The 46,208-nt window shown below is 46.4% G+C and carries 33 protein-coding genes, 1 tRNA gene and 3 pseudogenes; 8 read left to right on the plus strand and 29 right to left on the minus strand.

All coding sequences use genetic code 11. The features are described from left to right. Both H6F74_RS30910 and H6F74_RS08220 read right to left on the minus strand, forming a co-directional pair. Positions 1–74: pseudogene (locus H6F74_RS30910) on the minus strand (IS1 family transposase); the annotation flags it as partial. 40 nt (positions 75–114) lie between these two features. Beyond that, positions 115–471: pseudogene (locus tag H6F74_RS08220) on the minus strand (Uma2 family endonuclease); the annotation flags it as partial. Between the two features lie 175 nt (positions 472–646). Here H6F74_RS08220 and H6F74_RS08225 point away from each other — a divergent pair. The 3 genes from H6F74_RS08225 (at position 647) to H6F74_RS08235 (ending at position 12,531) form a co-directional block, all read left to right on the plus strand. Continuing rightward, a complete protein-coding gene (locus H6F74_RS08225) occupies positions 647–1,327 on the plus strand; it encodes a winged helix-turn-helix domain-containing protein (protein ID WP_190438954.1) in 681 nt (226 codons plus the stop codon). Further along, on the plus strand, positions 1,324–2,769 hold the full coding sequence (locus H6F74_RS08230; protein WP_190438956.1) for an ATP-binding protein: 1,446 nt from the start codon (positions 1,324–1,326) through the stop codon (positions 2,767–2,769). The genes H6F74_RS08225 and H6F74_RS08230 overlap by 4 nt, the downstream gene beginning before the upstream one ends. Before the next feature lie 258 nt (positions 2,770–3,027). Beyond that, a complete protein-coding gene (locus H6F74_RS08235; RefSeq protein WP_190438957.1) occupies positions 3,028–12,531 on the plus strand; it encodes a CHAT domain-containing protein in 9,504 nt (3,167 codons plus the stop codon). A 73-nt stretch (positions 12,532–12,604) separates the two neighbouring features. Here the strand turns inward: H6F74_RS08235 and H6F74_RS08240 are convergent, their stop codons facing one another. From H6F74_RS08240 to purC, 8 genes are all read right to left on the minus strand, one after another. After that, positions 12,605–15,034, minus strand: coding sequence for a PAS domain S-box protein (locus H6F74_RS08240; RefSeq protein ID WP_190438958.1), 2,430 nt, complete (start codon positions 15,032–15,034; stop codon positions 12,605–12,607). A 260-nt stretch (positions 15,035–15,294) separates the two neighbouring features. Further along, complete coding sequence (locus H6F74_RS08245) at positions 15,295–15,699, minus strand: glycosyltransferase (RefSeq protein WP_277875779.1); 405 nt, start codon at positions 15,697–15,699, stop codon at positions 15,295–15,297. 73 nt (positions 15,700–15,772) lie between these two features. After that, complete coding sequence (gene lpxB / locus H6F74_RS08250; RefSeq protein WP_190438960.1) at positions 15,773–16,924, minus strand: lipid-A-disaccharide synthase; 1,152 nt, start codon at positions 16,922–16,924, stop codon at positions 15,773–15,775. A gap of 64 nt (positions 16,925–16,988) precedes the next feature. Beyond that, positions 16,989–17,783 carry an acyl-ACP--UDP-N-acetylglucosamine O-acyltransferase gene (gene lpxA / locus H6F74_RS08255; protein ID WP_190438970.1) on the minus strand — a complete coding sequence of 265 codons (795 nt, stop codon included), beginning with the start codon at positions 17,781–17,783 and terminating at the stop codon, positions 16,989–16,991. A gap of 82 nt (positions 17,784–17,865) precedes the next feature. After that, positions 17,866–18,408 carry a 3-hydroxyacyl-ACP dehydratase FabZ gene (gene fabZ, locus H6F74_RS08260; RefSeq protein ID WP_190438973.1) on the minus strand — a complete coding sequence of 181 codons (543 nt, stop codon included), beginning with the start codon at positions 18,406–18,408 and terminating at the stop codon, positions 17,866–17,868. Between the two features lie 111 nt (positions 18,409–18,519). Further along, a complete protein-coding gene (gene lpxC / locus H6F74_RS08265) occupies positions 18,520–19,371 on the minus strand; it encodes a UDP-3-O-acyl-N-acetylglucosamine deacetylase (protein WP_190438976.1) in 852 nt (283 codons plus the stop codon). A gap of 151 nt (positions 19,372–19,522) precedes the next feature. Continuing rightward, positions 19,523–21,934 (minus strand): BamA/TamA family outer membrane protein, encoded by a 2,412-nt coding sequence (locus tag H6F74_RS08270; RefSeq protein WP_190438990.1) that lies wholly within the window; start codon positions 21,932–21,934, stop codon positions 19,523–19,525. A gap of 74 nt (positions 21,935–22,008) precedes the next feature. After that, positions 22,009–22,743, minus strand: a complete 735-nt coding sequence (purC, locus tag H6F74_RS08275) for a phosphoribosylaminoimidazolesuccinocarboxamide synthase (protein WP_190438993.1) — start codon at positions 22,741–22,743, stop codon at positions 22,009–22,011. Positions 22,744–23,138: 395 nt separating this feature from the next. Between purC and H6F74_RS08280 the strand changes: the two genes are divergently transcribed. Then, a complete protein-coding gene (locus H6F74_RS08280) occupies positions 23,139–23,405 on the plus strand; it encodes a hypothetical protein (RefSeq protein ID WP_190438997.1) in 267 nt (88 codons plus the stop codon). A gap of 49 nt (positions 23,406–23,454) precedes the next feature. Here H6F74_RS08280 and H6F74_RS08285 read toward each other — a convergent pair whose 3' ends face one another. The 6 genes from H6F74_RS08285 to H6F74_RS08310 form a co-directional block, all read right to left on the minus strand. Beyond that, positions 23,455–26,112: a GAF domain-containing protein gene (locus tag H6F74_RS08285; RefSeq protein ID WP_190438999.1), complete on the minus strand. Its 2,658-nt coding sequence runs from the start codon at positions 26,110–26,112 to the stop codon at positions 23,455–23,457. Between the two features lie 319 nt (positions 26,113–26,431). Then, entirely contained in the window at positions 26,432–27,547 is a 1,116-nt protein-coding gene (locus H6F74_RS08290; protein WP_190439001.1) for a glycosyltransferase, read from the minus strand. Between the two features lie 85 nt (positions 27,548–27,632). Continuing rightward, on the minus strand, positions 27,633–28,784 hold the full coding sequence (locus H6F74_RS08295) for a UDP-sulfoquinovose synthase (RefSeq protein ID WP_190439003.1): 1,152 nt from the start codon (positions 28,782–28,784) through the stop codon (positions 27,633–27,635). Between the two features lie 271 nt (positions 28,785–29,055). Next, complete coding sequence (locus tag H6F74_RS08300) at positions 29,056–29,646, minus strand: chromophore lyase CpcT/CpeT (RefSeq protein WP_190439006.1); 591 nt, start codon at positions 29,644–29,646, stop codon at positions 29,056–29,058. A 428-nt stretch (positions 29,647–30,074) separates the two neighbouring features. Then, on the minus strand, positions 30,075–30,512 hold the full coding sequence (locus tag H6F74_RS08305; RefSeq protein WP_190439007.1) for a surface-adhesin E family protein: 438 nt from the start codon (positions 30,510–30,512) through the stop codon (positions 30,075–30,077). A 137-nt stretch (positions 30,513–30,649) separates the two neighbouring features. Beyond that, positions 30,650–31,831: an esterase-like activity of phytase family protein gene (locus tag H6F74_RS08310; protein WP_190439009.1), complete on the minus strand. Its 1,182-nt coding sequence runs from the start codon at positions 31,829–31,831 to the stop codon at positions 30,650–30,652. A gap of 103 nt (positions 31,832–31,934) precedes the next feature. On the opposite strand from H6F74_RS08310, the gene H6F74_RS08315 reads away from it, so the two are divergent. Further along, positions 31,935–33,236 carry a tetratricopeptide repeat protein gene (locus H6F74_RS08315; protein ID WP_199300994.1) on the plus strand — a complete coding sequence of 434 codons (1,302 nt, stop codon included), beginning with the start codon at positions 31,935–31,937 and terminating at the stop codon, positions 33,234–33,236. 41 nt (positions 33,237–33,277) lie between these two features. On the opposite strand, the gene H6F74_RS08320 is transcribed toward H6F74_RS08315, so the two are convergent. From H6F74_RS08320 to H6F74_RS08330, 3 genes are all read right to left on the minus strand, one after another. Then, positions 33,278–34,303, minus strand: coding sequence for an ABC transporter permease (locus H6F74_RS08320; protein WP_190439010.1), 1,026 nt, complete (start codon positions 34,301–34,303; stop codon positions 33,278–33,280). Positions 34,304–34,353: 50 nt separating this feature from the next. After that, positions 34,354–34,713 carry a four helix bundle protein gene (locus H6F74_RS08325; protein ID WP_190439012.1) on the minus strand — a complete coding sequence of 120 codons (360 nt, stop codon included), beginning with the start codon at positions 34,711–34,713 and terminating at the stop codon, positions 34,354–34,356. 149 nt (positions 34,714–34,862) lie between these two features. Next, the gene (locus H6F74_RS08330; RefSeq protein WP_190439015.1) at positions 34,863–36,494 is read right to left on the minus strand and encodes an ABC transporter substrate-binding protein; all 1,632 of its coding nucleotides are present in this window, start codon (positions 36,492–36,494) and stop codon (positions 34,863–34,865) included. Positions 36,495–36,958: 464 nt separating this feature from the next. Here H6F74_RS08330 and H6F74_RS08335 point away from each other — a divergent pair, with 464 nt between their 5' ends. Further along, positions 36,959–37,300, plus strand: a complete 342-nt coding sequence (locus H6F74_RS08335) for a XisI protein (RefSeq protein WP_190439018.1) — start codon at positions 36,959–36,961, stop codon at positions 37,298–37,300. Positions 37,301–37,480: 180 nt separating this feature from the next. Here the strand turns inward: H6F74_RS08335 and H6F74_RS08340 are convergent, their stop codons facing one another. After that, positions 37,481–38,497, minus strand: a complete 1,017-nt coding sequence (locus H6F74_RS08340) for a TOBE-like domain-containing protein (RefSeq protein ID WP_190425432.1) — start codon at positions 38,495–38,497, stop codon at positions 37,481–37,483. A gap of 50 nt (positions 38,498–38,547) precedes the next feature. Beyond that, entirely contained in the window at positions 38,548–38,727 is a 180-nt protein-coding gene (locus tag H6F74_RS08345) for a hypothetical protein (RefSeq protein ID WP_190439021.1), read from the minus strand. 118 nt (positions 38,728–38,845) lie between these two features. Here H6F74_RS08345 and chlP point away from each other — a divergent pair, with 118 nt between their 5' ends. Then, positions 38,846–40,066 (plus strand): geranylgeranyl reductase, encoded by a 1,221-nt coding sequence (gene chlP, locus H6F74_RS08350; protein WP_190439023.1) that lies wholly within the window; start codon positions 38,846–38,848, stop codon positions 40,064–40,066. A 98-nt stretch (positions 40,067–40,164) separates the two neighbouring features. On the opposite strand, the gene H6F74_RS08355 is transcribed toward chlP, so the two are convergent. The 8 genes from H6F74_RS08355 to H6F74_RS08390 all read right to left on the minus strand — a co-directional run bounded on the left by H6F74_RS08355 (position 40,165) and on the right by H6F74_RS08390 (position 45,934). Then, on the minus strand, positions 40,165–40,893 hold the full coding sequence (locus H6F74_RS08355; RefSeq protein WP_190425424.1) for a response regulator transcription factor: 729 nt from the start codon (positions 40,891–40,893) through the stop codon (positions 40,165–40,167). Positions 40,894–41,160: 267 nt separating this feature from the next. Continuing rightward, positions 41,161–42,447, minus strand: coding sequence for a DUF389 domain-containing protein (locus H6F74_RS08360; protein WP_190439026.1), 1,287 nt, complete (start codon positions 42,445–42,447; stop codon positions 41,161–41,163). A 76-nt stretch (positions 42,448–42,523) separates the two neighbouring features. Beyond that, positions 42,524–43,738: an aminotransferase class V-fold PLP-dependent enzyme gene (locus tag H6F74_RS08365; RefSeq protein ID WP_190439031.1), complete on the minus strand. Its 1,215-nt coding sequence runs from the start codon at positions 43,736–43,738 to the stop codon at positions 42,524–42,526. Between the two features lie 23 nt (positions 43,739–43,761). Further along, positions 43,762–43,833: transfer RNA gene (locus H6F74_RS08370), tRNA-Asn, on the minus strand. Positions 43,834–43,970: 137 nt separating this feature from the next. Then, positions 43,971–44,519 (minus strand): NYN domain-containing protein, encoded by a 549-nt coding sequence (locus tag H6F74_RS08375; protein ID WP_190439033.1) that lies wholly within the window; start codon positions 44,517–44,519, stop codon positions 43,971–43,973. A 155-nt stretch (positions 44,520–44,674) separates the two neighbouring features. After that, positions 44,675–45,346, minus strand: coding sequence for an ABC transporter ATP-binding protein (locus H6F74_RS08380; protein ID WP_190425411.1), 672 nt, complete (start codon positions 45,344–45,346; stop codon positions 44,675–44,677). A 105-nt stretch (positions 45,347–45,451) separates the two neighbouring features. Continuing rightward, positions 45,452–45,718, minus strand: coding sequence for a hypothetical protein (locus tag H6F74_RS08385; protein ID WP_190425408.1), 267 nt, complete (start codon positions 45,716–45,718; stop codon positions 45,452–45,454). A gap of 15 nt (positions 45,719–45,733) precedes the next feature. After that, positions 45,734–45,934 carry a hypothetical protein gene (locus H6F74_RS08390; protein ID WP_190439036.1) on the minus strand — a complete coding sequence of 67 codons (201 nt, stop codon included), beginning with the start codon at positions 45,932–45,934 and terminating at the stop codon, positions 45,734–45,736. 155 nt (positions 45,935–46,089) lie between these two features. Here H6F74_RS08390 and H6F74_RS08395 point away from each other — a divergent pair. Continuing rightward, positions 46,090–46,208: pseudogene (locus tag H6F74_RS08395) on the plus strand (photosystem II D2 protein (photosystem q(a) protein)); the annotation flags it as partial.

Below are 46,208 nucleotides of genomic sequence, written 5' to 3' on the forward strand. Positions count from 1 at the left end.
CAGATGTGATTTTGCTTACCTTTGTTCTTCCCATTCTTCCGGACATGGGAGGAGCCACACTCAGGACATTGCATGGCGATTTCCCCTAATTCATACCCTTATTATGCAACGCCCTATATAATCATCCTCACTCAGCCGCGCCTGACCTCCAGCTTGTTCCTCAATCATCAACACCGCATCGGGTTGGGGTTCATTGTCCAAATCTAAACGAACACTGGGTTCAATTCCCAACTCAATACCCGGTGTTGCAACTGTGTAATTGCCCAGGCAACCAATCAAATTTCCGTGAGGTTGAGCATGACTTCTAAAACCCCTGGCACCAGGCACGTAGACAACTCCTTCAATCAGTTCAGCCTTCCTGAGATGAGGCATGGCATTATAGCGTCGCTCAAATTCATAGCGATTTAAGCGATCGCCACTTTCGAGCAGTGGAATTGGCAAAGGTTTTTGATGAGGAGGTGTTTTGACCATTGCTTGCGTTTTGGAGTCGGGTTTCTTGCCGGGTCATCCTCCGATCATATCGGCTATTGTGAGATGCCAGCGGTTCAGATACGCGACTTCTTGGAGAAGTCGCGTATCTCGCCTTCACGAATCATTTAGTTAAACTGAATAAACCTCGCAAGCCGTCCAATCGCATGAGAAACCCGTGCATATTTTGTTTGTTGAAGATGAAGCAAAAATTGCCAACTTTGTCCAAGCTGGATTGAAGGAACAAGGATTTGTTGTCGATTATTGTGACAACGGAGATGAGGGCTATACTCGCGCCTTGGATAACGAGTATGACGCGCTTGTACTTGACATCATGGTGCCGGGAAAAGATGGTTTGTCCATCCTCAAAAACCTGCGCCGAAAAGGACAGAATGTGCCGATAATTTTGCTGACTGCTCGTAATGAATTGGATGACCGACTTGAGGGGTTAAATTTGGGTGCTGACGACTATATAGCGAAACCATTTTTCGTTGAAGAACTCGTTGCCCGCATTCATGCGGTTGTGCGTCGGAGTGCGGGCAATCGCCAAAATTTAGTCTGTGTTGGCCCCATCAAGCTCGATCGCATCACGCGAGAAGCTACTTGCAATCAACATATAGTTGAACTCACCACCCGCGAGTTTAACCTCTTGGAATATCTGATGCGATCGCCTGGACGAGTCTTCACCCGCACGCAAATCTTAGAACACATCTGGGGCTATGATTTCAATCCCAATACCAACGTAGTAGATGTGTGCGTTCAACGCATTCGCAAAAAAATTGACTCCATCGGTGGCGCGGGTTGGATTGAAAGCATTCGCGGCGTTGGCTATCGTTTTCGGCAATCAGATCAACAGTGAAGTTGCGTTCCTTCCGTATCCGGATTGCTCTATTGTCTGCTGTTCTTGCAGGGAGTGCCATCGTCGGGTTTGGGTTAATCTCCTGGTGGCTGATTTATGAGGCAAAGGTAAGCCGACTCGATGCAGAAGTTGAAAGTCAATTGATGCGGGCAGGTCGTCCGCGATCGCGCGATCGCTGGCAGTCTTATGAAGGCTTTCTCCCTGGTGCGTTTGGAACCAATACAGTGATCGCTATGTTGGTTATCGATGCAGATGGAAATGTCCTTTATCGCTCCGAGGAATGGGCTGCCGATCTAGATACCAAGAGCCTTTGGACATCGCGCCCCCAACTACAGCCCTTTCCACCACCTCATTCCCAGCGACAAACAGCCCCATTTTCAGAGCGATCGCAACCTCCGCCGGATCGACCACCGCCCGCGCCTCGATTCGTCACCCAGCGCACAGCAACGGGAACTTGGCGGATTGGTGCAGTCACAACACCCTTTACTCAAGTTGCGATCGCCGTAAGTTTAAACGCGATCGCACAAGAAATGGTCGTCATCCGCAACATCTTCCTAATTTCAATTCCAGGGGTGCTTCTGCTCGTAGCGGGTGGCGCATGGGTAATTGCTGGCAGCAGTTTGCATTCTATCCGACGATTAACCAAAGTTATTGGCAATGTCACCGCTAGCGGGTTGGAACAACGAGTCCCCATCGGTGCGACAGATGTTGAATTTGTCGAATTAATTCAAGTGTTTAACCAGATGTTGGAACGTCTGGAACACAGTTTTAAGCAAGCGTCTCGCTTTAGCGCCGATGCTGCACACGAACTCAAGACTCCCCTGGCGATTTTGCAAGGAGAACTGGAACGCACCCTGCAACAAGCGGAACCAGGTTCAGAGGTGCAACAGGGTTTAAGCAATTTGCTCGATGAAGTGCGCCGTCTTAGCGGGATTGTGCGTAAACTTCTGCTGCTTTCCCTAGCAGATGCCGGACAAATGGCTTTGTACCGAGTTGGGGTGGATTTGTCTGGCTTGTTAATTGAGATGTTGGAAGATATAGAACTGCTGGCACCCCATCTAGAGATTCAAACAGAAATTGCCGACGGTTTGCGCGTGCAGGGCGATCGCGACTTACTTGTTCAGGTCTTGCAAAACTTGATTAGCAACGCGATTAAATACAATTTGCCTGACGGCTGGATTCGGATTGATGCCCGTCGTCAAGGTGCATCTGTATTGATTACTATCAGTAATTGCTCGAAAGAGATTCTATTGAGCGATCGCGATCGCATTTTTGACCGCTTCCATCGCGGCGATCCAGCCCGGACGCGCAAAGTAGAGGGAATTGGATTAGGACTGAGCCTAGCGCGGGAAATCGCGCGATCGCACGGTGGCGACCTGAAGCTTGACCCAAGATTATCTGGACAGACTGCATTTACCCTAACCTTACCAGTTGGGTTATAAATAATTTATTGTAAATTTTTAATTAGTTTATATTATATTAATAAACTTTTTTTTAAGAAAAACTTATGTAAATCACCGTTCGCCTTCGAGTTGTGAATTTTTTGTATAGCAATATTGCCATCATTGTTAAGTCTTTAAACTACTTCAGACCTAATTGATGATTTCTTTATCTCAACTGTGATATTACGGAGTGGGTAAGAATTCTATTAAAGAATTAGACTAACCACATATTTTTCATCAGCCGTAAGGAAGAGATTGATGTCAGTATTTACCAGCAGAATCGGTGTCCTGTTAGCTTGGACGTTGCTTTGGGCGGTTGTAGGTGTACGCACATCTGCCCAAACAATTATTGCGACACCCAATGACACGAATACTGTAATTAAGCAGGATGGCAACCAAATTGACATCACTGGCGGCACCCTTTCAGGCGATCGCGCAAATCTCTTCCACAGCTTTACTAAGTTCGGTGTCAATTCTGGCGAAATAGCCAACTTTCTCTCCAACCCAGACATTCAGAACATCCTGGCCAGAGTACGTGGAGGCGATGCCTCGGTAATTAATGGTCTGATCCAGGTGACGGGCGGGAATTCCCACCTATTCTTAATGAATCCCGCTGGCATTGTTTTTGGCGCTAACGCTAGGCTAAACGTGCCTGCTTCCTTCACCGCCACTACTGCTAATGGCATTGGCTTTGGTGACAATTGGTTTAACGCCACTGGTGCCAATGACTACGCTGCTTTAGTCGGTACGCCCAGCAGCTTTGCCTTCACAATGAGTCAGCCTGGGGCGATAATCAACGCCGGAGACCTTGCAGTAGGACAAGGGCAAAATCTTACCTTACTCGGTGGCACAGTTATCAGTACCGGGAAGTTGTCCGCACCAGGCGGTAATATCACCGTCGTAGCCGTACCCGATGAGAAGGTGGTACGGATATCAGAAGCGGGAAAATTGCTGAGTTTAGAAATTGCACTCCCTACCGCAGGCGGGACACCTGAGAATTGGATGGGGCCAGTTGCAGACTTACCAACTCTGTTGACAGGTGCAAATGTAGGGAACGCCACAGCAGTCACAGTAAACAGTGAGGGAAAGGTAGTTATTAGCGGTTCTGGCATACCAGCAGCACCGGGTACCGCCATTGTAGCTGGTGCCGTCGATGTATCGGGAACTGGCGGCACGGTGCAAGTTTTGGGTGAAAAAGTTGGTTTAGTCAGTGCCAATATTAACGCATCAGGCAACCTCGGCGGCGGTACAGTATTGATTGGCGGCGACTATCAAGGTAAGGGAAAAGTCCCTAATGCCAATCACACCTTTGTTGACAGCAAAACCACAATTAACGCAGATGCCATAACTAATGGTAATGGCGGACGTGTAATTGTTTGGTCGGACGACACAACTGAGTTTCACGGGAATATTACAGCGCGTGGTGGCGCTGAAAGTGGTAACGGCGGTTTTGTGGAGACATCGGGAAAGCTAAGCCTCAAATATGACGGTTTTGTGGATTTGCGGGCTAATAATGGATTAACTGGACAATTATTATTAGATCCGGCAACCTTTGTCATTGCCAATACTGGCGGCGATATTACACCTTCAGAAGTAGTAACGATGCTCAACACCACTAATGTTGAATATGAAGCTACTAATTCTCTGACTATTCAAGATGCCGTTGATGCCAGTGGCAACGCTAATGCTAACAAGCTGACTTTAGGCGCTTCTACCGTCAACTTGAATGCACCCATGAAGCTCAAAGGGGGACTGACTATCAATAGTACAGTGCTGAATATTAGCTCTGTTGCTAATTTGGATCTGGATGGTGCTTTTAGTCAAATTAGCGCCGGAGTTGTTAATACCGCAGGAGATATCAAAACTGCTAACCAAAGTATTAGCTTTACTGGTGCAGTCAACCTGACAGGAAACGTAAGGCTAAACGCTGGAAATGCTGATATTACCTTCAACAGCACGATAAATGGCGGTAAAAACTTACAATTAAGCGCGGGGACAGGCAAAGTTGACTTTAATGATACGGTGGGTAATACTACGCCTTTGGGGAACTTGATTGTCAGTGCAGATAAGATCGCGCTTGTTTCTTCTACTCACGCGGCTAATGTCACTCTGAAACCAGGCACATCAGATAAAACTATTGGTATCGAAAGTAATACTGAAAATCTCAACTTTACCGACGCTCAACTTGATAGCATTACTGCCAGCACTTTGACTATCGGGGATACCAACAATACTAGCGGTATTGTGCTGGGAACAACAAACTCCCCGCTCATATCTCAAAACAAGAATTTAGTATTTATTACTCGCAACGGTGGTAATGTAACGCTAAAAGGTGATATTACTACAACTAATAATGGAACTGTAACTATTACCAACGGTGGCACCTTTACTATGGAAAACGGTGCCGATATGAACTTGGATGGAGCTTTCCTCCAAAATGGTTCAGGAACAGTTTCGACTTCCGGTAACATTACTACTACCAACGACAACATCAAATTTAATAGTGCTATTACTCTCACCGGAAATATCAAATTTGATACAGGTACAGGTGCAGGGGATATTGTTTTTGATAGTACGATTAACGGCGGCAAAAACTTAGAATTAGTTGCTGGATCGGGTAATATTAAGTTAAATAGCGATGCCCAAGTTGGCAGTTTTACTGTTAACAATAGCGGCACCTTCAGCATTGCTGCTGACATAAAGTTGGATGGGGAGTTTAAACAAATTGGCGCAGGTGCAGTTTCTCTTGGCGGCGACATTACCACCAGCAATGACAAAATTAGTTTCAGCAGTCCCGTTACCCTCACCAGAAATGCTAAACTTACGACTGGCAATAATAATATTACTTTTACCGGAGCGATCGCAGGCGGTGGCAAAAACTTAGAATTAAGCGCAGGTACAGGTGATATTGCCTTATTTAGCGCAACAGGAATAAACAAATTTACTATTCAAAGCGCTAAAGATGTATATGCAGGCGCGATCGCATCTACTAGCTTTGCTCAAAATGCAGGTACAGGCAGTAGCACCTTTGCCGGAATAAACACCAATGGCAGCATCAATATTACAACAAACACGATTAATTTTGGTGGTATTGTAACTTCAACGCAAAATCCGATTGTATTGACTGCGGATACATTTAATCTGGGTACGTTGGCGATCACGGGTTCTGATGTTACTTTAGCACCCAAATCTTCAGGGACAACTATCGGCTTAGGTGTAGTTGTTAATCCCGGGCTAAACTTCACTCTTGCTCAATTAGCCAACATTACCGCTAATAATTTAATTATTGGCAATAAAGCTAATACTACCAGCATCCAAATTGGGACGCTGGAATTGCCAACAATTCAAAATCTCACCTTTATTAGTGGCGGTACTGTAGATGTCACTGGAACCCTGACGAAACCCAGTCCCGGAACCTTAACTATTGATAATACTGGCAAACTTACCTTTTCGGCTGGTGCCAGCATGAATTTAGGGGGAGGATTCCAACAAATTGGTACAGGCGCAGTCTTTACCGCCAGCGATATTCTTGCCGCAGAAGGTATTAGCTTTAATAGTCCAGTTACGCTAACAGGAGATGTTAAATTCGATACAGGTGTAGGTACAGGGGACATAAGTTTTAACAGCCCGATAAATGGCGGCAAAAACTTAGAATTAGTTGCTGGACTAGGTAATATAAACTTAAAAGGTAACGCCGAACTTGGGATTTTTAGTATTACCAGTGCCAGCAATGTAGATACAAAAGCTATTTCTGCTACTAGCATTACTCAAATTGCAGGTACAGGCAAGACTACTTTTAATGGCGAACTCAATACCGCTGGTAATATTAACCTCACAGGCAAAGATTTTAACTTCAATAACCAGGTTACGACTACTAATAACGGAATTTTCACTATTGATAATAGTGACAATCTCAGCATTACCGGGGTTATGAAGTTGGATGGTGCCTTTAACCAAATTGGCGCAGGTAGAGTTTCTACTTCTAGGAACATTACCACCAGCAATGATAATATCAGCTTTAACGGTGCGGTGACGATGCCTGGTAATGGCGATATAGCTTTTAGTGCGGGAAATGGTACTATTACATTTAGCTCCACATTGGGAGCAAATAACAACAACCTCACCCTGACAGCAGACGAGATAAATTTCACAGACGAAGTATCTGGCAAGAAAGATTTGTTGTTGCAACCTGCCACAAACGGGGTAGCGATCGCTCTCGGTGGCTCTGACAATTCTACAGCTGCTTTGGATCTTACAGGAACAGAGTTAGCCTTATTGCAAGATAAATTTAAATCGATTACCATTGGCGCAAATAATGGCAATAATGTTAATGTCCTCAATCCGGTAATATTTCAAGATCCTGTAACGATTCAAGCTGCCAATGGTTCGATTACGGTAGATGGAGCAATTACCGGAATAGATGACGCATCAATTACCCTCAATGGTGCCACAACTCTGAACGCAGATATCATCACTGCTGACCAAAATATTACCATTAATAACGATGTATTGCTGGGTAACAATGTCTTTCTCAACACGGGTTCTCTGGGCGGCGGTGACATCAAAATTATTGGAACAATTAACGGCGCTCAAAATCTGAATATTATCGCAGGTAGTGGTGACGTTAATATTAACGATATTGGCGGTACTGCTGCCCTAAGCAGTTTAACAATAAATGGTAACAATATCACCGTGGCTGACATTGCTGGCGTTATTATTAACACCGCTTTGACTGCTACGGAAAATATTAACTTTACTGGCACAAATTACAACTCTAACCAGCAAACTTACACGGGAACAAACTTTAATATAAAGACGGGAGTAGAGACTAATTTTAATTCAAATAACAGCGCGATCGCTTTCAATGCTGGTACTATCCGCAGTAGTAACAATGCAGGCTTGAATATTAATGCGGGTACGGGTAGCGTTAGTGTCAGTGCTATTGGCAATGGAAATGAAATTAAAAGTGTAAATATTACTGGGAATGGCATTACTCTCAAAGGAGACATTACTACCTCAGATGCACCTGATAATAACGTCAATTTGAATGGCCCAACAACTCTAGAAACAGGCATTACTATTACAACTACCGACGGCAATATTAACTTTAACGGCACTCTAGATGGTGCTTTTGATCTGAACTTGGCAGCAGGGAATGCAGATATTACCTTTGGTGGAAAAGTAGGCAATACTCGCTTAGGAAAACTAACTGTTACCAGCGCCGATAACGTCATTGTCAATGACTCTATAACTGCTGCCAGCATCAGTCAAAATGCAGGTACGGGTACTACTAACTTCAAGGGCGCACTCGATACGAATACGGCGGATGGCATCAGTCTAACCGGAAATGTTTTTAATTTGAATACAATTAATACTACTGGCAACGGCGGTGTTGCTATTAATAACAGTGGTCAATTAACCATTAGTCCTGCCGCCGACTTTACCTTGGATGGAGCATTCAATCAAACTGGTGCGGGTGCCGTTTCTACTGGTAGTAATATTACCACCACTAACGATAACATTACTTTTAAGAGCGCTGTTACTCTCACAGAAAATGTCAGCCTCAGTACAGGTGCCGGGAATATTAGCTTTGATAGCACTATTGAGGGAGGCAAAAATTTAGAATTGGCGGCAGGCGCGGGTGATATTAAGCTAGGTGGTGCGGCGCAAGTTGGAGAACTGACTTTTACAAGTGCTAATAATATAGAAACGCAAGCGATCGCATCCTCTAGCATCCGCCAAAATTCCGGCAGGGGGACTACTACTTTCAACGGCACTCTAAATACTAATACCGCAGATGGCATCAACCTGACTGGTAATAATTTCACCTTTCAAGGCGCTATCAATACCTCTGGCGATGGCGGTTTCACTATCAAAAATAGGGGTCAGTTAACAATTAATTCTGATGCCGACATGAACCTGGCGGGAGCATTTTTACAAAAAGGTTCTGGCACAGCTATTACTGCGGGAGACATTACTACCAGCAACGACGCTATTACCTTTAAAGGGCCAGTGCAACAGACGGAAAATATCGCACTTACGTCTGGAAGAGGTACGATTACTTTTAAGTCTAGCTGGGCAGCAGGTCACAACTCCCTAACTTTGACAGGAAATGAAATTAACTTCAAGGGAGGAGATAATACAGTTACGGGTAGCAATACTATAAGGCTGCAACCTGCAACAAATGGGTTAGCGATCGCGATCGCTGGATCTGAAGGCACCTCGGCGCTAGATATTTCCCAAACAGATATTAATGCTATGAATGGGTTTAATCCCATTATCATTGGTTCAGATAATGGCAGTGGCAATGTCACCATCAACGCCGCCAATTTCAATGAACCAGTAAAAATTCAATCTCCCAATGGCACTATTGATGTCAACGGAAAGATTACAGGCCAAGGAAATGCTTCCATCACCCTCAACGCTGCTACAACGAATTTACGGGCAGATATTAGCACAGAGGGACAAGACATTATCCTCGGTCAATTGGGCAAAATGATCTGGCTTTATAAAGATGTGGAACTGGCAAGCAATGGCGGGAAGATTATCTTTGAATCGTCGGTCAGCGGCTTCACTCCTAATACTCAATTACTGACGCTTACTCCTGGGGTAAATGGTCAAGCTATCTTTAAAGGTGATGTCGGTAAACCAAATGCCTTGAGAGGTTTGACTATTAATTCTGACGTCTTAATTATTGGCGGTGATAATGCCACCCTTTCAGGCAAAGACACCGATGTTTTCCAAGCTGTTACTGTCAACGCTTTGCAAACTAAATTGTCAGGTACTGTTACTACCTTAAATGGCGATATCACGTTTAACGGGAATGTTACTCTGACTGACGATACTTTCCTCAATACGGGTGCTTTCGGTAAAGGTAATATCTCGTTCAACGGCACCCTAGATAGCGAGACTGGCGAATATAACGACTTGCGGATGGTTGCAGGCACAGGAAACATTTTATTCGGTAACACTGTGGGTGCTGGAACGGGTAGAGAGTTGGGTGCTATCTTAATTGAAAATGCCACGGATGTAACCGCTAATTCAGCAATTGCTGCTGCCAGTTTGGCGCAATTAAGTGGTAGTGGCACTACTAATTTAGCGGGGGATATCGCAACTACTGCGCCTGCTGGTGTGAATATCGTTGCTAACAATGTCCAGGTAGGCAATATCAGCACCAATGGCGGCAAAGTTAATTTAAACGGGGATACACAAGTCCGCACCAGTAATGTCACCTCGAAAGGTGGGGAAATCACCTTTAATAGCGACAGGGGGCCTATTAATACCGGATCTTTAGACTCATCTTCTGCTAATAAGGGTGGCGCGATCGCGCTTTCCAGCAACTCCGGAAGCATACAAACTGGCAATATTACCTCAGGGTCTAAAACTGATGCTGGCCCAATTACGGTTATAGCGCGGGACAACATTGAGACGTTGGATCTAGACGCAACTTCTAAAGGTACTGGCGGCGCAGTTTCTCTCACCAGCCAACAAGGATCTGTACAAAGCGGCAATATTACCTCGAAAGACGCAGAAATCACCCTTGCAGCGCAAGACAACATCGCCACAGGAAACATCGATTCATCTGGTGGCACAATTTCGGCAAAAAGTCAAGATGGTGCCATTGAAACGGGAAATTTAACATCTTCTGGAAGAACCAGCGGCGGCGCAGTCACTGCAACCTCGTCGCGTAACCTCACAACTGGCAACATTGATTCGTCTTCCAAAAATGGCGCAGGCGGCGCAGTTACTCTGACAAGTCAACAGGGAACCATTACCAGCGCCAATGTAACATCCTCTGGGAAAGGCAGCGGTTCTGTCACCGCATCAGCTCCCAAGGGCATTGTAACCGCAAATATAGACACATCTTCTAGTGCTGGTACTGGGGGAGCGATCGCGCTAAATAGCGATATCGGTAACATACTTACCGGAGACTTAACATCAACAGGAGCAGCAGGCGGCGCTGTAATCGAAGTTGATACACTGGGCGTTATAAATACTGGGATTATAGACTCTAGTTCTAGCTTGGGCAATGGAGGTAATGTCACCATATCTAATCCCCTCAAAAAACTTGACAGAACCCCGATAAATGACATTCAAGTTGTTTCCATTAATGCCCAAGGTGGAAGCGCCGGAGTAGGAGGAATTGTCACGATTACCACCGACCATTTCTTCCGCGCTACAGGCACCTTCACAGATGCTAGAAACCCATTTCCTACCAGCATTTCCACCGCCGGAGGAATTCTAGATGGTTCAATTAATATTTTCCACGGCGGCGGCACAGCTTACACTGCCTTTGTTGTAGGTGATGCTACAGAAAATGGTACTGCGGGTGCTATTAGCAGCGGCATTGGATTAATTAACACGATTTTGCCATCAAAAGAGTTTACCTCTGCTTACCGCCAAGGCAATATTCAAATTATTCCCCGCCGCCCCGGACAAAACCTACTACCTTTATCCGGAGTCGCTACAATTGGTACATCTACCAATAATGCTACTGTTGAAATTGATAAAAACGTTGGCGAAATTGAGAGAAGCCTCACGTCTGAATTTGACCAATATTTAGGGAAAACTGGCACCACTGCAATTAGAAGCCCAGGGGAAGATAGAGAAATTTTAGGCAGAATTGAAACTAAAATTGGTGTCAAATCAAGTTTCATTTATGCCACCTTTGTTCCGGCGCGGGTATCAGAAAGCTCTAACATTCAATCAGAGAAAGATAACGACCAATTAGAACTGGTAGTAGTTACCTCTAAGGGTTCCATTGTCAAGCGAATTCCGGAAGCAACGCGGGCTAAGGTACTCGCACAGGTTAAAAAATTACGAAACGAAGTAACTATCAGGGACAATGCTGAACGTAATAGTAAGAGTTATTTACCTTTTTCCCAAAAACTTCATCAGTGGTTGATTGCACCTATACAACCCGATTTAGAAAAGCAAAACATCCAGAATCTGGCATTTATCATGGATAATGGCTTGCGAAGTCTGCCCGTCGCCGCCCTCCACGATGGACAAAAATTTCTCGTTGAAAAATATAGTGTCGGTTTGATGCCTAGTTTCAGCTTAACTGATACGGGTTATGTGGACATTCGCAACGCCAAAGTCTTAGCAATGGGAGCATCAAAATTCACCGACCAAGATCCCTTACCTGCTGTACCCTTGGAGTTGGACATCATCACTAGGAAACTGTGGTCGGGTAAGTCTTTCCTCAACAAGGACTTCACCCTAGAAAATATCAAAGCACAGCGTCGCCAACAACAGTTCCAGATCGTCCACCTAGCTACTCATGGCGAATTTAAAGCAGGCGCACCAAGCAATTCCTACATTCAGCTGGGAAACAGCAAGCTGAGTTTGGATCAACTACCCAATTTAGACTGGAAAAAACCAGCGGTGGAACTGTTGGTTCTGAGTGCTTGTCGGATGGCGGTAGGAGATGAAGACAAGGCAGAGTTAGGATTTGCTGGGTTAGCGGTGCAAGCGGGAGTCAAGTCAGCGCTGGGTAGTCTGTGGTATGTGTCAGATGCGGGAACTTTGGGGTTGATGACAGATTTCTATCAAGAGTTGAAAACAGCCTCAACTAAGGCGGAGGCGCTGCGGCGGGCGCAGGTAGCAATGCTGAAGGGAGAAGTGCGCTTGGAAGGGGGACAGCTACATACTGCTGCTGGTAATATCCCTCTTGGTTCCGAATTAGCCAAGCTGGAAGGTAAGCAGTTACAACATCCCTATTTCTGGTCTGCTTTTACGATGATTGGTAATCCTTGGTAGAAAAGCAAAATGGCTTTAAGCGTTAGTCGTAGGTTGGGTGAGGTTCCAAAGCCCCAACCTACGGCTTTGTTTTTTAAGACGCTACGCGCTGGGGTGTTGCTGATACAGATGTTAGGCAGCAGTATGCCCCTAGTACCGATTCCTGTTCAACTTTTTGTAGCGGAATTTCTACAATAAATTCTGTTCCTTTGCCGGGTGTTGATACACACTTTAGTTGCCCGCCGTGGCGTTCAACTACAACCTGATAGCTAATAGACAAGCCTAAACCAGTGCCTTGTCCTACGGGTTTAGTGGTAAAGAAGGGGTCAAAGATTCGTTGTTGAATTGCTTCTGGAATGCCGGGGCCATTGTCGGAAATCCGGATGATAACAGAGGAAGGAGCAAGGTTTACAAGCGAAGGATTAATGAAATCAAAGTCATTTTTTATACTTCCTTGTTCATTCTTCAAGGATGTGCTAATGGTAATCTTGCTGCGATCGCGATTTATTTCTTCAAGCGATCGCTTAGAATTATATTCTTCCAGGGCATCAATCGCATTACTGATTAAATTCATAAACACCTGGTTGAGTTGCCCTGCGTAGCAATCCACCTCTGGCAAGTCGCCGTATTCTTTAATAATTTGAATGGGGGGACGGGAGCATTCTTCTTTTAAACGATGCTGCAAAATCAATATGGTATTGTCTATGCCTTCGTGAATATCAACTGGTTTTTTCTGGGCTTGATCGTGGCGGGAGAAGTTTCTTAAACTCAGTACCAAATCGCGGATGCGGTCTGCTCCCATTTTCATAGAAGCTAATAATTTTGGTAAATCTTCAATTAAGAAGTCCAATTCAATAGCATCAGCTTCTTCTTGAATTTCTTCTGGTGGTTTTGGCAGGTACTTTTGATAGAGTTTCAATAGATTCAGTAAATCTTTGGCGTACTGACTGGCAGGTGCCAAATTTCCATAAATGAATGAAACTGGATTATTAATTTCATGGGCGACACCAGCGACTAATTGCCCCAAACTGGACATTTTTTCGCTCTGAATTAGTTGAGCTTGAGTTTGTTTCAGCTCATGCAAAGTTTGTTTTAGCTGGGTTGCTTGTTGTTTTAGCTGGGTTTCTGATTGGCGCAATGCAGCTTCAGCAGCTTTGCGTTCGACCAGTTCAGTCGATAACTGTTGAAACAGAGTTGATTGTCCAATAGCGATCGCTAGTTGCACGCTCAACTGTTTTAGCAACATCACTTCCGATTCTTGCCATTTCCGAGATTCGCTGCAATGATGAGCAATTAGCAATCCCCACAAGTGTTCCCCTTGCAAAATTGGAACCACCAAATTTGCTTTCACCTGAAACTTCGCCAGTAAATCAACGTGACATTGCTGAATACCAGCTGTGTAAATATCGTCAATTGCGCGAACTTGGCCTTGTTGGTATGGTGAAACGCAGTTTTTTGCAAAACAGGGATCTTTGATGTTGGTTCCCAAAATTGGCATCCAATCCTCACCGACAGATTCCACCGCTACAACCCCGTCCCCATCAGGCTCCAGACGGTAAATTAGCACTCTGTCTGTCGCTAGCAAAGTTCGCACTTCCTCGACAGTAGTGTTGAGGACTTCTTCTAGATTCAGAGAGGCGCGGATGCGTTTAGCGATCGCTCCTACCAATCTTTCTCGCAAAAATTGCTGTCGCGATGCTTCCTCGGCAAGTTTGCGCTCGGTGATATCCATCACCGTTCCCATCAGCCGCACCCCCTCACCCCTCTCATCGCGCCACACGGAACCCATACTCACAACCCAGCGCACCGTGTTTTCAGGGGTGATGATGCGATATTCCGAATTTAAGTTTCCTCCCTCCTTGACGACGCGAGCCATTTCCAACGCTACGCGGTAGCAATCATCAGGATGAACGCACTTGAGATAATCCTCATAAGTTTTAGCACGGGAACCAGAAGCAATCCCAAAAAGAGATTCCACTTCTGGAGAGCCGCTTACCTCCTCAGTCCGCAGATCCCATTCCCAAACCCCCATGTTTGCCGCATTCAGAGTCAGTCGCAGTCTCGCCTCGCTTTCTCGCTCTCTCTCTTGAGCCTGCTTCCGCTCTGTAATATCCGTCTGAACCCCAATAAATTGAGTTATGCGCCCTTCATCGTCGCACACCGGAGAAATGGTCAGTTCATTCCAGAAAGGCGTTCCATCCTTCCGATAATTCTTCAGAACTACCACGCATCCTTCCCCCGTCCGCAAAGCTTGGCGAATTTGCTCAACAGCTGCTGGATCGGTATCTGGCCCTTGCAAAAATCGGCAGTTGCGTCCCAGCACTTCGGCGGCTGAATAGCCTGTTATTCGCTCAAAAGCGGGATTGCAATAGATTATCGGATTATGCGGTTGGATCGCATCGCTGATCGTAATGCCGCAACTGGTTGCTGCCATCGCTCGGTCATACAGTCTCAGTGTCTCTTTGCCTCCTTGATGTCCCGTGAAGTCTTGAAACGCTCCAAACCTTGCTTGCTGGTTTGCCATCAGATTTTATAACCGAACGTTTACAGCATTTTTCCAAGATAAATCATAATTAAAAAAAAATTAAATATATCTATAGGTAGATCAACAAATCTCCTATCGTCGTGTTTATATTTTTGCTAATAAAAATTCCCTGATTGCTTAATTTATTATAAAACAAATTCCAGACATAGGCACCAGTTGAGGCACTTTCTAAGAATCCGGAAATTCTTCAAAAAAAGTATAAATTTCTTTAAAGAATTAATATATATATGAAGCTTTCATTAAGTTAAGGATGTTGCCAGCTGCAAAATGTATCCTTCCAGCTGGGCAGCACGATGCGCGGCAGTATGTTGTGATAAAACACGGGTACGAGCGCGATCGCCTATAGCAATTCTTTCATTTTCCGGTATTTCTTGGAGATATTGCAAAATATCATCACTTCGATCGGCAATCAGAATTTCTGTGCCAAACTCAAAAATCGTGTCGAGTCCAAAGAAGCGATCGCTAATAATCGGAGTTCCACACGCCGCCGCCTCAAATAACCGCAGGCTGGGAGAATAACCAGCCCGAATCATATCAGCTCTAGTAACATTCAGCCTGAACCGCTGCGAATTATAAAACCAAGGGTGTTGAGCAGGTGGCAGATGGTCAATGCAAGGACAGGGAAGGGGGGCTGGGGGGATCAAGCTAACTTTTGATTCTCAGACATCCTCTTCAATGAACCGTATTTCCTTCCAGTCAGAGAGTAGGAAAGAGAAATTAAAGTAACTGGAGAATTTCTTTAGCAGCGCGATCGCATACTCCAACTTCCCCTAAAGAACGACGCATCTCTTGATAGTCTGCCAAAATTTGCTCTCGGCGTTCGGAATTGAAAAGTATTTCTAAAGCAACATCCACAATATTTTCTGACGTAGCTTGTTCTTGCAGCAACTCCGGTACAATTGACCGCATCAGCACCAAATTGGGCGGCGACATAAAGGGAATAGAAAATTTGAACAGGCGGGCAATCAAGTAAGTTAATGCACTAAGGCGATAAATAACTACCTGCGGAACATTTAATAGTGCAAGTTCTAAATTTACAGTCCCAGACTTAGTAATTGCCAAGTCAACAGCAGCCAGCACTTGCTGCGTTTTTTCTGATACTAGAGTCGCGTTTAAATCATATTTCTGAATCGCCGCTTCTATTTTTTGCCGATAAGCTTCCAGCGACAAAGGAATCCAGAAATGAACTTGCGGTAACTTGTCCTGAATAGCTTTAGCAGCCTCAAAAATTACTGGCATCAAGTATTTTAATTCTTGAGGACGCGAGGCAGGAATTAACGCGATCGCCGTCTGTTCTGACCCAATTCCCAAAGCTTTTCGCGCCTCTTCCCTACTAGGTGCGGTAGCCATTCTATCTACCAGAGGATGCCCTACTAAAGCTACAGATGCACCTCTTTTTTGGAAATAAGTAGCTTCCCCCGGAAAAATTGCCAGTAAGCGATCGCTTATTTCGATGATTCGCTTCGTATCCTGGGGAAAAGGCGACCAAACCCACACCTGCGGCGAAATATAATACACCACTGGCACGGATGGCAACCGACGTTTGATATAGCTACCAAAGCTCAAATTTGACCCCATGTAGTCAATCAAGACTACCAAATCCGGCGGACTAGCTTGCAGATATTGTTTAGCGCGACGCTGGACTTGTAAAGTAGGCAACACAAAAGGCAGAGATTCCAAAAGCCCCATTGAACCAATGCCGCTGGTATTTGCCAGCATGGTAGCACCAGTAGCCGCCATGCGATCGCCTCCCAAGGCAACAATGTCTAACTTTATACCAGCAGCAGCAGCTTGCCGATAAAGTCCTTCAATCAGCAGCGCCCCCTGCAAATCCCCAGAAACTTCGCCAGTGCTAATAAATATACGCATTAATTTAGTAATTGCTAATTGAATGATTGCTAATTTATTACCATTAGCTATTAGCCATTAGCCATTAACCTTTCCCAGGAATTGGCCCTCGCCGTCCTTCAGATTGAGAAAGTTGCAAAAAGCTACGCAGGTGCTGTAAATGTTCGTTATCGGGAAGTAAATCCAGCTGTTCTAAAGCTTCACTTAGGGGTAATCCTGAACGGTAGAGAATCCGGAAAGCTTTCTTTAAGTATCCCAAGTCAGTCATGCTTAAACCTGCGCGTTTGATGCCAACCAAATTGAGACTTCGTACTCGTGACGGACTTCCTTCTACCAACAGATAAGGCGGTACATCCCGGTCAATGCGACTCATCCCACCAAGCATTGCCATTCGTCCGACGCGAACAAATTGATGAATACCTACAGCACCACCAATCACCGCCCGCGACTCAATATGGACGTGTCCAGCCATTGCTAAAGCATTGGAAATTATGACGTTATCTTCAATTACGCAATTATGAGCCACATGGACATAAGCCATTAACAAATTGCCATTGCCAATTACTGTGGCTTCACCTGCGCCAGTTGCCCGATTAATTGTGACATACTCCCGAATAGTGTTTCTGTCGCCAATTTTTACCCAACTGGCTGCACCTTGATACTTGAGGTCTTGGGGTTCTAAGCCAATTGCCGCCCCAGGAAAAATTTTATTTTGGGAGCCAATTTCTGTTAGCCCATCTAACACCACATGAGCGCCAATTACGGTGTCGGAGCCTACCTTTACTTGCTCCCCAATTACCGCATAAGCACCAACTTGGACACTAGGGTGTAGTTGGGCATCAGGGTGAATTACAGCAGTGGGATGAATTAGTGTTTTCATAAAAAGTAAAAAGTAAAAAGAAAAAAGAAAAAAGGAAAAGGTTCTTTCTTTTGCCTTTTACCTTTTTACTTTTGCTTTTGTTTTAGTCCACAAGGGAAAACATTAGCTCGCCTTCGGTAACTAATTGACCGTTAACTTCGGCACGAGCTTGCATCTTTCCAAAACGACGACGCTTGACACACAGCAGTTCCGCTGTCATCAGTAGCTGGTCGCCCGGTACTACAGGACGACGGAAGCGGACTTTATCAATGCCTGCGAACATAAATAAGCCGCTTTCAATATCTGGTAGTTGGGTTAATACTATACCGCCTACTTGCGCCATTGCTTCCACAATTAGCACTCCCGGCATAATAGGGCGACCTGGAAAATGTCCTTGAAAATGGGGTTCGTTGAAGCTGACGTTTTTTATGCCTACAGCCTTTTTTCCAGGTACGTAGTCGATAATCCGATCCACTAAGGCGAAAGGATACCGATGAGGCAGCAGTTTGTGAATTTCTTCGAGTGTGAAGACGGTTTGATGGGCCGAGACGCGATCGCTATTTTCTACTTTCTCAGCATCTTCTTTATTCTCGGTCGCCGCCGTAGCAGATGTATCAGCGGTATTGGCATCAATCAGTGTGGACATGAGCAAATTTTGAATCGGGGCTAAGGGCAGTAGAGGAGTGTAAGCGCAATTACCTATCATCCCATAGGTATGTTTCACCAACCCAGCTGCGTTGTGAGTTAAATTGCATCTTCAGCCCTTAACATTCATTTTTTGGGCTAGCTGCTGGGCAAGTTGGATGTGTAGGTTATGGCTAGCTTTGTAAGCCAGGATATGTGCTACAGGAAAATCTCCCAGTAAACTTAAATCCCCTACTAAGTCTAAAAGTTTATGACGTGCTGGCTCATTTGAAAATCTCAAAGGAGGATTAATCCAACCTTGAGAACCGCAAACCAGCGCATTGTCTAGACTTCCACCTTTTATTAAACCTGCGGTTTGCAGTTGCTCAATTTGGTGAGCGAGTCCAAAAGTGCGGGCGGGCGCGATCGCTTGGGCAAAACTTTCCTGCGCTGGACACCAGCTGTGCCACTGATTACCAATCGCTGCTAAATCAAAATCAATTCCGTAGGAAAATCGGGTTAAGGGTGCTGGCAGTGCCGCAACAAAGGCATCGCCATCATACACCCAAACAGGTTCTTGAAGGATAAAGGAGGAATCTGGACTTGATTCAAAGTTGGGAACAACTCCCACTTGGCTAATCGCTTTCACCCACTCCAGCGCCGATCCATCCAACAGCGGTACTTCCGGGCCATCAATCTCAATTCGAGCATTATCAACACCGCTACCAGCTAAAGCACACAGCAGGTGTTCGACTGTCCGGACACGGGCTGAACCCTCACCCAGTTCCGTTGACAGAGTGGTAGAGACTACCGCCTTCACCCGTGCGGGAATTTGCGGGGAATCTGGGAGATCCACCCGTACAAAGTAGCGCCCCTCGCCCGCCTCTGCTGGTAGCACCCGGACATGAGTCACGACACCGCTGTGTAGACCGATACCAGACAGTTCAAAAGATGCCCCTAGCGTTTGTTGCTTGTCCGTTGTCATTTCTCGATTGTCCGTTGTTAGTTGAAGGATGGCTAATGGCTAATTGTTTAAGAGCCATTAGCAATTAGCAATTAGCAATTAGCAATTAGCAATTAGCAATTAGCAATTAGCCATTAGCAATTAGCAATTAGCCATTAGCAATTAGCCAACATTAAAATCTCTCCCCAATCCCAAAGTGGAGACGGCTGCCACCATCATTATTAAAACCGTAGTCGATTCTAATAGGCCCTAGGGGAGATTGCACCCGGACACCAAGACCGGCACCAATACCGCTCCCAGGCTTGCCCCGCACTCCAGCGGGGTCTCCAGGGACGCTACCACCAGTACCCAAGTCAGTTCCTATATCGACAAACAAAGCGCCGCCGACAATCGAGAAAATCGGGAATCGATATTCTGCGGTTGCTTGGATAAAACTGCGACCGCTGCCAACATCCCCTTCTTCAAAACCCCGCACAGAGTTACTACCGCCGAGGGAAAAAGCTTCATAGGGAGGTAAATCGCCGATTGCTGTCCCCGCTTGAACGTTAAAAGCGAGAGCTTGTGCGCCTTGGGCAAAGTTAGTGTATCTAACTGGAATGTAGTAGCTGTAGCTACCCCGCAGACGATTTAGGAAGATGTTGCCGAGTCCTACAGGGATAGTCTGCTCAACGCCTAACCGCAGCAGCGACCCAGCGGTGGGTTGCAGAGGGTTATTGCGGCGATCGCGTACTAATCCCAGCTGAACGCTAAATATGTCGTCTTTGCCTTCTCCGCTAAAACTCAGATCGTTGCCTCTTTCATCCTCTGGGCTAAGGTCGCCATCGGCATCGCGGATCGAAACCCGTTGATACTGCAAGCCCAAACTGCCTACCCATTCAGAAGTGGCAAGGGGATTTCTGTTTAGAGGACGAGTAAAGGTGACACCGCCGCCGAGTCTTAGAATGCGCGGGCGATCGCCATTAGGCAATTCAATATCGTTTTCACCGCCATCAAAAATCAGCGAAATCGACCGCCGTCTGAACCCATTAACCGTGTAGGAAGTGCGGTAGGGATCGCCAGCAATCCAAGGATCTGTGAAGTTGACATCAAACAACACCTCCCGCTGACCTACCTGCAACTCTGCCCCCAGTTTCTGGTTATTGCCACCCAGATTTTGTTCTTGATAGCTGATCGTGCCAAATAACCCGCTAGCAGAACTAATACCGGCACCTGCTGCGATAGATCCGGTATTCTTTTCAATTACGTCCACATTGACAACCACTCGGCGCGGATCTTTACCGGGAGCGAACGAAAGCCGCACATCTTCAAAGATGCCTAAGCGAAAGACTCGTCGCAGATCCTGTTCGGCAGTCTTCCGGTTAAAAACCTCCCCAGCTTCCAACTCCAGCTCTCGCGTAATAATGAATTCGCGGGTACGACCGCGGATAGGGCCCCCTTCCTCGTTAGTTGTCTCACCTTCCTTGTTGATATAGCGGACTTGTATATCTTCAATTAGCCCTTCTGCTACATCTAGACGTACTGTGCCATCTTCACCAATCTGGGGTGCGGCAACCACCTGTGCTAGGTCATAACCGTTTTCTTTGTACCACTGGTTTAATCTTTTAACAGCTTCTTGAAAGCGGCGGAGGTTAAGGGTGGTGCCATACTGAGGCCCGAAGATGTCATCTATAACTTTTTGAGGTACGGCACGACTGGGTTGTTCAGCAGGCACAGGAGTAACTACTACGCTTCGCAGCACCGGGTTAGGCTCCACCAAAAAGGTGACGCGCACGCCCAAAGGTGTATCCTCTGGCTCTACTGTGACGTTACTGAAAAAGCCTGTAGCATAGATGGCATTCACATCTTCCTGTAACTGGCTGCGGGTGGCAGTCCGTCCAGGGCGGGTGTTAATTGCCTCATAGACTTCGTTTTCCAGTTCTCCTTCGACGCCGCTAACTACGACTTCACCAACCAGCACTCGCGCTTCTGGCAAATCGGGGACTGGCGCAGGAGAAGGTTGAATATTTTCAGGGGTGGGAGCAGGTTCCACAGTTGGTGGGGGCGCAGGCACATCGATATTGGGCTGTGAAGGCGCTCCTGGCGTGAGATCGAATTCAATTCGATTCGGTGTCTCTTGTTGCGGTAACGATTCGGTGCCTCGTTCTGGAGTCACTGGCTCTGTTGCAGGCGTGGGGGCTGGGTTTGGGGTTATAGGGGTCTGGCTGAGTACGGGCAATTTTTGGGGCGACTCAACAGCTCCTATCGTCTCTGGGGGGCTTACGGGGACTATTACATTGCCAACAGGTTGAGGAACAGCGCCAAGCGTTGCGGTGCCAACAGCAGCATCGCTATCGCTCTTAGCTCCCATCGTCTCTGGGGGACTTACGGTGGCTATTACATCGCCAACAGGTTGAGAAACAGCGTTCAGCGTTGTGGTGCCAACAGCAGCATCGCTATTAGCTGCTGTCTGAGTATTGAAATCAGCGGACAAAGCAGCTGGTTTGGGAGCTTCCGGCGTAGACTTTGCATCTCCCCTAGCAGGGAATGATAAACCAAAGGCAGATGAGGCAGCAAAAACTGCCAATAAGAAAGGAGATAAGCGCATTTGATTACCTTTTTTCGACACTTCCAAACACCATGTAAACAATTTGTTTTTAGTCCTTAGTCAGTAGCTAATCACTACTTTCTACTTGTCTCTTGAACTCTCTTGAGAACTTGCTGGTAGGCATCTTCCACCTGCCCTAAGTCCCGGCGGAACCGATCTTTATCCAGCACCCGCCGATCGGGATCTTCTTCAGACTCGTCCCAAAGGCGGCAGGTGTCCGGGCTGATTTCATCTCCCAGTCGCAGTTCCTGCTGTTGGTCAATGCCAAACTCTAGTTTGAAGTCCACTAGGGTAATCCGAGACTTGTGGAAAAAGTCTGTGAGGATTTCGTTGATTCGCAAGGCACTAGCCTTTAATTGGTCGAGCTGTTCTGGTGTTGCTAGAGACAATAATAAGAGGCGATCGCGTGTCAACAAAGGATCTCCCAAATCGTCATTTTTAAAATAAAATTCCACCAGCGGATAAGGTAAAACTTTACCTACTGGTAATCCTGTCTGTTGACATAGACTTCCCGCAGCAATGTTCCTGACTACGACTTCTAACGGCACAATTTTCAGCGCCTGAACGCGCATTTGGTTGGGTGCCGGAGTATCAATGTAGTGGGTGGGTATGCCTGATGCTTCCAAAAGCTGGAACAAATGACTAGAGATAGTACAGTTAATCTCTCCTTTGCCAACGATCTGGCCCCGCTTTTTGGCATTAAAGGCGGTAGCATCGTCTTTGAAGTGAGCTAGCAGAATATTCGGATCGTCTGTGGCATAGAGAATTTTGGCTTTGCCTTCGTAGAGGCTTATGGGTTGGGCAGACATGGAAAGTAGTTGTTTGTGTTGATGGATCGCCTTGGCAGCACACAAGATTTTAATCCCTTAGGAGCCGCATAGTGTAAACAGATGGGCAGATGGGATTAACTGGCACGTTTTAAATTAAATTTTGGTTAAGTTCAGGTTAAAATTATATTAAATGGATGATACTCTTTATATCTAAAGATCGCCTATAGAAGCTAGGTGGGGCGGCAAAACCTGAACCCAAAGTAACCAAAATCAACCGTGTATGCGAGTAGCGGAGAGCGATCGCGGGTCAAGGTGACGCTGGGAATGTCTGCCTGATTCTCTAAACTTGCTTTTTAAGTCGTGGCGAAAAAAAAGTGAACCGTAGGTTAATTTGTGAGGTAGAAAGTTAGGTAGTTTATGCTTAGGAGTTAGCTATGACAGACCGCTCTGATTTTTTGTATCCAAGAAGTCGTTACTACGGTCAGGTGAAGCCGGAGAATTTGGTTTTCAACGCTAACCTACAAGAATTTTCTCAAAAGGTGAACTACATCTGCAACTTAGAAACTTCAGGGAAAATCTCACCTACAGATGCCTACGAACAGATTAAGAATCTCTGGAAACAGTTGAAACAAACAAAAAAGCAACTAGGAATTGGCGAAGGCCCCTTCCAGAACAGCGACGAAAACCCAGCGGATTCTTAGGTTTTTATCAGCGGTCAGTAGTCAGCTGGTAATAACGAATGAATAATGACTACTTACTTGCCATTGTGTGGACTCCATCCCAAGCATCTGAAGGTGGGTGGTCAAGATAGTTTCTACACCGTTCCAGGTGAACTTTGACCGCCTGATCGTTAGGGTTTAAGCGGTAGGCATCATCAAAGAGGTTAATTGCTTTTTGGAAGTGCCTATTTATATAGGCTTGACGCCCATACTCGTAGAGATCCAAAAACTTTTTCGTAGAGTCGTTGAGAGGTTCTCGATAGTCACCGATCAATTCGTAGATACTGACGGCAGTGTTTTTCCCTTTGACGCGGATTTTGTCTAGTTCTCGGACTAAGATGCGATCGCGACACAAGTTGTAGGTAAACTCGCTCAAGATAATATCGCAGCCATACTCCTTAGTAACGCTTTCTAGGCGAGAACTTAGGTTAACTCCATCCCCAATCACTGTATAATCCATCCGTTTGTGAGAACCGATGTTGCCAGAAACAACCTCACCCGAACTAATTCCAATTCCTATGTGAATCTGTGGCTGGTTGTCAAAAAAGCGACGCCTATTAAATTCGGATAGACGGCGACGCATATCCAATGCTGATTGGATAGCCATCCAAGCATGATTTTCCGCTAGTGGCAGAGGTGCGCCAAATACCGCCATCAAAGCATCGCCGATAAACTTATCCAAGGTGCCTTCGTGGTTAAAGACTGCCTCGACCATTGTTTCAAAATACTGATTTAGCAGCGACACCACTTCCGAAGCACCCAAATTTTCCGTTAAGGTGGTGTAGCCGCGAATATCGGAAAATAAAATTGTTACATCTTTACGTTCGCTCAACATCAGGGCATTGTCGCCCAGTGCCATAACTTGTTCTGCCACCCTTGGGGTCATATAGCGGTACAGAGTGTTCTTCATCCGCTTTTCGTGGCTGATATCTTCTAACACCACCAAGCCGCCTCTTACGCCTCCTTCGGGGTTGGTGAGAGGATTAACGGTAAGATTGGTACTGCGTTCAATTTCTTGAACTTGATCGACACTGAGAACCCTGTCGGCAGGAATGAGCGGATCATTCCAGGGAATATATAATTTTGGATTGATGCGATCGCGCAGCGCCAAAATATAAGCCTCAGTTTGTCCTCCCTCAGCATTACAGCCTACTTCTGAATTCAAAGTTTCTTCTGCTGAAAGCTGACACTTGGCGCATTTCGCCTGTGCCGGCACTTCATTAGCTGACTGTTTACTCTTGGGTAAATACAAGCCAATTGTCAGGCTTTGCTCTGGCACATAATGCTTAGCGCCAGTTTTCAGACTATCTTGAAGCCGGAACTTGAGATTTTCAATCGGCACCACATCCCAAACGTAGCGCCCCACCAGTTTCTGTTCCCACAAATTTTTGTGACATTTCCCCACAGCTTCCTTAATAGGGCAACCCAACAACTCCAGCGCCGCTTCATTAATCATCACAATTTGCCCCTGCATATCTGTGGAGATCACAGCATCAGAGAGACTTTGCAGGATGTCTTTCTGATACTGCTTTTCCACCAAAACATTCTCGAAGAGTTTGGCGTTTTCCAAGGCAATTCCCGCCTGGATATTAAACGCCTGCATAAACTCTTCGTCAGAACTGGTAAAACTGCCAGGGTGCTTATTAATCAACTGCGTCACGCCAATTAATTCATTAGCTGAATTAAACACTGGCATACAGAGGATATTGCGCGTCAAATAACCCGTCCGCTTGTCGGCGCTGGGGTCAAAACGCGGGTCTTTGTAAGCATCAGCGATATTCAGCGCCTGACGAGTAGAGGCAACGTATCCGGCAATCCCTTTGTTAGAAGGAATCCGTATTGGTATGATCTCTGTGCCATCCTTGTTGGGGACTTTAGTCCAGAGTTCTCCTGTTTCTTTGCTCAGCATAAACAGGGTACTGCGGTCTGCCTTCATCAGATCCCGCGCTTGCTCCATCACGTAGCGCAGTGTGGCTTCTAAGTCAAGACTCTGACCCAGATATGTTGTTGCCCGTAACAGTGCAGCTGCTCCCCGTTGCTTGCGAGCCGCTACATAAAAAGATTGGCAGCTTTCCAAGATAATCCCGATGGAGGCGGCAAAGTCACGGAATCCCTGCTCATCCTCGGTTGTAAATGGGGAATCTCCAGCTTTATTCAACAGCTGAACTACAGCCACAATCTGGTTTTTGCTGCTATAAATCGGCATACATAGCAGATTGTGGGTGCGGTAGCCCGGTCGTTCGTCAACTTCTTTGTTAAATAGCGGGTGGCTGTAAGCGTCGGGGATGTTGAGAGTTTCACCCGTGGTAGCTACCTGACCGGCAATACCGACATTAATGGGAATGCGAATTTCTTTAGTGGCTCTCCCGTTGTCGGTTTCGGGAATTTTCGACCAAAGTTGGTTTTTTTCTTCGTCAACTAAAAATATTGTAGTTCTGTCTGCTTGCAGAATTTGACCCATTTTTAGGGTGAAAGCGTCCATGACCTGCTCTAGCATGGATTCCAGAGCTTCGTTGTTGATCATGTCGATCGCCCGCAGAAACTGCTGAAATTCAGCGGTAATAAAGTCAAGCAAGCAGATAAACTCACCAAACGATAGCTCTTTGACACGCGATGTCAAGACGCTAGTACGATTAAGGGTGAGCTGAGATAGAGTCGCCAGAACGCTGCCAGTATTGGAGAGTGTCATGGGGAGGAGCAAGTGCCAGCTATGGTGTTAGCTATTAGGTGGTAGGACTGAGCCATTAGCTGTTTTTAGTAAGTAGCTGGTAAAAATCAACGTCAAATGAACATTGAGCGATAAAAATCGTGTATGGAGTCTATGTAGCCTCTATACGGGGAAAAAGGGTTTTTGGATCTCAGGTGATTTTTGCCCACTTACTTACTTATGTAGTCGCTATTGGCTAAATTCTTTTTTTCGCACCCATTAACCTAATTTAACCTCGGTTACGATAAATGCTCATCAGTAGTTCTTAGTATTTAGCCATTAGTCTGTAGCCAGTTGTCAGTTATCCATGACTAATGACTGCTTTGTAGTAATTTTGTAGTTGACGGGTGGCAGCTGCCCAACCCCAGCGTTCGGCTTCGTTGCGGGCATTTTGCCGGAGGGTTTCTCGTTCTTGTTGATGAGCGAGGAGGCGTATTGTAGCTGCGATCGCGCCTTCTTCATCAGCTGGGTCAAATAAATATCCGTTGACTCCATCTGTCACAATGTCGGGAATCCCCCCAGAACGTGCGGCGACGACGGGACACCCGGCTGCCATTGCCTCCAGAAGCACTAATCCCAGCGTTTCGGTGCGTGAGGGGAATATAAAGGCATCAGCTGAGGCAAAGGCACTGGCGAGGTCTACGCCTGTCAGATAGCCAACAAAATTGGTGGGTGTACCAGCGAAGTATTTTTCTAAGGCTTGCCGATGGGGCCCATCCCCAACTAAGGCGAGGCGGGCGTTGGGAATTGCTTCTAAAACTGGTTTAATGCGGTCAATTTCTTTTTCTGCACCAAGACGACCTACGTAAAGTAGCAAGGGGCTGTCTGGATGACCTTGGGTTAAACGGCTACGCATTTCCTGGGTTGCTAGATGCGGTTGAAACAGCTCTGTATCCACTCCCCGTTGCCACAAATCCACCCGCTCAATGCCGTGACTTGTGAGTTCCTGCATCATCGCTGTGGAGGTGCAGAGATTTAACCGGGCTTGGTTATGAGCTGATTTGAGAAATTCCCACAATAAGCCTTCTAGGATTCCCCAGCCGTAGTGGTGGAGGTACTGGGGCAGATGAGTATGGTAAGAGGCTACCAAGGGTACTCGCATCGTCTTGGCGTAATATATCCCAGCTAACCCCAAAATTGCGGGGTTGACGACATGAATTGTATCTGGCTGAAACTTTTCTAGCTCATACCCTATTGCTGGGCGTGGCAAAGCCATTTTCAACTCTGGATACCAAGGCAAGGGGAAGCCAGAGACTCCGTAGATTCTGGCTCCCTTGTATTCTGTCAACCCCCCATCTGGGGAAAATATCAACACTTGGTCGCCGTTGCGCTGTAAGTGTTCAACGGTGTGGCGCAGGCGCGTCACGATGCCGTCAACCTTGGGCAAAAAGGTTTCGGTGAAAAGAGCGATTCGCATAATTTGCTAATGGCTAATGGCTAATGGCTAATGGCTAATGGCTAAGGGAACAATTAGCTATTAGCTATTAGCTATTAGCAACTGACTATCTGTGCCAAGAAACTTTGGGCAGAATTTGGTTTTTATCGACGCGGTTCTGGTATTTGACAGCAAAGTTGAGCAGTGAGTCAAGCAGTGCTTCGGAGAGAAAATGGGGTTGTAAGCCTAGATCTAGTAGGTTGGTGTTTATGGCGTTGAAGTAGTGTTCTTCCTTCTCAACTCTGGGGTTGTCGAGGTTATTAATTTCGACATTGAGTCCTAAGCTATTGCCAGCTTTTTTCACCATTCCGGCTAAATCGGCGATGCTGAATAGTTCGGTGAACTGGTTGAAAACGCGAAACTCGCCTGGTTGGGCGGGATTTGCGATCGCTATTTCAATACATCGCACTGTATCCCTAATATCCAAAAAGCCTCTCGTCTGTCCGCCCTTACCATACACCGTCAGCGGATGACCAATTGCCGCCTGAATACAGAAGCGGTTCAGCGCCGTGCCAAACACACCGTCGTAATCCAAACGGTTAATCAACAACTCATCCATGCCAGTTTCTTCCGTCAAAACGCCGTAAACAACGCCTTGATTCAAGTCTGTAGCGCGTAGCCCCCAAATCCGGCAAGCAAAGTGGATATTATGGCTGTCGTGGACTTTGCTGAGGTGATACATTGATCCGGGCTGCTTTGGATACGGCAAAGTATCTTTGCGCCCGTTATGCTCAATGGTGATATAACCTTCTTCGATATCAATGTTAGGAGTACCGTACTCGCCCATTGTCCCCAGCTTCACTAAGTGGCAGTCGGGGAAATCTTCCTTCATCGCGTACAGGATATTCAGCGTCCCGACCACATTGTTAACCTGGGTCATTACGGCGTGTTCCCGGTCAATCATCGAGAAAGGTGCCGAACGCTGTTCGCCAAAATGCACGATTGCCTCTGGTTCAAACTGGTGCAGCGCTTTCGAGAGGAAATCGTAGTTGGTGATATCGCCAATAAACAAGTCAATGGATTTGCCAGTGAGGTCGCGCCAGCGCTGAATACGTTGCTGTATCGGTGCAATTGGGGTCAGGGTATCTGCGCCCAGTTGTGCATCCCAGTGCCGCCGCACTAGGCTATCTAGAATCCCGACTTCGTAACCACGATTGGAAAGATAGAGTGCGGTTCCCCAACCGCAATAGCCGTCACCGCCAATAACCAAGACTTTCATACTGGTTCATTAAATCTCGCTTGCCAATACTCGGTAAATTTACCAGGTTTGGGGCCACTCTAGACCATCGAAGTGAATTACTTTCGAGCGATCGCGTAGTACACCATACCTAAGTTTGTAGTAGTTGGATTCTTTCTCCTCTATCCTTCTGGCTTCGTCATCATTCTTTGGGCAGAAAGGTTAGTTTCTGAAATGGCGACAATGGGATCTAGTTGGAGTATTTCCACTTGCTGCATGGATTGAAGGTTGGAACCTCCAACTTTGTAACCCTTCAAACCTTGACTTCATCGGCGAAGCTTGCCCACCGGACGAAGTGGAACGGGCCTGCGACCGATCCCCAAATATGCTCATCGGTTTGGGGGTCGCGTCCCCGGTCAAGGCTGATAAATTTGGTGTCGTCAATCTCAAAAGTGCTGTCAAGATAAGTGTTTTGACCTTTGCGAACCACCATACAAGCTTTACCGGGTTCGACGTGACCTTTGAAGCTGCTGCCCGTCCACTCAACTATCATGTTGCAACCGGGTAATTTCTCCAGATTTTCTGCTTTCAGGGTTTGCAGGCGGTTTAAATCGCGGGAAGCACCGTAGAACTGTTCTTCTTGCTTAACGGTGTAGTTTTCGATTTCGATGCGCTCGCCTGCTGTAATCAACTTTAAAACCCGCAGCCGATAGGGGCTATTGATCATATAGTCATAAGCTTGTTCGACAATTAAACTCACGCCTGAGAGCAGTTCTAGAGGCAAAGGACGCATACAGACGCGAATATGGGCAAAAAAGGGCGGATTCTCAAAAGCTTGTGCTTGATTGCTGAAGTCGGCTGCCATCAAGCGAGCTAAGGTGGCAATATCAGTAGAATGGGTCATTGTTTATAAAAAGGCAGATATTTAGCAGCGATCCCCTTATTTTAAAACGAGCGATCGCCTCTTCTGAAGGTTCTTAATCCTCACCGAAGGCTACAAAATATAATTTTAGGTCAGGACTTACGCAGTTGCCGTGAACTAAAGTTCCGGCTCAAAGCTCAAACCCATTAAAATGGGTTGTTTTGAGGTTTTTTAGTCAGTTTCAACTGACTTGGGCTTTCAGCCAGGAAATTGATTTCCTGGTTCTCAGTGCGTAAGTCCTATAGGTGTACATACATACATACAAACTGCCGTATCGTCGCCCTCTCGGCACGCTAACGAGGAATACCCGCCGACTGGATTGAGTCGCGGGAGCCTTTTCCTGATAATTTTTTAAGGGTTTCGGCAGACGAAAGTCATTAAAAGTGCAAAATTAAAAAGAATTTGTCTTTTTAATTTTTTACTTGTTCCTGTAGTGGCGGACATACAGATTTATAGAAATCCTCAATGATACTTCCGGGTTGAATTTGCATTTCTAGCAATTTGTCTTCTTTGCCTATATCGTTTTCAGAAACAATGCGACCATTTGGATCGAAACGAATCGACCGCCGCCAGCGGAATAAGCCTTTTTTACAGTTTATAGAATGATAATTATCTACTCCAAAAGCGCCGTCAGGTTGAGGAGTTGTAAAAAGGTTACGCCGCCAGAATTCTACAATATCCCCCTTCCTAACTATGCGCTCTGGGTCGATATATATGGGGGTGTTGTCGGGTGCTTTGCTGACTTCCACCCAAGATGCGATCGCGCTCAAACTAGCATTGATGGCGATGAAGCTTATCCCGGATACTAGAGCTATGCGCGACAGTTGAAGTTTTAGCAGCTTATTCATTGGCTTACAAAAATTATTCCTACTCTATCGGAAATGCTTGATTTGGTTGAAAAGGGAAAAGAAACGAATTAATAATTCTTTCTTTTTCCTTTAACTGTCCCCTTTTCAAGTAAGTTGGGGGAAGCCCCTTTTATTTTTCAACGCCCATTTTTCAGACGAAACAAAAAGAACTTAGTTACTTGCTCAGGTTGGAAATTATCATCGCTAACCAGAAGTAAACTTTGGCTGCCATCAGGTAAACGAGGGCCAAAAGTCATTCCTTCAAAGTTCGCTAAAGCAACACCCAATTCATCCAAGTTTAACAGTAACTTTTTCTTGACTGGGTTAATTCCATTAACCTCACCCTTGAGGCTGGGAATACGAGAAATATCAGTAGCTCCGCCAGTTGCTGCTTGATAAATCCGCACACTATAACCCAACAAACTTAAGGAACGTTCTAAACTGAGAAAATGACCACCAGTATCCACAGCTAATAACTCCGCCAAGCCATCTTTTAATGCCGCACTGGGAGGAGGTTCCATTTGATATAAATGTTCGGCAATTACCAGCGGAGGCCCATCGGTGATTAAATAGTGCAGTAAACGACATTTGGCTCCCTGGTTAGAGTTAGCTGGTTCTTTATCCTGCATCAAAGATGATTCTGTAGCTGTAAATAAGCGAATTGCTTCTCCTTTAGCGGGAATAGTACCGAAGGGACTAAGGGTGAGCGATTCAAATCCTAAGTTATTTTGAATGCCACTTGTTGCGTCTTTATTTGATTTTGTAGCATCAACAAGATAACGCTCTGGGATGGGCAAAGTTTGCCGTAGCCGTCCGGTTTCTAAGTCAAATTCGCCTACAACGGGAGAAACGCCATTAGGGGGAATGCCTTCGCTAGAGATAAATACGGATTTTTGGGGAGTAATGGCAATTCCTTCAGTATCCAAGGTGCCTTTAGGATAAGTTTTTCCTTGCTCGTCGGTGAGAAAGGTAACGTCTTCAACTTCTACTTTCTGAAGGCTGATCTGGCGATCGCTATCATCATTTAAAATTAGCTTCAGCGTGTAGAATCGGGCGGGAGCAAACGTGCCGCGGTCATCGGAGATGGCATAGAAACGGTTTTGCTGTCGGTCGTAGGTCAGTCCCGATAAGCCCCCTACGGGTGTATCCTTAAATTTCATCTTGGGCAGCTGGTACTCTCCCAAAAAGTCCAGGGATAGATCCAGAAACACCCGATCTCGTGCTACCCCTGGCTGGATGCCACAAGAAGTGAGAAAAATTAAGAATGCGATCGCTATGCCCAAAAGCCTTGGTAGCAACCTAAATTTGCTCCGGTTCACCGACTCCCTCCTAAACTTGACTGTTCATCTGGAAACTCTGGTTTTACTGTAACAGTCGAAAAACTATGAAGTATAAAGTATCAAATATTATCTTGTATCTAATATGCAGAAGTTGATGGCTCAGGTGTGGTATAAGCAGCGTCCCTCAAAAGCACTCTTTTTAGGAATTACCGCTTTGTTCCTGCTGTGTTCAGGTTCTGTCGGTTGGGCAGCTGAGGATGATAAACCCAAAATCAACCCCCTGGAAATAACGACACCCGATCCGCTGTTGCCTTCTCCACCAGTAGAGCGTCCCTCCACCCCCCAAGAAATCCGCCTATTGAGAGAGGCTTTGGATGATTTAAACGCCCAAGCAACTGAACAGCTAAAAGCAGGCAATGCACCAGCAGCTTTTGAAATTTGGTATCGGGAACTGCGCTTGCGGCGATCGCTTGGTACCGTCGAAGAGGTGCAAGCATTGGGACGGATTGGCGATATTGCCTGGACGAATAATCAAAAAGCTGATTTGCAAATCATTACCCAGCGTCTGCAAACGATTCGGGCTGAGGCGTTGGGAAAGCCGATCCGCAAAAACGAGAAGCGTCCTTTGGGGACAGCAGATGTTCCTGCTACCGTAACTGATGTCACACCAGAAAATGCGGAGCTTTTGCAAGCTTTGGGTCAAGCTTACCAGCAAATTCGCTTACCTGGTGAAGCTGTGGAGATTTATCAACTAATTTTAGCTGATGCCCGCCAGCGGCAAGATGCCGCGACAGAAGAAGCAACGCTGAAGACAATTGCCCAAGGGCAGATGAGTTGGTTTGATTATCCCAAAGCGGCGGCAGCTTATGAGGAGTTACTGGTTTTGGCGAGTCAAAAAGGCGATCGCGTTAGCGAAGTCGTTTATCTACAACAACTGGCCTATATTTACGACAAGGTAAAGCAACCGGAAAATTCTCTCAAGTTTAAGCAACAGCTTTTGCAAAACTACCTCACCGATCCGCAAGCTGCAAATCAAATACCAGCGATTAAGATAGCGATCGCAGACGACTATCAAGCCCTCAACCCACCAAACCCAGACGCGGCAAGCCAAAACTATCAGGAAGCCTATAATCTAGCATGGACTTTGCAACAGTTTGCCTCTGCCAGCGAAGCCTTGAAAAAACTGGGCGATCTCTACCGAAATTATAAAAAGCCGGATTTTGCTTTGCAGGTTTATCAAGTCTTATTGAAGGTAGATCAGCAGTCGTACAATTACTACAACTTGATGAATACCTACGATCAAATGGGACAAATTTATCTGGAACGTGGGGACATGGAGCAAGCCAAGACAGCGTTTCAACAAGGGCTGGAATTAGCCAAGTCTTTGAAGTACCAAGAAAATTACTTTGTCACTCAGATTGAACGAGTGAGTAAGCAAGATTAGCTCAATAGCGCCTGCCCAGACGTAAGAGAAAGCGCGAGCGCTTAATAACGAATCCGAGGATCGATATAGGCATTAATGATGTCAATCAAAATGCTGGCAAATACGACAATTGAGGCAAAAAATATCATGATGCCTTGAACGGTGGGGTAATCTCGTAAAGAAATTGCCTCATACAAACGATTACCTAATCCGGGCCAAGAGAAGGTAACTTCTGTTAAAACGGCACCGCCTAGCAAAGCAGCCAGAGTTAACCCCAGGACGGTAATCACGGGTATCATGGCATTTTTCAAGGCGTGGGCAAAGAGAATCCGCCTTTCGGGAATGCCTCTGGCTCTTGCGGCTTCTACGTAATCTGCTTTCAGAGTTTGCTTCAAATTCACTCGCACAATCCGCTCAAAAATTCCGCTGAGGAGGATTCCTAGTGTCAGGCTAGGGAGGGCAAGATGATGTAAAGCGATGAAAAATTGGCTGAAGTTACCGCTTAAGAGGCTGTCAATGGTGTAAAGACCTGTGATGCTGGGGGGAGCTGGCAAAGTTAGGGGAAAGCGCGATCCGAGGGGAAACCAACCCAACTGTACTGAGAAAATCAGCTGTAGGATCATCCCCACCCAAAATAAAGGCAGCGAGTAGCTGATGATGCCAAATAAACGCCCACCAGCGTCTAAAGCGGTTCCGGGACGGGAGGCGGAAAGGATACCAACACCAACGCCAACAATAAATGCGATCGCCATACTAAAGACCGCTAATTCCACCGTCGCCGGGAAGTATTGCCCAATTACGTCCCACACCTCTAGTCCGCGACTGGTGATAGATTTACCTAAATCTAGATGCAGTAAATCTCCTAAATAGCGAATGTATTGCACCCACAGCGGGTCAGATAGCCCCAACTCTTGACGATACCTTACCTTGACATCTTCTGGGGCGCGACCGCCCAAAACCGCATCGACTGGATCTCCTGGTGTCGCCCGGAGGAGCAAAAATACGATGGTGACAATTGTCCATAGCATCAAAGGTGCTAGAAGGACACGGGCGAAAATGTAATATTGTAGGGCTTTAGAACGTGACATTTGAAATGGGGAATGGGGAATGGGGAATGGGGAATGAGGAATGGGGATTGCTAATTGCCACGAGATTTTAAGTAGGCATTTAGCTTGGGTGGCAGTTCATCAATGATTGGTTTGAGTTTGGTTACTTGTTCATGTGTCAAGAGCTGTCGAGCGTATGCTAACCTCAACAAACTTATTGTTTCGTATAAAGACCCTCTAGCAATCTTTATAAAACGCCGATTGTCTTGGAAATTGTACCGACCTCTTCCTTCAGCAATATTGGCACAGACGCTATCTGCGGCACGAACAATTTGTTTACCAAGTGTCTGTTTAGCAAAATCGTCCCATTGCTTAACAATATGCCAAATTTGATTTGCTAAACTCTCAGCTAACTTGTAAACATCCAAATCCTCAAAATCTGGTCTTCCCATGCTTACCCCATTAACTACTAAGCCGATAGGCGTAATTAGACATTACTCCTGAAAGTCTGGAATTGGGAATAGATAATTGGATAATTGGGGAAAAGAAAGACCAACAAAAGAATCTTCCAATTCCCAATTCCCCATTCCCAATTCCCTATTTACTTTTTGATTGTCCAAAAAGCAAAATCTTGAGTCGGGTTGATGCGAAGACCATTGACACCTTTTTGGGCAAAGGCGTAATCTTTACTTTGCCACAAGGGGACGTAGGGAACATCTTTGGCGAGTAAGTCTTGAATTTCTGCGAAGACTTTCTTTCTGGCTTCGGGATTTTGTTCTTTTCGCTGCTGTGCAATTAGCTGGTTCATGCGATCGCTATAGTAAAACGACCCCTGAGTTTGGCTGGCTCCTTCTTGACACCCGGTTGCTGCCGAACCTTTGGTACAATCCAAAAACGGCTGTACGTAGTTGTCAGGATCGAGAAAGTCTGGATACCAGTCCAGTAAGACTGTCTGATAAATTCCCTGCGACACGTTCTTAAAAAAGCTGGCAGAATCCTCAGTTTTGACTTCAAATTGCAGCGCACCACCGAACTGTTGAGTCGCTAATGCTTGGAGTGTACCAGCAGCGAGTCGGCGAGTGGGTGAAGTAGATGGATACCAAACCTCTAACTTTAGGGGATTGGTGGGAGAGTATCCGGCTTCTTGCAACAGTTGTTTTGCTTTTTCGGTGTTGCCATCGCCATACTGGTCTTTGAATACTGGCTTATAGACATCAAAGGTTGTCGGCACCATGCTATAAAGTGGTTCGGCTTGATTTTTCAGCGATCGCTCATTTACCAGGGGTCGATTTACCATCGATGCGATCGCTTGCCGTACTATGGGGTTATCCAGGGGCTTAGTTTTCGTATTCAGCACCATGTAACTAGCCGCGCTTCCCTGAGACTCGTTAACCTGCCAACTGCCTTTTGTCCCCCCATCTTTCAAGCTGGCAATCTGATCTGGATCGAGAGATAGGTAAGCAACATCAACGCCGCCAGTACGAAATGTGTTATACAAGTTAGCTGAATTGGTCAGCACCTGCACATCAATTCCCTTATTTACAGGTTTTTCTCCCCAGTATTTATCAAATACATCCAACCGTTGCGACTCGCTGCTAAACTGCACCAATTTGTAAGGGCCAGTGCCTACAAATTCGTTTGGTTTGAATTTTCCTGCGCCAATTTCATAGACTTTTGGGGAAACTGCACTAGCACCGTTAAACGCAAGCAGGGAAGGAAAGGCAGCAAAAGGCTTTTTCAATTTGATGCTTAATTCATACTCGCCGCTTGCCTGCACCGAGTCCACAATATCGCCTAATAGGAATGACGGTTTACCTTTATTTTCGATGAAGCGTCGCAGAGAAAATGCCATTGCTTCGGCGTTGAAGGGGGTGCCATCGTGAAATACAACACCTTGACGCACGGGGATGGTATAAGTTAACCCATCTGGACTGACTTTAGGTAATGCTGTTGCTAACTGGGGTTTGAGGTTGGCGGTTCCCGGTTCGTAGGTATACAAGCGATCGCCCAAATTATAGTGCAAGTAGCTTGCTGCCAGCTCGTAGTTATCCGCTGGGTCCATCGTCCGTGGCTTCTGGGTGGTGCCAATGGTAATGCGACCTCCACCAGCAACAGGAGAAGGAGACACAGCAGTATCAGCACTCGGTCTTCTACCGCAGCTGACTGCTAGAAATAAACAAAGGGAGAACAAACAAAAAAATTGTCCTGCGCGTCGCCACTGTCTGATGAACATCTATGTCTTAGTTAAGGATTAACTCGCGAGTCGTTATCAACTTTCCGTGCATTGAATTATAAATCCGTCCAACGCCGATTTTTCTAATTGGGATACTGCGATCGCACTTAACGTACTTTTTCGCCTCTCAGTTGCCGACTCTAGCCTAAAAATACTCCTGAAACAGCAGCTATAATAGCCGTCTGGTGTTTGGCAAGTAAAGCGCGACGTCTCTGCTTGACCCAACATTTTGCTAATCTAGCCGAGAGTTAAAGCAATTTTCGAGGATTGTCTATGGACGACACATTTATGACTATCCCCAACAACTGGCAGGACTGGTTAACTGTATTCGGCTATATAGTCTTTACTAGCTTTATCATCTGGCGCGTGTTTGCAACAAAACCGAAGTAAAGAGCGATCGCATCTGTGAAGTTTATAGGCGATTTTATTATGGTTGTAGATATTGAAAAAAAGATAATTGTTCGATGGACAAACTAAATCATTATCGCAATTTAATTCAAAAAATATTAACCCAATACTATGAGTGGGTGTCTAACACTCCTCAAGATGGGATAGAAGAATGCTTGGCATTTGATGAGATTCGAGACCACTATTTTTGGTTCCACCTTGGCTGGGATGGCAAACATAGGGTTCAATCGGTAATGGTTTACCTGCGAATTCGAGATGGAAAGATTTGGGTTGAGGAGGACTGGACAAAGCAGGGAATTGTCAACGAACTGTTAGAAGCTGAGGTTCCCCATGAGGATATCGTTTTGGGATTTCAGCATCCCAGTAAGCGACCGTTGACAGAATTTGCAAGTGCTTAGTTTGAATTTTTGGTCTGATTGCGATCGCATAAAGTTTACGCAATTATTAGCTTCGTCAGGTAAGGTAGGCAATGCCCACCCTACCTTTTAGCTGATAGGGTGATTTTAAGCAACGTATGAAAAGTTAACAATGTCCCTAGCGATCGCGCCTACGCCTTAAACTTCTCAATAATCAGCAAATCAAATCGAATAGTACAGTGGGAAAGATTTTGCGTCTTTTGGCTTGACAAATACTTGTTGTTGTGTATTAAGTTGCAATTGGTCAAACTTTTCGCGGGAAATGTTCGCTGTCACCACCTGACCATCATCTAAGATTAATTCTGCCTGAATTTCCCAACCTAGATGAATCAGACGATTGACTCTGGCAGATACAGTAGTTCCGTTTGGCTCAGTTTGAATTACCACATCATGGGGACGCAAAAATATCTCCGGTTGGCTGGAATCAAACCCGTTACCCTGGAAAATGTGTGAACTACTGGGTAAGACGTTTACCGGGCCAATAAAGCTCATCACAAAAGGCGTGGCTGGGTGGTCGTAAATTTCGGCTGGCGTTCCCACCTGCTCAATTTTGCCTTTGTTCGTCACCACGATTTCATCAGCAACTTCCATCGCTTCTTCCTGGTCGTGGGTGACGAAAACCGTTGTAACGTGTACTTCGTCGTGCAGCCGCCGCAACCAAGCTCGTAGGTCTTTGCGAACTTTAGCATCTAATGCCCCAAAGGGTTCATCCAGCAGCAATACTTTCGGTTGAACTGCCAAACTTCGCGCTAGGGCAACTCTTTGCCGCTGACCTCCGGAGAGTTGGGAAGGATAGCGATCGCCTAGTCCTTTCAATTGAATTAACTCTAGCAATTCTTCCACCCGCGCCTTGATTTTTGCCTTGGGAACTTTTTGAATTTCCATGCCAAAGGCAATATTATTGCGGACACTCAGGTGCTTAAACAGGGCATAGTGCTGAAACACAAACCCAATATTTCTATCTTGGACGCTCTGATTTGTGGCATCTTTGCCAGTGATCCAGATTTTGCCACTATCTGGTATCTCTAGACCAGCTATTAGCCGCAGTAGCGTGGATTTTCCCGAACCCGAAGGCCCCAATAGCGCCACCAGAGAGCCAGTTTTAATTTCTAAGCTTACCTGGTCAACGGCTTTGAAACTGCCAAACTGTTTAGATACGTTTTCAACAACTATGCCCACTGCTTTCAACCCCTAGACAAGAACTTTCTTGAATTTATCCTGGGTGGTAATCAACCCGCAAAACACCAGAATAAAATAATCCCCGGTTTCCCGATAACCTTACCGTATTTTGTTATATCACACATGGAGAGGATTGGGAATTGGGGACTAGAGGCTGGGTTAGATTCTTCCCAATCCCCAATCCCCAATTCCCAATCCCCAATTCCCAATCCCCAATCCCCAGTCCCCATTTGTAGATGTGTTAAGCTCTGTTGCAATTCAGTAAGATCCAGAGGGCTAGGCTTCAGCTAAATAGAAAGTCCGTGATAACATCTCACCTTGTAGCCGTAAGAAATTGGGAGAAGACCTTTGACACTACGGGTTGCTGTTGTAGGATCGGGACCTGCGGGTTCATCTGCTGCCGAAACCTTGGCAAAAGCCGGAATCGAGACTTACTTGTTTGAGCGCAAGCTAGACAACGCCAAGCCTTGTGGCGGGGCAATTCCGCTGTGCATGGTAAGTGAGTTTGATCTGCCGCCAGAGATTATCGATCGGCGGGTGAGAAAAATGAAGATGATCTCACCTTCCAATGTTGAAGTTGATATCAATATCCAAAAAGAAGATGAATATATCGGTATGTGCCGTCGCGAGGTGCTGGATGGCTTCTTGCGCGATCGCGCTGCCAAGTTGGGTGCTAATTTAATCAACGGCACCGTTTATAAACTGGATATACCCACAAACAATACTGACCCTTACACCTTGCACTACGCCGATCATTCGGATGGTAGCGCTGAAGGAGTAATGAAGACCCTGAAAGTCGATTTGGTAATTGGGGCAGATGGTGCCAATTCCCGCGTTGCTAAGGCAATTGATGCCGGGGATTATAATTATGCGATCGCTTTCCAAGAGCGAATTCGCCTGCCAGATGACAAAATGGCTTACTACAACGACCTGGCAGAAATGTATGTCGGTAACGATGTCTCTACTGACTTCTACGCCTGGGTATTCCCCAAATACGACCACGTAGCTGTCGGTACTGGCACCATGAAGGTGAACAAAGCTGACATCAAAAATCTGCAAGCAGGCATCCGCGCCCGTGCTGCCCGTAAACTTGCAGGCGGTGAGATTATTAAAGTAGAAGCTCACCCGATTCCAGAGCATCCCAGACCCCGCCGCGTCGTCGGTAGAGTCGCCCTAGTAGGAGATGCTGCCGGAACTGTCACCAAGTCTTCTGGTGAAGGTATTTACTTTGCCGCTAAGTCGGCGCGGATGTGTGCTGAAACCATTGTGGAATTTTCCAACGGTGGTCAGCGCATTCCTACTGAAGCCGACCTCAAGGTGTACCTGAAGCGTTGGGATAAGAAGTACGGACTTACCTACAAGGTGCTGGATATCCTGCAAACCGTCTTCTATCGTTCCGATGCTACCCGCGAAGCCTTTGTAGAGATGTGCGCTGACAAAGACGTGCAGAAGCTGACATTTGACAGCTACCTCTACAAAACGGTTGTCCCAGCAAATCCCTTGATTCAAATGAAGATAACTGCCAAAACCATTGGTAGTTTGCTTCGGGGTAGTGCTTTAGCTCCTTAATAAAAGTAAAAAGCGCCTCAAAGAAACGGCATAGCTTTATTTTGGGGTAAGACAGCAAAAGGGCAAAAGAAAGAATCTTTCTTTTGCCCTTTTCCCTTTTAAACCGCGTCTGCGGTCATTTGTTCAGCGTTCGGCAACTCCAGACAATAGCCTGCACCGTACACAGTTTTGATATAGCGTGGGTGACGCGGATCTGGCTCTAGCTTCGTTCTCAAGTGCCGGATATGTACCCGAATGGTTTCTATGTCATCATCCGGGTCATAGCCCCAGACTTCCCGGAGAATTTCACTGGGAGAGACAGTTTGACCGTGCCTTTGGAGTAAGCAGTGCAGTAGTTCAAACTCCAGATGAGTCAGCTTAACCGTTCCGCTGAACCAGATAGCCTCAAATCTTTCTGGTACTAACGTTATCGGCCCATAGCTGAGGATTTCAGAGTGTTTGGCTGCTTGAGGGATGCGGTCTGTACGTCGCAACAACGCCCGCACTCGTGCCAGCATTTCTTCCACTTCAAACGGCTTGGTCAGGTAATCATCGGCACCAGCATTAAAGCCTTCTACTTTATTTTGAGTCTGACCCAGTGCTGTCAACATTAGCACCGGAATATCGGCAGTACGCTCATCCCGCCGCAAGCGCTGGCAGACGGTAAAGCCGTCTACCTTGGGCAGCATCAAGTCGAGCATGATCAGGTCTGGTTGCAGTTGCATAGCCAAAGCCTGACCTTTTATGCCGTCTGGTGCTTGGCTGACATCGTATCCAGCCATTTCCAGATTGATTGAGACTAATTCTGCGATCGCAGCGTCGTCGTCGATGACGAGTATCCGGGGCATCAGTAGAAATTTATAGCTACAGTTTTTTTTAACTTTCAATAAGAACCTTCATAGAAATACAAAGATTCCTGTACAGATTATACGCAAGATTATAAATTCTTCCTAAAGATAGTCTTGTATTATTCAAAAAATCGCTATACAGGTTAAGTAATAACCGTTTTCAGACGGTAATACAACTTAATATTTCCCAACCACTATCAAAAAGACTGGTTGAGGAAAAAATATATTGGGCAGCAGCAGAGGCATTCTGCTGATATTGACAAAATTTTATAAATTACTGGTTGGCGCTTCCAGAACGCTGACATCAATCAACGGCGTGGCATTGAACCCTTGTTGGAGTAAGTGGCTTTGGATCTTGCGTTCGATCTGGGTGCGAATCTCTTCGGTAGGCACGGTAATGCCTTCGCGACGTTGAACGTAGATGGTGCCGAGCATAGTGTTTTGACCTTTAATATCGGCGCGGGTGAAACGGACATTCGCCTCCACCAGGTCGGCTAAATCACTTCCATTCAGTACCTTCTGAATCTCCCCAACAGCACGCTGGGCGCGGCTGGAACGCTGCAATTGCGGGGGATTCGAGAACTGCCAAGTCAGCAAACCCGCTAAAGCCAAAATTGTAGCTGTAAGACCAGATGGAAAAACCCAATTTTTACCTCGGTCGTAACGAGCGCCGCGAGGAGAAAGTCCGTAGAGGCGAAAGACGATCGCTCCTGAAAAGTTAATCCCAACCAATTGCAGCAACAACACAAAGAAGCCGTTAAGCGCCAGATCCCATTGACCAATGGCGATCGCCATCCCAATTAATCCCGCTGGTGGTGCCAGTGAAGCCGCCACCAAGGTTCCCACCGCGGCCCCCGATACCAAACTACTCCGCTCAGATTGCACCAGGTTCAAAGCTCCAGCCGCACCTGCAACTAGGGGCAGCATCACTGCTACTGTGGAAAGATTACTGGTGCTAATCATTTGCTCTGTGGCGGCTTCCTGCCTTAGTAGCAGGCTAAGTAGGCCAGTTACGGTGATTGTTACCGCCAGCGCTGCAACATATCTTAAGAGGCTACGTTTGAGCAATGTTCTATCACCGCGTGCTGTAGCGATCGCTACGTTCATTGCTGGCCCCGCAAACGGCGCAATTAACATGGCCGCAACTAGCAAATAGGTCGTATTAGTAAATAAGCCAATCCAGACAACAAAGCCTGCTGCTGCTGCATACCCCAAAAATCCTCGCCAGGAACCGACGCTTTGCAAACCTCCGAGAAACACTTCTATGGGAGCGCGATCGCCGACATCTTTAACCTGCTGTGGTGCCTCAGAAGGTGGTGGCTGTAAGGTAATGACTCCACGGGGAATTAGCGTGATGTGGGCGTTTGGCAGCTTTTCCAGTTGTGACAACAGCTGCTCAACTTTCCCATTCGGAACATTAACGATCGCTAAATCCAACAGCCCTTCAGTCCCAGTGGCTTCTAAGAGGGCAAGGTTTGCTCCATCACAACTTTTAGCGATGTCGATAACTTCTTGCCCGCTTCCGCGTGACACCTGCACCAGTAATTGCCGCATATCTCCCTGCCTAAACTGCGATCGCTATCAGGGTATATCAATGGAGTTGGAGCCTGCATCACAGCTTAGGTAGATTTCACTGTCCGAGTAAGGATGCGATCGCATTCGCTAAATATTCATACTGTGCTGGCGTGTTGTAAATTTGAGCGGAGATGCGAACTAGCTGCTTGGGGCGTGCGGGAAAAAATATTATTGGCACCTCAATGCCAAAACGCTCCCACAAGGCATCTTGTAGCGGCGGGAGCAATCTTGTTTCTCCTCCAACGTCATCCGCATCATCCGGCAAAGAGACAACCGCCAGGGAGCCGATCATCTCATCGGGGCAGGGCGGCGATACTAAAAGCCTCTCACAAAGCATCTGCCTTGCTGCCAAAACCATTGTGTGGTTGCGCTGCATTAACTCCGGCCATCCGCCCGGTAGTAGCGATCGCATAAACTGAATTGCTTCTGGTACACACAGGTAAGCTGTAGGATCGTGGCTGCCTGTCCAGTCGAATTCTAGATGAAAGCGCGATCGCTCTTGACGGGGAGAGTTAGCACCGTGGCTAATTGTTAACGGACGAATTTCCGACTGCTTCTCTCGTCGCACGTACAGGAATGCTGCACCTTTTGGCGCACACAGCCATTTATGACAGTTGCCAGTGTAATAAGTTGCCCCAATTTCTTCCAGGTTCAGAGGCACCATCCCCGGTGCATGAGCGCCGTCTATTAGTGTATCAACGCCGCAAGCTGCAAGCTGGCGCACTAGCTGCTGGATGGGAAATATTAGCCCGGTTTGGCTGGTTATATGATCTAAGAGTGCTAACTTGGTTTGCGGTCGAACTTTGTCCATCACCGCTTGGATTACTTGTTCTGGCGATGTGATGGGGAAAGGTACTGTCGCAACTACGACTCGCGCCCCAGTACGACTAGCAATAAAATTGAGAGCGTTGCGGCAGGCGTTGTATTCTTGGTCTGTCGTCAGTAATTCGTCTTCTGGGGATAAACTGAGCGATCGCAATACTGAATTTACCCCTGTTGTGGCATTCGGGACAAACGCCAAGTCCCCAGGATCGGCACCCACAAACGCTGCAAGTTCTTTCCTTGCTGCGTCTAGCAGTTCTTCATACTCTCGGACAAAAAATCTTACTGGTTCTCGTTCTAGTTGCGATCGCAGGCTTTGCTGCTTTTCCAACACTGGCACAGGAGTGGCACCAAACGATCCGTGATTCAGGAACGTTACAGCCTCGTCTAGCCACCATAATTTCTGAAACTCTGAAGGATGAAGTCTAACTGACATTTCTTCCTTCATGCTTCATCCTTAAATTAATCAAACTCCCCAGGCAAGATTCGAACTTGCGACCAATCGATTAACAGTCGATCGCTCTACCACTGAGCTACTGAGGAACGTTAGCTTTTTCTTTTCAACAGTTACTTATCTTATCTACAACTCCTAGTATTTGGCAAGCCCTTTAGCAAACTTTTTATATTTCCTTAATATTTCCGAGTCCACAAAGCGATTTGTACACTTGCTGGGCGCTGTACTATTTTTGGTCTAAACGCCATTCAGCTAGGCGCTGGCGGGCTTTCGCATCAATAGAATCAGCTAAAAACCGACCTGATGATTTTTTCTTAGGTTTATTTCTCCGCCGCAGGCAATTAGCTGTAGATTCCACGTCGTAGCTTAGCTGTAGGGCTGACATACATTCTGCCCCATACCCGACTACTGTTAGTTGCTGCGCCCTGTCAGATGTGGCAACAATCAATCGCGGCGAGTTTCTGGAGAAGTTGCGACTATAGGAAGCGCAGGCTTTTTCTATGTACGTGTCTGCTGTCTGCCCAAAATCGGTGTAATAAACAGATAAAACGTTCGTGACAGGTTCGCAATAGCCCCGCGTATCTTGGTACTGGGCATCAAAGACAACCTGAGTATCAAAGCCTTTGTAAGCACTATAGTTAACCAATGCTTCGACTAGGGCTTTACGAGCGTATTCCAGCCCATCGCGATCGCGGGTCTCTTGTAGGTAAGACCATAATCCGATCACGTTGTATCCGTCAACGAGCAAAACAGCTTGCGGTGAAGGGCGTGGCATTTTTCCAAGGTAAGTAAGTTTTAGGTAAAAATAACTATTTCATTACCTTAACATTAATTACGAGTATTTACTTTTTTGATGATAATTCTATAAAATGCCTGCTACCCATTTCAAGTAATGGGAGCAAATAATCTCAAGAATTATTAACTTAAAACTCATAACTCCTGAGTTTGTAGGAGGCGAGCTTTCAAGCGTTTTGGCTCCCCTCGATCCACAACTAAGCCCTGCTCTAGTAAGAATGCGCCGTCAGCATAATTTAACTCGTCTAACCGATGCGTAACCCACAGGGCAGTTAGTCCCCTACTTTTAACCAAGCGTTGCACTTGTCCTACCAGATCCATCTGAGAATCTGGATCGAGCAGAGCGCTAGGTTCATCCAATAGTAAGACTTCTGAGCGGCGGGCGATCGCACCTGCGATCGCTATTCGCTGCTTTTGACCGCCGCTGAGAGCGTAGATGGGTCGTCGGGAGAGCGACAGTAAATTTACTGCCGCCAGTGCCTGTTCTACCCGTCCGCTTACCTCCGCAGGCGAAAGATTTTCCTCCACCAGCCCAAAGGCAACATCTGCGCCCACAGTTGGCATCACCAGCTGATGATCGGGATTCTGAAAGACAAAGCCAACAGGTTGCAGAATCTGAATTTTACCGGATTGGGGAGCCAAAAGCCCAGCTAGCAACCTCAACAAAGTGGATTTGCCGCTACCGTTGGTTCCCAATAGCATCCAAAATTCACCTTTAGGCACTTCTAGAGAGCAGGACTGTAAAACTTTCGCCCCAGAAGGCCAGCTGAAGCAGAGGTCTTGCACTCGAATGGCAGGATCGGTCATGAGCAAGGGGAGATGGGGAGAGGGGAAAAGGGGAAGCGGGGGAGACAAGGGATGAGATTGGGAGAATTATTCATCCTTTATCTCTCATCCTTTGTCCTTCTTGTCTCATCCGTCAGCGAGGGCGTAAAAGCCTGGGGGTCTTCCAGTTGCTGCTGTACTGGATTTCTGAGAGATTTGCACGGCAACGATCTCACTGCTAAGTAGAGCGACTTTTTTCTCCGTTTGGCGATCGCAAGTTAGTTCTAACACAGTGGCGTTGCCACGCATCGCTGTCATAATTTCCTGATAAAGAGCTTGGGCATCTTCATCTGACTTCCGTTGCACCGACAACGGCATGGGCGTATTTTTCAGAATTAAGTCGATGGTGAACATGAGAGGTAATGCAGTCTAAATATAGGCTCCTAGTCCTAGTATCTCAGACGCGAAGGGTGTTGATGCCTGTCGGGGGGAAGGGAGTAACTTAATATGAGCGACTTGTACTTCTTGAGACGAAGGCAGCCTTGTCACCCTACAACTGCCTGGTAGAGGTGCAATCGGCGCGATCGCTCTCCGGACAAATATTAAATTCAGTAAAACAAATTGCGCCAAAACTGTGCAATTTGTACATAATAAGATTAAACTCAGTAAAGAATCGTAAACTGAGTTGACATCAAACTTTGTTTTCTGCCTATCGTGTCGGATTGACAGAGAAAGCAGGCAAAAAAGACGATTGCTGTACTTATAACATTTGGAGATTTGCTGTCATGACTATTGCAGTCGGACGCGCTACTAACGAACGGGGTTGGTTTGACTCCGTAGACGACTGGCTAAAGCGCGATCGCTTCGTCTTCGTCGGCTGGTCAGGTTTGCTACTGTTTCCCTG

It is taken from the genome of Trichocoleus sp. FACHB-90 (genome assembly GCF_014695505.1).
Classification (GTDB): domain Bacteria; phylum Cyanobacteriota; class Cyanobacteriia; order Cyanobacteriales; family FACHB-T130; genus Funiculus; species Funiculus sociatus.

Bases quoted from the DNA above. Each gene is read 5' to 3' on its own strand.
- H6F74_RS08235 (WP_190438957.1), top strand. From the start codon at position 3,028: ATGTCAGTATTTACCAGCAGAATCGGTGTCCTGTTAGCTTGGACGTTG.
- H6F74_RS08240 (WP_190438958.1), bottom strand. From the start codon at position 15,034: ATGGCAAACCAGCAAGCAAGGTTTGGAGCGTTTCAAGACTTCACGGGA.
- lpxB (WP_190438960.1), bottom strand. From the start codon at position 16,924: ATGCGTATATTTATTAGCACTGGCGAAGTTTCTGGGGATTTGCAGGGG.
- lpxA (WP_190438970.1), bottom strand. From the start codon at position 17,783: ATGAAAACACTAATTCATCCCACTGCTGTAATTCACCCTGATGCCCAA.
- fabZ (WP_190438973.1), bottom strand. From the start codon at position 18,408: ATGTCCACACTGATTGATGCCAATACCGCTGATACATCTGCTACGGCG.
- lpxC (WP_190438976.1), bottom strand. From the start codon at position 19,371: ATGACAACGGACAAGCAACAAACGCTAGGGGCATCTTTTGAACTGTCT.
- H6F74_RS08270 (WP_190438990.1), bottom strand. From the start codon at position 21,934: ATGCGCTTATCTCCTTTCTTATTGGCAGTTTTTGCTGCCTCATCTGCC.
- purC (WP_190438993.1), bottom strand. From the start codon at position 22,743: ATGTCTGCCCAACCCATAAGCCTCTACGAAGGCAAAGCCAAAATTCTC.
- H6F74_RS08280 (WP_190438997.1), top strand. From the start codon at position 23,139: ATGACAGACCGCTCTGATTTTTTGTATCCAAGAAGTCGTTACTACGGT.
- H6F74_RS08285 (WP_190438999.1), bottom strand. From the start codon at position 26,112: ATGACACTCTCCAATACTGGCAGCGTTCTGGCGACTCTATCTCAGCTC.
- H6F74_RS08290 (WP_190439001.1), bottom strand. From the start codon at position 27,547: ATGCGAATCGCTCTTTTCACCGAAACCTTTTTGCCCAAGGTTGACGGC.
- H6F74_RS08295 (WP_190439003.1), bottom strand. From the start codon at position 28,784: ATGAAAGTCTTGGTTATTGGCGGTGACGGCTATTGCGGTTGGGGAACC.
- H6F74_RS08300 (WP_190439006.1), bottom strand. From the start codon at position 29,646: ATGACCCATTCTACTGATATTGCCACCTTAGCTCGCTTGATGGCAGCC.
- H6F74_RS08305 (WP_190439007.1), bottom strand. From the start codon at position 30,512: ATGAATAAGCTGCTAAAACTTCAACTGTCGCGCATAGCTCTAGTATCC.
- H6F74_RS08315 (WP_199300994.1), top strand. From the start codon at position 31,935: ATGCAGAAGTTGATGGCTCAGGTGTGGTATAAGCAGCGTCCCTCAAAA.
- H6F74_RS08320 (WP_190439010.1), bottom strand. From the start codon at position 34,303: ATGTCACGTTCTAAAGCCCTACAATATTACATTTTCGCCCGTGTCCTT.
- H6F74_RS08325 (WP_190439012.1), bottom strand. From the start codon at position 34,713: ATGGGAAGACCAGATTTTGAGGATTTGGATGTTTACAAGTTAGCTGAG.
- H6F74_RS08330 (WP_190439015.1), bottom strand. From the start codon at position 36,494: ATGTTCATCAGACAGTGGCGACGCGCAGGACAATTTTTTTGTTTGTTC.
- H6F74_RS08335 (WP_190439018.1), top strand. From the start codon at position 36,959: ATGGACAAACTAAATCATTATCGCAATTTAATTCAAAAAATATTAACC.
- H6F74_RS08345 (WP_190439021.1), bottom strand. From the start codon at position 38,727: ATGGGGACTGGGGATTGGGGATTGGGAATTGGGGATTGGGAATTGGGG.
- H6F74_RS08355 (WP_190425424.1), bottom strand. From the start codon at position 40,893: ATGCCCCGGATACTCGTCATCGACGACGACGCTGCGATCGCAGAATTA.
- H6F74_RS08360 (WP_190439026.1), bottom strand. From the start codon at position 42,447: ATGCGGCAATTACTGGTGCAGGTGTCACGCGGAAGCGGGCAAGAAGTT.
- H6F74_RS08365 (WP_190439031.1), bottom strand. From the start codon at position 43,738: ATGAAGGAAGAAATGTCAGTTAGACTTCATCCTTCAGAGTTTCAGAAA.
- H6F74_RS08375 (WP_190439033.1), bottom strand. From the start codon at position 44,519: ATGCCACGCCCTTCACCGCAAGCTGTTTTGCTCGTTGACGGATACAAC.
- H6F74_RS08380 (WP_190425411.1), bottom strand. From the start codon at position 45,346: ATGACCGATCCTGCCATTCGAGTGCAAGACCTCTGCTTCAGCTGGCCT.
- H6F74_RS08385 (WP_190425408.1), bottom strand. From the start codon at position 45,718: ATGTTCACCATCGACTTAATTCTGAAAAATACGCCCATGCCGTTGTCG.